General features: G+C 64.2%; 61 protein-coding genes (1 of these 61 only partly in view). 23 read left to right on the top strand and 38 right to left on the bottom strand.

What is annotated here, in order from left to right:
- Nucleotides 1-99 precede the first annotated feature (99 nt).
- Nucleotides 100-405, bottom strand: coding sequence for a hypothetical protein (locus BH683_RS07150; RefSeq protein ID WP_084835586.1), 306 nt, complete (start codon nt 403-405; stop codon nt 100-102).
- Between the two features lie 530 nt (nt 406-935).
- Between BH683_RS07150 and BH683_RS07160 the strand changes: the two genes are divergently transcribed.
- From BH683_RS07160 to BH683_RS07190, 7 genes are read left to right on the top strand one after another with little or no spacing between them, the layout of a single operon-like run.
- Complete coding sequence (locus BH683_RS07160; RefSeq protein WP_084835588.1) at nt 936-1,181, top strand: redoxin NrdH; 246 nt, start codon at nt 936-938, stop codon at nt 1,179-1,181.
- An 11-nt stretch (nt 1,182-1,192) separates the two neighbouring features.
- Nucleotides 1,193-1,462, top strand: a complete 270-nt coding sequence (locus tag BH683_RS07165; RefSeq protein WP_143695990.1) for a hypothetical protein — start codon at nt 1,193-1,195, stop codon at nt 1,460-1,462.
- A gap of 30 nt (nt 1,463-1,492) precedes the next feature.
- Nucleotides 1,493-1,759, top strand: coding sequence for a hypothetical protein (locus BH683_RS07170; protein ID WP_084835590.1), 267 nt, complete (start codon nt 1,493-1,495; stop codon nt 1,757-1,759).
- A 52-nt stretch (nt 1,760-1,811) separates the two neighbouring features.
- Nucleotides 1,812-2,423 carry a hypothetical protein gene (locus tag BH683_RS07175; protein ID WP_246833235.1) on the top strand — a complete coding sequence of 204 codons (612 nt, stop codon included), beginning with the start codon at nt 1,812-1,814 and terminating at the stop codon, nt 2,421-2,423.
- Entirely contained in the window at nt 2,420-2,638 is a 219-nt protein-coding gene (locus BH683_RS07180) for a hypothetical protein (protein WP_084835592.1), read from the top strand. The genes BH683_RS07175 and BH683_RS07180 overlap by 4 nt, the downstream gene beginning before the upstream one ends.
- 38 nt (nt 2,639-2,676) lie before the next feature.
- Complete coding sequence (locus tag BH683_RS07185) at nt 2,677-2,856, top strand: hypothetical protein (RefSeq protein WP_084835593.1); 180 nt, start codon at nt 2,677-2,679, stop codon at nt 2,854-2,856.
- The gene (locus BH683_RS07190; protein ID WP_084835594.1) at nt 2,857-3,702 is read left to right on the top strand and encodes a Fic family protein; all 846 of its coding nucleotides are present in this window, start codon (nt 2,857-2,859) and stop codon (nt 3,700-3,702) included.
- Between the two features lie 7 nt (nt 3,703-3,709).
- Here BH683_RS07190 and BH683_RS07195 read toward each other — a convergent pair whose 3' ends face one another.
- From BH683_RS07195 to BH683_RS07230, 8 genes are all read right to left on the bottom strand, one after another.
- Entirely contained in the window at nt 3,710-4,003 is a 294-nt protein-coding gene (locus BH683_RS07195; RefSeq protein WP_084835595.1) for a hypothetical protein, read from the bottom strand.
- A gap of 166 nt (nt 4,004-4,169) precedes the next feature.
- Nucleotides 4,170-5,426 carry a hypothetical protein gene (locus BH683_RS07200; RefSeq protein ID WP_084835596.1) on the bottom strand — a complete coding sequence of 419 codons (1,257 nt, stop codon included), beginning with the start codon at nt 5,424-5,426 and terminating at the stop codon, nt 4,170-4,172.
- A 33-nt stretch (nt 5,427-5,459) separates the two neighbouring features.
- Complete coding sequence (locus tag BH683_RS07205; RefSeq protein ID WP_084835597.1) at nt 5,460-6,245, bottom strand: hypothetical protein; 786 nt, start codon at nt 6,243-6,245, stop codon at nt 5,460-5,462.
- Nucleotides 6,242-6,664 carry a hypothetical protein gene (locus BH683_RS07210; RefSeq protein WP_084835598.1) on the bottom strand — a complete coding sequence of 141 codons (423 nt, stop codon included), beginning with the start codon at nt 6,662-6,664 and terminating at the stop codon, nt 6,242-6,244. The genes BH683_RS07205 and BH683_RS07210 overlap by 4 nt, the downstream gene beginning before the upstream one ends.
- A gap of 12 nt (nt 6,665-6,676) precedes the next feature.
- Entirely contained in the window at nt 6,677-7,345 is a 669-nt protein-coding gene (locus BH683_RS07215; protein ID WP_084835599.1) for a hypothetical protein, read from the bottom strand.
- Complete coding sequence (locus BH683_RS07220; RefSeq protein ID WP_084835600.1) at nt 7,342-7,926, bottom strand: hypothetical protein; 585 nt, start codon at nt 7,924-7,926, stop codon at nt 7,342-7,344. Before BH683_RS07220 ends, BH683_RS07215 begins: the two co-directional genes overlap by 4 nt.
- The gene (locus BH683_RS07225; RefSeq protein WP_084835601.1) at nt 7,923-8,315 is read right to left on the bottom strand and encodes a hypothetical protein; all 393 of its coding nucleotides are present in this window, start codon (nt 8,313-8,315) and stop codon (nt 7,923-7,925) included. Before BH683_RS07225 ends, BH683_RS07220 begins: the two co-directional genes overlap by 4 nt.
- A complete protein-coding gene (locus BH683_RS07230; protein ID WP_084835602.1) occupies nt 8,312-8,731 on the bottom strand; it encodes a hypothetical protein in 420 nt (139 codons plus the stop codon). The genes BH683_RS07225 and BH683_RS07230 overlap by 4 nt, the downstream gene beginning before the upstream one ends.
- A gap of 415 nt (nt 8,732-9,146) precedes the next feature.
- On the opposite strand from BH683_RS07230, the gene BH683_RS07235 reads away from it, so the two are divergent.
- From BH683_RS07235 to BH683_RS07250, 4 genes are all read left to right on the top strand, one after another.
- Nucleotides 9,147-9,575: a hypothetical protein gene (locus tag BH683_RS07235; protein WP_246833236.1), complete on the top strand. Its 429-nt coding sequence runs from the start codon at nt 9,147-9,149 to the stop codon at nt 9,573-9,575.
- Nucleotides 9,572-11,164: a relaxase/mobilization nuclease domain-containing protein gene (locus BH683_RS07240; RefSeq protein ID WP_084835604.1), complete on the top strand. Its 1,593-nt coding sequence runs from the start codon at nt 9,572-9,574 to the stop codon at nt 11,162-11,164. Before BH683_RS07235 ends, BH683_RS07240 begins: the two co-directional genes overlap by 4 nt.
- The gene (locus BH683_RS07245) at nt 11,161-12,534 is read left to right on the top strand and encodes a hypothetical protein (protein ID WP_084835605.1); all 1,374 of its coding nucleotides are present in this window, start codon (nt 11,161-11,163) and stop codon (nt 12,532-12,534) included. The genes BH683_RS07240 and BH683_RS07245 overlap by 4 nt, the downstream gene beginning before the upstream one ends.
- A gap of 238 nt (nt 12,535-12,772) precedes the next feature.
- Nucleotides 12,773-13,246 carry a hypothetical protein gene (locus BH683_RS07250; RefSeq protein ID WP_143695991.1) on the top strand — a complete coding sequence of 158 codons (474 nt, stop codon included), beginning with the start codon at nt 12,773-12,775 and terminating at the stop codon, nt 13,244-13,246.
- Nucleotides 13,247-13,430: 184 nt separating this feature from the next.
- Here BH683_RS07250 and BH683_RS07255 read toward each other — a convergent pair whose 3' ends face one another.
- From BH683_RS07255 to BH683_RS07340, 18 genes are all read right to left on the bottom strand, one after another.
- Nucleotides 13,431-14,213, bottom strand: a complete 783-nt coding sequence (locus BH683_RS07255; protein ID WP_084835607.1) for a hypothetical protein — start codon at nt 14,211-14,213, stop codon at nt 13,431-13,433.
- 3 nt (nt 14,214-14,216) lie between these two features.
- Entirely contained in the window at nt 14,217-14,489 is a 273-nt protein-coding gene (locus tag BH683_RS07260) for a hypothetical protein (RefSeq protein WP_094647309.1), read from the bottom strand.
- A gap of 156 nt (nt 14,490-14,645) precedes the next feature.
- The gene (locus BH683_RS07265) at nt 14,646-14,900 is read right to left on the bottom strand and encodes a hypothetical protein (RefSeq protein ID WP_084835608.1); all 255 of its coding nucleotides are present in this window, start codon (nt 14,898-14,900) and stop codon (nt 14,646-14,648) included.
- 66 nt (nt 14,901-14,966) lie between these two features.
- Nucleotides 14,967-15,338 (bottom strand): lytic transglycosylase domain-containing protein, encoded by a 372-nt coding sequence (locus tag BH683_RS07270; protein ID WP_084835609.1) that lies wholly within the window; start codon nt 15,336-15,338, stop codon nt 14,967-14,969.
- A 313-nt stretch (nt 15,339-15,651) separates the two neighbouring features.
- A complete protein-coding gene (locus BH683_RS07275; protein ID WP_084835610.1) occupies nt 15,652-16,212 on the bottom strand; it encodes a DUF4913 domain-containing protein in 561 nt (186 codons plus the stop codon).
- Nucleotides 16,209-17,945, bottom strand: coding sequence for a type IV secretory system conjugative DNA transfer family protein (locus BH683_RS07280; RefSeq protein WP_084835611.1), 1,737 nt, complete (start codon nt 17,943-17,945; stop codon nt 16,209-16,211). Before BH683_RS07280 ends, BH683_RS07275 begins: the two co-directional genes overlap by 4 nt.
- Nucleotides 17,942-18,646: a hypothetical protein gene (locus BH683_RS07285; protein WP_143695992.1), complete on the bottom strand. Its 705-nt coding sequence runs from the start codon at nt 18,644-18,646 to the stop codon at nt 17,942-17,944. Before BH683_RS07285 ends, BH683_RS07280 begins: the two co-directional genes overlap by 4 nt.
- The gene (locus BH683_RS07290) at nt 18,636-20,309 is read right to left on the bottom strand and encodes a hypothetical protein (RefSeq protein WP_084835613.1); all 1,674 of its coding nucleotides are present in this window, start codon (nt 20,307-20,309) and stop codon (nt 18,636-18,638) included. Before BH683_RS07290 ends, BH683_RS07285 begins: the two co-directional genes overlap by 11 nt.
- 1 nt (nt 20,310) lies before the next feature.
- Entirely contained in the window at nt 20,311-21,810 is a 1,500-nt protein-coding gene (locus BH683_RS07295) for an SCO6880 family protein (RefSeq protein WP_084835614.1), read from the bottom strand.
- A 58-nt stretch (nt 21,811-21,868) separates the two neighbouring features.
- Nucleotides 21,869-23,767, bottom strand: coding sequence for a hypothetical protein (locus tag BH683_RS07300; RefSeq protein ID WP_084835615.1), 1,899 nt, complete (start codon nt 23,765-23,767; stop codon nt 21,869-21,871).
- Nucleotides 23,764-24,468 (bottom strand): hypothetical protein, encoded by a 705-nt coding sequence (locus tag BH683_RS07305; protein ID WP_084835616.1) that lies wholly within the window; start codon nt 24,466-24,468, stop codon nt 23,764-23,766. Before BH683_RS07305 ends, BH683_RS07300 begins: the two co-directional genes overlap by 4 nt.
- A 12-nt stretch (nt 24,469-24,480) precedes the next feature.
- On the bottom strand, nt 24,481-25,212 hold the full coding sequence (locus BH683_RS07310; RefSeq protein ID WP_084835617.1) for a hypothetical protein: 732 nt from the start codon (nt 25,210-25,212) through the stop codon (nt 24,481-24,483).
- Nucleotides 25,213-25,237: 25 nt separating this feature from the next.
- Complete coding sequence (locus BH683_RS07315) at nt 25,238-25,729, bottom strand: hypothetical protein (protein WP_084835618.1); 492 nt, start codon at nt 25,727-25,729, stop codon at nt 25,238-25,240.
- Complete coding sequence (locus BH683_RS07320; protein ID WP_084835619.1) at nt 25,729-26,073, bottom strand: hypothetical protein; 345 nt, start codon at nt 26,071-26,073, stop codon at nt 25,729-25,731. Before BH683_RS07320 ends, BH683_RS07315 begins: the two co-directional genes overlap by 1 nt.
- 16 nt (nt 26,074-26,089) lie before the next feature.
- A complete protein-coding gene (locus BH683_RS07325; protein WP_084835620.1) occupies nt 26,090-26,617 on the bottom strand; it encodes a hypothetical protein in 528 nt (175 codons plus the stop codon).
- Nucleotides 26,614-27,258 (bottom strand): hypothetical protein, encoded by a 645-nt coding sequence (locus BH683_RS07330; protein ID WP_143695993.1) that lies wholly within the window; start codon nt 27,256-27,258, stop codon nt 26,614-26,616. The genes BH683_RS07325 and BH683_RS07330 overlap by 4 nt, the downstream gene beginning before the upstream one ends.
- Before the next feature lie 20 nt (nt 27,259-27,278).
- Complete coding sequence (locus tag BH683_RS07335; RefSeq protein WP_246833237.1) at nt 27,279-28,379, bottom strand: NlpC/P60 family protein; 1,101 nt, start codon at nt 28,377-28,379, stop codon at nt 27,279-27,281.
- A 114-nt stretch (nt 28,380-28,493) separates the two neighbouring features.
- Nucleotides 28,494-29,441, bottom strand: a complete 948-nt coding sequence (locus BH683_RS07340; RefSeq protein ID WP_246833241.1) for a cutinase family protein — start codon at nt 29,439-29,441, stop codon at nt 28,494-28,496.
- Nucleotides 29,442-30,396: 955 nt separating this feature from the next.
- Here BH683_RS07340 and BH683_RS07345 point away from each other — a divergent pair.
- Both BH683_RS07345 and BH683_RS07350 read left to right on the top strand, forming a co-directional pair.
- On the top strand, nt 30,397-30,843 hold the full coding sequence (locus BH683_RS07345) for a helix-turn-helix transcriptional regulator (RefSeq protein ID WP_084835622.1): 447 nt from the start codon (nt 30,397-30,399) through the stop codon (nt 30,841-30,843).
- 313 nt (nt 30,844-31,156) lie between these two features.
- Complete coding sequence (locus BH683_RS07350; protein ID WP_168186989.1) at nt 31,157-31,804, top strand: methyltransferase domain-containing protein; 648 nt, start codon at nt 31,157-31,159, stop codon at nt 31,802-31,804.
- On the opposite strand, the gene BH683_RS07355 is transcribed toward BH683_RS07350, so the two are convergent.
- Nucleotides 31,732-32,820 (bottom strand): DUF3068 domain-containing protein, encoded by a 1,089-nt coding sequence (locus tag BH683_RS07355; protein ID WP_168186990.1) that lies wholly within the window; start codon nt 32,818-32,820, stop codon nt 31,732-31,734. The genes BH683_RS07350 and BH683_RS07355 overlap by 73 nt on opposite strands.
- Nucleotides 32,821-32,958: 138 nt before the next feature.
- Here BH683_RS07355 and BH683_RS07360 point away from each other — a divergent pair, with 138 nt between their 5' ends.
- Together BH683_RS07360 and BH683_RS28345 are read left to right on the top strand one after the other, a co-directional pair.
- Nucleotides 32,959-33,978, top strand: a complete 1,020-nt coding sequence (locus BH683_RS07360; RefSeq protein WP_084835625.1) for a hypothetical protein — start codon at nt 32,959-32,961, stop codon at nt 33,976-33,978.
- 594 nt (nt 33,979-34,572) lie between these two features.
- Nucleotides 34,573-35,763, top strand: a complete 1,191-nt coding sequence (locus BH683_RS28345) for a hypothetical protein (protein ID WP_143695994.1) — start codon at nt 34,573-34,575, stop codon at nt 35,761-35,763.
- Between the two features lie 860 nt (nt 35,764-36,623).
- Here the strand turns inward: BH683_RS28345 and BH683_RS07380 are convergent.
- Complete coding sequence (locus BH683_RS07380; RefSeq protein ID WP_084835629.1) at nt 36,624-37,262, bottom strand: septation protein IspZ; 639 nt, start codon at nt 37,260-37,262, stop codon at nt 36,624-36,626.
- Between the two features lie 389 nt (nt 37,263-37,651).
- On the opposite strand from BH683_RS07380, the gene BH683_RS07385 reads away from it, so the two are divergent.
- The 7 genes from BH683_RS07385 to BH683_RS07415 all read left to right on the top strand — a co-directional run bounded on the left by BH683_RS07385 (nt 37,652) and on the right by BH683_RS07415 (nt 45,869).
- Complete coding sequence (locus tag BH683_RS07385) at nt 37,652-38,404, top strand: ParA family protein (protein ID WP_084835630.1); 753 nt, start codon at nt 37,652-37,654, stop codon at nt 38,402-38,404.
- 221 nt (nt 38,405-38,625) lie between these two features.
- Entirely contained in the window at nt 38,626-38,820 is a 195-nt protein-coding gene (locus BH683_RS07390) for a hypothetical protein (RefSeq protein WP_084835631.1), read from the top strand.
- A 131-nt stretch (nt 38,821-38,951) separates the two neighbouring features.
- On the top strand, nt 38,952-39,737 hold the full coding sequence (locus BH683_RS07395) for a DUF2637 domain-containing protein (RefSeq protein ID WP_168186991.1): 786 nt from the start codon (nt 38,952-38,954) through the stop codon (nt 39,735-39,737).
- A gap of 364 nt (nt 39,738-40,101) precedes the next feature.
- Entirely contained in the window at nt 40,102-41,544 is a 1,443-nt protein-coding gene (locus BH683_RS07400) for a site-specific integrase (RefSeq protein ID WP_246833238.1), read from the top strand.
- A complete protein-coding gene (locus tag BH683_RS07405) occupies nt 41,537-43,381 on the top strand; it encodes a hypothetical protein (protein ID WP_143695995.1) in 1,845 nt (614 codons plus the stop codon). The genes BH683_RS07400 and BH683_RS07405 overlap by 8 nt, the downstream gene beginning before the upstream one ends.
- Complete coding sequence (locus tag BH683_RS07410) at nt 43,378-45,483, top strand: hypothetical protein (RefSeq protein WP_030174436.1); 2,106 nt, start codon at nt 43,378-43,380, stop codon at nt 45,481-45,483. Before BH683_RS07405 ends, BH683_RS07410 begins: the two co-directional genes overlap by 4 nt.
- A complete protein-coding gene (locus BH683_RS07415; protein ID WP_143695996.1) occupies nt 45,480-45,869 on the top strand; it encodes a hypothetical protein in 390 nt (129 codons plus the stop codon). The genes BH683_RS07410 and BH683_RS07415 overlap by 4 nt, the downstream gene beginning before the upstream one ends.
- A 46-nt stretch (nt 45,870-45,915) precedes the next feature.
- Here BH683_RS07415 and BH683_RS07420 read toward each other — a convergent pair whose 3' ends face one another.
- The 9 genes from BH683_RS07420 to BH683_RS07460 form a co-directional block, all read right to left on the bottom strand.
- Nucleotides 45,916-46,239, bottom strand: a complete 324-nt coding sequence (locus BH683_RS07420; protein ID WP_030174443.1) for a metal-sensitive transcriptional regulator — start codon at nt 46,237-46,239, stop codon at nt 45,916-45,918.
- Between the two features lie 38 nt (nt 46,240-46,277).
- Entirely contained in the window at nt 46,278-48,422 is a 2,145-nt protein-coding gene (locus BH683_RS07425; RefSeq protein WP_094647321.1) for a heavy metal translocating P-type ATPase, read from the bottom strand.
- A 66-nt stretch (nt 48,423-48,488) separates the two neighbouring features.
- Complete coding sequence (locus BH683_RS07430; protein ID WP_030174448.1) at nt 48,489-50,819, bottom strand: heavy metal translocating P-type ATPase; 2,331 nt, start codon at nt 50,817-50,819, stop codon at nt 48,489-48,491.
- Nucleotides 50,820-50,852: 33 nt separating this feature from the next.
- Nucleotides 50,853-51,824: a heavy metal-binding domain-containing protein gene (locus BH683_RS07435; RefSeq protein ID WP_084835683.1), complete on the bottom strand. Its 972-nt coding sequence runs from the start codon at nt 51,822-51,824 to the stop codon at nt 50,853-50,855.
- Between the two features lie 89 nt (nt 51,825-51,913).
- Nucleotides 51,914-52,120 carry a cation transporter gene (locus BH683_RS07440; RefSeq protein WP_030174455.1) on the bottom strand — a complete coding sequence of 69 codons (207 nt, stop codon included), beginning with the start codon at nt 52,118-52,120 and terminating at the stop codon, nt 51,914-51,916.
- 99 nt (nt 52,121-52,219) lie between these two features.
- On the bottom strand, nt 52,220-53,053 hold the full coding sequence (locus tag BH683_RS07445; protein WP_033336195.1) for a hypothetical protein: 834 nt from the start codon (nt 53,051-53,053) through the stop codon (nt 52,220-52,222).
- Nucleotides 53,050-54,282: an Ig-like domain-containing protein gene (locus tag BH683_RS07450; protein WP_030174461.1), complete on the bottom strand. Its 1,233-nt coding sequence runs from the start codon at nt 54,280-54,282 to the stop codon at nt 53,050-53,052. The genes BH683_RS07445 and BH683_RS07450 overlap by 4 nt, the downstream gene beginning before the upstream one ends.
- 158 nt (nt 54,283-54,440) lie before the next feature.
- Entirely contained in the window at nt 54,441-55,100 is a 660-nt protein-coding gene (locus BH683_RS07455; protein WP_030174464.1) for a DUF305 domain-containing protein, read from the bottom strand.
- A gap of 106 nt (nt 55,101-55,206) precedes the next feature.
- Nucleotides 55,207-55,704, bottom strand: a complete 498-nt coding sequence (locus BH683_RS07460; protein WP_143695997.1) for a DUF6153 family protein — start codon at nt 55,702-55,704, stop codon at nt 55,207-55,209.
- A gap of 692 nt (nt 55,705-56,396) precedes the next feature.
- Here BH683_RS07460 and istA point away from each other — a divergent pair.
- Nucleotides 56,397-56,607, top strand: partial view of an IS21 family transposase gene (gene istA, locus BH683_RS07465; protein ID WP_084835633.1) — the start only. It continues 1,328 nt past the right edge of the window; only the first 211 of its 1,539 coding nucleotides appear in the window; its start codon is at nt 56,397-56,399; its stop codon lies beyond the right edge, outside the window.

A 56,607-nucleotide genomic window follows, 5' to 3' on the forward strand; every position in this document is an offset into this window, starting at 1 on the left:
GCTGGCACCTCCCGGACGGCACACCGTCCGATCCCTTCGGCGAGAACGACTAGCAGGCCGCACCGGCCCCACCCGCAAGGGTGGGGCCGCACTGCTGCTCTAGAGGACGTTGATCGGCGCGTTCAGAAACCACGGCGCATTCGAGGCCAGGCTGGGCGCGAAGCACGTCGCCTGTTTCGAGGTAAACAACGGCGCGAGAGCAGGATTCGACCGAGCGAAGTTCGCGCAATGCTCAGGTCCACGGAACGGCCCGTACTCGTAGTAGCTGGAATTATCTGACCAGTACCGCGTCTTTTCGACCACGTGCAGGGTGTCCGCCTGCGCCGGCGCGGCCACACCGAACACGATGCCGGCCGCCGCCGCGCACCCCACCGAGGACACCGCAAATCGCTTCAACTTGCCCATATTTCACAGCCCTTTTGTTTGCCCGACACCCGACCCGAACAGGCCGAGCGGACAGAAAGACCCCGACCACAAATGACGCCGAATGCGCGCACCACAAAGGCACACGCACGCAAGCGCATGCGATCTGAAAAGAGAGTGTCGGACGCCAATCTGACAGAGCCAAGAATAGCCCACTACCAGCACAATCGCCAGGAGTCGCAGCTCACGTAACGGTCATTGCCTGATGCGCCGAGGATGACTGAATCGGGCCTGGCCCCGCGTCAAGCAGCTCCACCCACAAAGACCCACGCGCTACCCGTCGCTGCGCTCCGATCCGCTTATTTCGCGGCCCTTTCTGGCCTCCGCAACTTGAGCACGGAACCACCCCGACAGGGCGGCGCAAATATCAGGAAATGCCACAAACTCAATGACCACAATCATCAAATAGAAGTCACCTAAGAATGGCGAAAAGTATTGCACAACAAACGAATACATCATAGAATGGAACCATCGAAACACTCAGTCGCACATAACTCGGAGAGTCCACAACAATGACTGCAACCACCGTCACCGTCTACACCAAACCCGCCTGCGTCCAGTGCAATGCCACTTACAAGGCCCTGGAGAAGAACGGCATCGCCTACGACGTCGTGGACATCACCGAAGACGCCGAAGCCCGCGACTACGTGATGAGCCTGGGCTACCTGCAAGCCCCCGTTGTCGTTGCAGGAGAGGAACATTGGTCCGGGTTCCGTCCCGATGAGATCAAGAAGCTCGCTGCCACCGCAGCGGCATGAAGGGAATGAACATGACCTCCGAGAACGTGGACGAGATGGATCAGATCGAACAGGACCGTGACCGCGATATCGCGGCCACCCGGGAAGAGCTGGCAGCAGCCTTGCGTGCGGCGGGAGAACACCTCGACCACGCTGAGCGGTTGACGTCAGTGCTGGGCGAGGGCGTGCTCTATGACATCGAATACGTCGACTCCGTTGATAGCCCCGACGCGGAGCTATTTATCGCTGATGCTGCCCGCGGCATCCGGGCCGCCCACCGCATCATCACGGCCCTTCCCTGAGCATCTTTTGTATTCCTGAGGAGCATTCAAATGACCGTCCGCAACAACTACGCCGCCCGTGCCACGCACTACCGGGAGCAGGCGCAGCGTGCCCAGGACGCCGGCGACCCCCGGCAGGCCGGCCGCCTCGAGGAGCTGGCCGAGCGAGCGGAGACAGCGCACCGGATGCGCCCATGGTTGCGCGCGGAGGACCTGCGCTACGACAACGACGAGTGCTGCACCGAATGCAGCGAACACCTGTCCGAGCCCCATCAACCGCACTGCATCTATGCGGACCTGTCCTATGCCACCGCCTGAGCACGACGACCCCACGCCACCGACACCCGCGCGCGCCGATCAGGAGGAACCGATGACCATCACCGCCAGTGACATGGACACCGCCACCCCTGCCGTTGACGACCAGCTCGACGAAGCGGGCCTGTCATCGAGTGAGTTCCCGGGCGGCGTGGGAGCCGATCTGGACACCGAAAGCACCGTCACCACTGGCGTCGAAGCTGCTTTTCTCACCGCACTGATGTGGGCGCCGGCCGGCATGGCCCGGAAGGTCCGTCACATCATGGCAACCGGCGACCGGTGGGATCCGTTCTGGAAGGGTGCGCATCGCGAGATCTTCCTGGCCATCTGCGCGGTCCTCGATGGCGGCGCACCTCCAAACCCGGCCCTGGTCCAGGCGCAGTTGTTCGAGACCGGACGGTTGCAGCGCGTGGAAGCTGAACTACTCGCGATCATTTCCCCTTCGCGAGGCCCGATGGTCGGTGGCGCTGACCTGCCGCACCTGGCCGCCAAAGTCGTCGACCAGTGGTACCGCCGCGGCTACGCCGGCCTGCTGGCCCGGATGTCGCAGATCCGCGAAAGCGTCAGCGTCGAAGAGCTCGCCGGGCACTGGGAAAACCTCACCGGCCACCAGCAACGAGCCGAAGAACTCTGGCTCACCAAGCGCGACCAGCTGGCGAAGCTATGAGCGCCCCCCAGCCAGCGCAGGCGGCCGGTGGGCCGGTGTTGCGGGCCGTTGATCTGCAGCGCATGGCCTGGCATATGCACCACGACGAACACATGAGTTGGGAGCAGATCGCCACCGAACTCGAGGAACCGTTAGCTGCGATAGAGCGAATGGCCGCCGCGTACGAACAGCTCACCAACGATGCAGCCGCCGAAGCCCAACACACCTTGTTTTGACAGTAGAATGAACGCAGACGACCCGAGGAGCAATCACGATGGCCACGACGACTACCCGTACTGAAGAACAGGTTCTTGCCGCGGTCGCTGCTGGTCACGAGATGGCCGGTATGCCGCTGACCGAGGCAGATGAAGCCGCTGTCCGTCGCGTGGCCCGGGGCGAAACGACCGGCGACGAGGAAATTGCCCGTTTGCTGGCGGAGATCCGTTCCCGGTAGATGCCACCCAGTAGCGGCGAGGCGGGGCCGGTTCCGGAGAACCTCCTCGGCATCAGCGACCCGCACCTGTTCCGCGAGTTCGAGCGCGCCGCCACGGCCATCCGGATCGCTGAACTCGACGTCGACCCAGACATCGCGGCCGGGGACTTTGACTTCGCGCACCTGCAGCGCATCCATCACTACATCTTCAAAGACGTCTATCAGTGGGCCGGCCAGCAACGCACCCGCGACACCGGCGCCATGGGCCTGGTGCACTGCCGGCCCGACAACATCTCCCGCGAACTGGACCGGGTCTTCGGAGCGATCGCCACCGACACTCCGCCGTCGACCGACCCCGATGCCGCTGCCGCCACGGTCGCCGACCACTGGGGTGAGCTCACAAGCATCCACCCATTTACCGACGGCAATTCACGCAGTCAACGGGTCTTTTTCACGCGGTATATCCATGCCGCCGGATGGGATATCGACTGGAAGTCCGTGAATGCCTCTGCGATGCACGCTGCGCGGCACGTGGCCATGGCCACCGTCGACTCGAGGTATTTGGCCGCCGAACTACGGCCCGGTGTGGTCCCGGCTGGGACCGCGGCGCCGGGCTCCCTAACGCGTACACAGGGCCAGCGAGATAACCGGACCTCCGTGGATCTGTATTACGCCATGCGAGCACACAAACGGACGGGGCTCCCGGCGACGACGTTTCGGGCAGCGACGGCCGCCGGCGGGCCACTGGCGGCCGGAGGCGACGAGCGGCCCGCCTCGACGAGGGGACGCGCCGACGCTCCGCCTCGAGTGACACGGCCGGGGTCGGTGAGCTCGCAACCGCGGTCAGGGCGCGGCCAAGGGCGCTAGTTCCCGGCTACCACCGATGGGCCGGGCGTGGGCCTGCGGTGTTCTTGGCGGTGCCAGCGAACCCCAAGAGCAACACGACCGGAATGAAGCACAGTCCGAGCGCTGTTGCCAGGAGCGCTCTAGTGATGAGCGGAGCGGCAGAGACCGGCGGCATCCAGATCATCGGCCGGCGCGGGTCAGCTGGGCGTATCCATTGACCTTTGCGGGGTGGGTTTTTGAGCCAGCCGATTGCGAACACGACCAGTCCGATCACGGCTCCGATCCCAAACCATCCGATGATCAAAATCCATGCTGGATCCATGACAGCCTCCCCCTTTCCCTGACCTCTGTGTCAGGTCTTGCTACCACAGAGCTGTGACACGTGCGCTGCGGTTGCGCGGACACGTCTGTTCCCCCGGTCCTGGAATGGACCGGGGGAACAGGCGAATTCGAGCAACCACCGTGGCGATGTGCGAGGCGCTTTTCGGTTAGGCCGCTGGCGCTGGTTGGGTCTGCGGATAGGCGATGTGCAGGCCGTCGACCACGGCGGTGAGTCCGTCGCTGGCCTGCTTGGTCACCGAAGCCACGGCGTCCTTCGCGGGCTGGGCCCACTGGCCCAGGACCTCATACGGTGCTGCGGCCTGCTCGGCGGTCCAGCCACCCGAGATCGGCGGGATACCGGCGATGTTCGTCGAGAAGTTCACATCGCCATCGGTGTTAACGGTGTAGTCCACCGCCGGAAGCCCGGCACCCGATGCTGTGGGTGCGTCAAGGACCAGGTCGTACTGGTTGGCTTCCGGGTTCGGCAGTGGTGCAGGGGCCGGGTCGGGCGCGGATGGCTTGTCCCACGGCGCTGTGGGGTTGGTGTTGGCGTCGCCTGCGCCTAGGAGCCAACCAGCTATTCCGAATCCGAGGGCGGCGACGGTGAATGCAGCTGTTCCGCTGGCGACGCCTGCCGCAGCGGCGGCGCCGAGTCCTGCGGCGGCGCCGAGTCCGACGCCGGCGAGAGTGTTGAGCGGCGGCGGTGGGATGGGAACAGTGGTCCCGATGAGGCCGCCGATGAGTGCCCCCGCTGGCACTGCGAGCAGTGCGGTGGTCAGAAAGACGGTGCCGCCGACGGCGACAGCGACGATCGCGCCGCCGGTGACTCCGGCGAATACTGCTGCAGCGGCGCGGCGGGCCGCCTCGTCTTTGGTGAAGCCGATCGATTCGAAATGGCGGGCGATCTCGGCTTCGGTCCACCCTGTGTATTCGTTGATCGTGACAGCCCATGGTTCAGGCACGACACCGCGGTCCCACACCTGGTTTCCTAGGCGGATTTGTTCGACGGGCACGTATTTCGGTGCCACCGGTGGTGTGGGTCGTGGCTCGTGGAGTGGACCTTGAGGTAGCGGGGTGTACGGGGTCTCCGCCGAAGGGCCGGAGGGTTCGGTCCAGATCACCGGGTCCGCGCCCGTGCTGGGCGGTGATGGGAGGGCGCCTTGTGGATACTCCGGGGCTGGGGCTGGGGCTGGGGCCGATTCGGGAGCGGGAGCCGGGGTTTCGGGCACGTTGGTCACGCCGCCCTGTCCGGGGTCGGGGGTGGGTTCTTCGGTGGTGACTCCTCCTTGTTCGGGTTCGTCGGCGAATGCTGGGCCGGCGAATGCTGGGCTCATCGCCATGACAGCGATGATGCTGGCCGCCATGACTTTTCCGCGTGCGTGTCGGTCGGATGCGCGGCGGTTCGGTGGGGTGTGCAGTGACATTGTGTGCTTCCTTTTCGGTGGGTGTCGGGCGGTTTAGGAGGTGGCGTCGGGGTCTTTGACGATGGAATTGATGAAGGTGCGACCGTCTGCGTCGATGGTTTGAATGAGTTGGTGGTAGGTGATGGGCTCACCTCCCCGTGGGAGTAGCTCGGTGAGTTCGACTGCCCAGAGGCCGTTGCCACGGTCAGTGATCTTCACGCAGTGAAGGGTGTCGGGGTCGAGTCGGTCGATGAAGGCCTGCATCTGATCGGCCCGGTTTGGTTTGCCGAGCGGGGCCACGAGTTCTCGTGCCGCTACCCCGGATCGCTTCACGTAGTAGGCGTATTCGAAGGCTTTGATGACCTCGGCGCCGCCGACGGTTCCGCCCGCATCGCGGCCGGTGGTCACGGGGCCGTCGGTGGCGTCGGGGCAGTCTTCGTCGGAGGGGGCTGTGGCGACAGGCGGTGGTGCGGCCACGGACGGTTCTGCTGCTGGTGGTGTAGTGTCGCCGGCGCCGGTGAGTACTGACGCCCCGATCGCGCCGATCACCAGGACCACGACCACCAGTGCGCTAGCGATGATGTAGCCGCGCATGTTCCGTCGATGGCCGGGCTGGGCCGGCGGCGGGGTGGCCGAAAGGGGGAACTCGGTACCGGGGCGGGACTGGTCGCTTGATGAGGATTCGGGTGGCTCGCTCGCGGATTCGTACCCGTCAGGCGGGATGGGATTGATGACGGTGGTGTCGGCGTCATAGGGGCCCGGGGTGGCTGTTGGTGGTGCGTCGGGCTCGACGTTCCAGGGTTCGGCTGATGCGGCCGGGATGGGTTTGTTTCGCCTCATCGTGGGGTCCTTTGCGTCGTGGGATCGCGGTCAGGGGTGGCGGCGGCTTTGGTGGACATCGCGGTCGATATCCAGTCCGAGAGGTGGACGATGCTGTCGCGTTCGGTCCACCAGGCGTTGCGGGTGTCAGCCCAGATGTGCGGTTGGCAGGTGAAAGCCCGGCGGGTGCGCGACGGTGCATCGGCAGGGGCACTCTCGCGGCGGCCCGGCGGTATGCGGGCCGGGGCGGTCGCTAGTTCCCCGTACTGCTTTCGTGTCGTGGCGATGGCTTCGGCGAGAGCAGCTTCGAGCCATTCGGTCCAGGCGGGGTAGGTGTTGAGGTCGCTCATCCAGGCCTTTTTGGCGGCGTCCCAGGTTTCCTGTGTGCACGAAAAGCTGTGCCGTTCTCGGGTCCAGGGCGTGTTCTGATCGTCGGTCATGGGGTGCTCTCCTCAGTACGGGCGCGGTGCGCGGGTAGCTGTGAGTCTTCCGGTTGTGGCGATCAGAGCGACTGCTGCCCAGCCCAGGACGAGACGGATGACCAGTGGGCCCAGCGTTGATTGCCAGGGGCGGGTGCCGCTGAGGACGTCGAGCAGACCCGACGCCAGAAGCACGGCAACGACGGCCAGTCCGCCGAGGGTGAGGAAGAAAATGTGCGGAGCTGGCGTGGTTTTGATGAGGACGACCAGCAGCACCGCTGCGGCGAGAACAGCGGCAACGCTGCCTGCGACGGTGGCCGCGGTCTGGGTCGTCGGTACTGGCGCGATCGAGTTCTGGGCCCAATAGGTCGGCGAGATGTTGTTGTAGATGCTGGCCAGTGCCACCGCGCACAGCAGGTACGCCAGCAGACCGATGACGGCCGCGCTCGCGACTACTCCCCCGGCGAACATCGACAGATGCACACCGAGATCCACTGGGCGCCGACGCGTGTCTTTCGAGTCGTCTGCGTCGATGAAGGAGCGCTCCGGCTCGGGCGGTTGCGGCGCGACCTCATAGGCCCGGGTGGAGTCACCGGCGCTGTCGCGCTGGTATCCGGTGTACGGGTCGAGATGCGGATTGCGGGTGTAGGGATCCTGGTTGTAGCCGTAGAACCGGTCGTCGCGCTCGTGAGGGCTGCTCATTGGAGGTGCCTGTGGGTCTTGCTGCTGTTTTGTGCGGCGCGGTCTTGGCGCGTCAGATGGGCCGGCCGCTGCGCTGAGACGGCTGTCTGGGTGGGGCTGCTTGCCTGATCTTCCTTCGGGCCGGGCGACAAGGGACCGGCCGCGCGATGCGCTGGATCTAGTCCCTTGAGTTGGCGGTTCTCTTGCCGTGCGGCAGCGACATTCGCGGAGACAGTGGAATCGACGTGTCCGTTGAACTCGTGCTGAAAGCGATGGAAGTGTTCGATGGTGGACTGGTGCGCTGAGGAGCCTTGGTGTGGATGGAACTGTTCTTCGCCCAACGGATACGGCGGCATCGAGTTGCGGTCGGAGAACCATTGGGTCACTTCGGGTGAGCCCGGTCCGTGTTTGCTGAGCAGTTTCCAGCCATCTGTCAGTTCGCTCAGCCCGAACTGTTCGTCGTGCTGTCCGTAGGTGGCCATCTCTGTGATGGCGGTCTTGAACCACTGGTACACGTTGTCTTGAGGTTCCACGTGGGACAGCTCAAACTCTGCGTAGCGCAGCTGGTTCGCTGCGGCCGACTGGTTGTTGGGGCTACTCATATCCGCCTCGCATTCGTGTTTTCGCTTGCTTGGTTTGTGCGCCTGACGTGACCCGGCTGGGCTGGGGTTGCGGCGGAGGCAGGAGCCCCGGCACGCGGCTGTCCGGTACCGGCATCGAGCGGCCCTGCCGCCCGATTGACCGGGCTCCGGTCGCGTCCCGGCGCTTGCATCGCGCGGGCGTCGGCGTGGTAATACCCGGCGTATTCGCGGTGTCGGTCGGTCGCGGCCGGGTCGAGAAGCACCGTGTTGGCCAAGCTTTCGGCATGGTGGGCGGCTGAGCGTTCACGTTCGGAACCGGGTTCGGCGGCGACGGCCTCATGGATGGCTTGCCGGGCCTCTTCGAGGATCGCGCCGACGCCGTCAGAGGGTGCGCGGTCTGCGCTGCTCATGCGCTGACCGCGTCAGGTGCTGGTGGCTGCAATGACTGTGCCCCGAGGTCGTCGCTGCCGCCGGCGGGGGTGGGAACGTCAGCCTGAGGGATGGTCTCGGCATCGGAAGTTTGTTTGCGCCGACCGCGTGCGGCGACCAGAGCGCCTTCGGGTTTAAGACCGATCTCGGAGAGGATCGAGGCCTTGGCCCCGTGCGTCTTCGCCAGTTCGTAGGCATCAAAGACCGCGTCCTCGTCCTCTGTCTGCCGTTGGGCGAGGGCCCGTTCCTGCGCCGTGCGATCGGCCTTATTGCTTTCGTAGGTGGCTACGGCGGCGGCCAGGTCTGCGATCTTTTGTTCGGTATCGGTCGGAATGATCTGCTGGCGATAGGCGTCGAGCACGCTGCTCGATGTCACCTTGCTCTTGCTGGTGGCCACTGCTGCCCCTTCCGGTTTTTTGGTGAAAAGTTGCCGAACCTCCCGGCGATGTATCTAATGTATCTAATGTTTCTAATTCCGCAAGGGAGGCCGACATGGGCGTGGCGACCGAAGGCATGACCCTGGTCCTGAGCTTCGGTAGACCGAGCCAGATACGTCCGCAGTACGACTGCGAAAATGGCAGTGCGCGTGCGTTTTTTTGGTCTGAGCCACTGAGAGTGGCGGCGGGACAAGAAAAGTGCCAGAAGCGGGAGCAAGATATTCCAAAACCCAATGGTTTTGGCTTGCGCCTGCTGCGAGCACCCGGAAGAATTCGAGGTACAAGGTCGGCCGGTGACGGTGGACCGGTCGACTGGTTACAGGGTCGCGGGCGGGGACGCGACCCACGAGATGACGGGGGCAGCAGGTGCCGACAGTGAGCAAGGGCGGGTACCGCGCCCACACCTCGGGGCAGCCGCGTAAGCCGCGCCAGGTGTGGTTGTCGGACGAGGAGCGGGCCGTGATCGAGCGGGCCGCAGCCCAGATGGAGTTAACGCCGATGGCGTTCGTCGCTGCTGCCGGCGTGCGGGCCGCGAAGGCCACCACCGGTAGCGATGCGAGGGACACCGACAGCGATGCGGGCGCGGTTCCGCTTGATGTGGCCCAAGCCCGGGAGTTGCTGGACGAGGTCCGGCGGCTACGCCGGTTGATGGGCAACGTGGCCGGCAACCTCAACGATGTGGCCCGGCACGCGAACTCCACCGGGCAGCTGGCTCCCGAAACTGCTGCGGTCCTCGACTTCGTGCGCCGGACCAACGAGCGCACCGACGCCGAACTCATGGGTTTGCTGCGGAGGTTGCGGTGATCGACAAGATTGGGCGCGGCTGGGACGCACCCGGTCTGGTGTCCTACCTAATGGGGCCGGGCCGGACCAACGAGCACACCCGCCCCACGGTGATCGCGTCCTGGCAATCCGATCCGGGCGCGCTGCAACCGGCACAGATCGGCCCCGACGACTTCGACTTCGACCCGGCGGGCATGGCCGCGTTGCGCGCACATGTGCAGGCCCCGGCCGACGCTGCGGGTCTCCCCCGTCGCCAGCCCGCCGAGGGCGAGCCGGGATTCACCAAGCACGGCTATGTCTGGCACTGCTCGATCGCACTGCCCGCCGCCGATGGCGCGTTGACACACGAGCAGTGGGGCCAGATCGCAGCGCAAGTCATGGACCAGACCGGAATAGCGCCGGCCAATGATCCGGGGGGTTGCCGGTGGATCGCTGTGCACCACGGCACCAGCGCCCAGGGCAACGACCACATCCACATCGCGGCCACCCTGGTCCGCCAGGACACCGGGAAAAGGTTCTACCCCAAGAACGACTTTCATGTGGTTCGGTCGGTGTCACGGGACTGGGAGCGCAAGCTGGGTCTGACCGAGACGGGGCAGGACGATCGCAGCGCCGACCGTGCGGTCACGCGCGGCGAACAAGAAAAGACCACCCGGCAGCGCGCCGCCGGCCGGTTGCGCGATCGCCCGCGCACCGATGCGGCCGAGACGATCCGCGGTCGGCTACAGCAAACCGTTGCCGAAACTGCTGCCACCGCAGGATCACCCGATGAGTTCCTGGCCGGTCTGCGCGATCACGGAATGCTGGTCCATCTGCGCCGCGATGGCGCCGGAGCGGTGAGCGGCTACGCGGTGGCCGATCCCGAGTTCACGACCAAGGCGGGCAAACCAGTGTTCTACGGCGGAGGCAAACTCGCTTCGGATCTGTCGTGGCCGAAGATCACCGCCGGACTGGCCCGCCACGGCGGTCCGCTACCTGAGCGGCCGGCGGAAAAGATCACCTGGGACCTGACCTCACAGAAGCTCCGCGAAGCCGCCGGGGCCGTCGTCCTGGCGCGCAGCGAGCTGCGCTCCACAGGCGCCGATCGGGTCCGCGGCGACATCGCCGTGGCCGGACAACGGTTGATGGTCGCCTACTCGCGGGTCACCGACGGCGCGCACCCGGAACCGGGGCGGCCCCGCACCGCAGCGGTGTGGCACGGTCACCGCTCCGCCCGCGCTGCCCGACCCCACACCACACAGACCGGACCGGCGGCAGCGGCAGCCGATGCACTCAACGACGCCGCCCGAAACCTGCTGGCATTGCGGATGGTCGCCGAACGCGGCCCGTCCCGTAGCGCGAGTATCGAACTCGCCGTTGCTCTTGCCGGACTCATGCTCGAAATCGCCGCGTGGCACGAGCAACGCCACCAACCCAACGCAGCCAACGCCGCCCGCTCGAGCGCGCACCACGTCCGCGCCGGCGCACCGCAGACACTCACCCCCGCCGCGCCGGCCCCGGACCTACGCACCGATACCGCCCCGCGCACACCGGGCGTCGCCGCGCGCCCCGGTCTGCCTCAGCACCAGGGCCGATCCCAGCAGCCACCACCGAAAGGACCGACACGATGACCGCACCCGAGACCGAAGTCCCCAGCCTGTCTCTGCCCCGCAGCGAACTGCTGGCCTATGCGATGGCCGCACGTATGGTCTCGGGCGCTCTGCGCGCCCGCCGCGAAGCCAACGGCCGCGCCGCGTGGGCTGACGATGAACACGGCGCACGCATGGAGCTGGCCGCTGACGCCGCCGCGATCGACCTGCTCACCCCGACACAAGCCGAGCAGTGGAATCGAATCGTCGCTGACGGGGACGCAGACTCAGTACGCCATGACCCCGCAGGCATGGTCGTCTCCCACGCCGACCTCCCCGACGGATCGCAAGTCGTTCAAGGCGTCCTCGGTGATCGGGTGGTCACTGTCGCGGCCGGCAGCGCCGAAACCGGCCAGCACGTCCGCGAATGGCTCGCAGACTCCCCCACCCACGACCGGCTCACCGATCTACGGGCGGTGGCTAAAGACATCGCTGACGACCGGGCCGCCGCCCTCGCCCTGGACACCGACTCCAAGGTGCGAGCCGATGACGATCTGCTCACCGGGGCCACGCCGCATGCCGACCAGGATCAAGAGCAGCAGTCGCAGACGCTGGCCGACAGGCTCGACGGCCGCATACCGGCACGAGTGTTCGACGACCCACGATGGGGCCTGGCGGAGAAACGCTTCGCCGAGTACACCTCGGCCGGCGCAGACCCCGACGCGCTCGCTGACGCGGTGGCAGGTCTCAGCTTCGACGCCAAAGTCCGCACTCCGGCCGGACTGGCCGCGTGGCAGCTGCACCGCACAATGAAGGGGATGAAAGAGCCCGCGACCGAAGACCAAGCTCGCCGCGAAGCCGCCGTCGAATGGCTGGCCACCGAGGCCGGCAACGGTCCTGACGACCGAGCGCGGGCCGCCCGGCTCATTGGACAGTTCGATGAGGCCTTCGACGCACAACTGGCTGACAAATACCCCGGGCTGCTCAACGCCGCCGATGCCCAGCTCCACGATCACAACGGGCGCAGCGCATCTGAAGACGATCTCGCCGCACAGCACGAGCAGACCGCAGAGCGCGCCGACGACGAGCACCTGGCCGTAATCGCCAACCCCGACGCCGACGAGCACCGCACCAACTCCCCCGAGGGTGCGGAGCTCGCGGAGGACCGCGACAGTGACTACGGCATGGCCGTCGACCATGAGCACACCGCGGCCGACGAACAGGCGAATGCTCAGCAGACCGACTCCGATCGCAGCGAAATCGCCGCCGAGCCTGTGCATGCCGCAGCCGCTCCCCTGGCGACGGTGGGTCCTGCCGCATCGCAGGGCCAGTCACGCGCGAAAGCGATCGCCGCCCGCCCAGCCCGCACGCAACAGAAGACCCAGACCCGCGCACGGCCACGCACATCGTGACCACAACAGACCAGCTGCGCCGTGCCCCGGACAAGAACCACACAGCCCATGCTGCTAGCAGTCAAGCCTCTGCACACGAACTGGTATGCCTATCAGCATGGCGATAACTCTGGAAGACACTCTGGCTGCGATCAGCCTTCTCCAAAACACCGAGACATGTACACGAATATCCGGAACCGCCGAATACAGGTCGTGGGGAAAGACCGACCTGTCCGGCCCTCCGAAGACGGTGCAAAGGGTGGAGTTTGTCGTAGACAACGAACTTCACTCATGGTCGGAGCGCAACACTAAGTTCCGCCAGTCTCGTCGCTTTACCAGGAACGCAGGACAAGAGTTGGTCGACGACAGTGGGCAGTTGATCCCCCCGAAATCACCGCCAGGATTCACGCACTGGCCCCTGCTCATCAAGATGCTGACGCCGAGCAGGTTCCCGATCTGGGGACGCCCAGGCGATAAGTGGCAGATGAGGGGCGCCGAATCCACCGAGCATGGCTACCTCATGCACTTGAACCGCGATACATCCCCCGCAGTGGCTGAGCTATTCATCGACACCACGTTCTCCCTTCCTATCCGCTGGACCGAGGTCAACCAGATCAGGCCAGACCTTGGAGCGAAGCAAGAGGTTGAGATCTTGGGGCTGCACGTTCCCCCAGAATGGAAGCGCCTTACAGGCATGGACATGTCCGAAGAAGGGGAGGACATGGCTGGATAGGACGGTCAGTCGGTCACGAACCCGTTGGCACTTTCGATGTCCGATGCTTGCGCAACCAGTCGTTGCAGCGGTGGTGTAGGCGAACCACCGCGCCCGACACCAGCACTCATTCCCCGCGGTGCATTTTCGGGGTTAGGCAGGTGTGCTCCCCGTCAGGTCCTCGCCGAGCCCAGCGATGAGAACGTCACACAATAGGACTCGTGTTAGACCGATCCGCAAACAGTTTCAACACGTCCTGGAGCAGATGAAGCGCCTGCAACGCCGGATATAGAACGGTCGTCAGGCTGCTCGTCAACCGCAGGTGTTGGACCTGGGGGTCCTCTGTTTCGAACTGCTCGCGCGACGAAGCGCCGAGATAGGCCCACGGACGTCCATGGGCGAAGCCTGAGCAGAGCTGCCACGGAAACAACACCCTGACTGAAGAATGCTCCTCGGCATATTTCACTGCTGCAGTACTCGTATAGCCGTCTCGAATAGATTTCCGAGAAAGGCCGTGTGCATCTGAGATGCGGTAGAGCTTGGCGTATTTTGCCTTAAGCGTCGAGTTTTGAACGACGTCGGGCAGGAGGTCGACTGCTGAGTGCATGTCGTTGAAGTTTTTCGCGTGCCAGCGAAGACCGTGAGCGATCCGGTCACCTGGGGCTATTGGGTGCAACATCCAGAAGGCCGCCGAGAACGTCTCTAACGCGCCGCGTGAGAGCGAAAACGGCGCAGCAACGTGCAGCACTTGACTGTCCATCACCAACCGTTTGACGGAGTGGAGGTGATCGACGCCGGCGGTCATGCACAGCCGCACCGAGTGTGAGAGCTGGTAGGGATTAGTCAGCGCATCGTCGGACGCTAGGGATGAACCGGCAGCGACTTTAAAGTCATCTCGATCCCCAATGCGTTCGGACATGCGGTCGATCAACGGCGAAATCTCGTGCCACTTCGCCGCAACCTGGTCCTCGGTGACTTCGCCTTGCACTCGTCATGCTCCGAAGGTCAGATCGGTGTTCTCAACCTGGTCGGCAGAATCGCTGAGGTGGATGGCTTGATCATGCCCAACCTTGACCCACTGCCCGCCGTGCAGCTCGCCGAAGTCCACGTAGATGTTGTGATCCAATGTCGGAGAGTCATCCGGAAGTAGACGCGTCCAGTCGTGATGAATCTTGACAATACGGCCGGTAATAGCGAAGTCCGGCCCTGTCAATTTCACAAATTGCCCGAGGTCACTGCCGTCAAGGCGGCTACCAGACTTCATTGGAACCACAGTCTTCCCCGTTCGGGTAGGTTGCGGCGGCCCACGTGGACCGCCAGCCACACTATAGAGCTGACGTGCGGTAGCAGGCGTGCACTGAGTTCACGTACCAAGGTTTCTCGCGTCGGCCCTGCCCGTGAGGGCAGGTCAGAATTCTCACTAGTCTGAGGCTCGTTGGGTGCGGGCAGCGTCGAGGAGCCCGAAACTGTGGGGGTCAGAGATGAGGCGGTCCACGGTGTGCTCAAGGGCCGCCGGCCCGAAATCCCTGCTGGCCGTCAGGACGATGGCCGCGCGGTCCCCTGCGGGTTCGATCACGACTTCGAGGTCGACCCCGTCGAGCTGGTCTGTCAGATGCGCGGTCCACTCGGCCGCGGTCCGCTTGTCGCCGCGGAGTTCGACGTACACCGCAGCCATCACTGGCTCATGAGGGTTTGGGTTGCCGCTGAGGGGCATGACTACAGCTGCGCGAGTCATTGGTTTCTATTGCGCGGGAACGGCGTTGGTGAACACCGAGCCCACGCCCTTGCGAAGGTTGGGGTCATCGACTCGTGTCAGTCCGCCTCTATACGCCGCTGCGATAGATACCGGATCGGTCGGGTGGCCGGCGGCCCTGAGGTTGGAAGCCGTAATGCAGTCCAGGCGGACGAGGGCTCCGATGGCGTCGGCAATGTCGAAGGGTGAAGCGACGCCGTTGCTGTCGTCGTCGGCGCCGTAGATCGCGAACACGTGAGGCAGCAGCTGGGCTGGACCTTGGGCGCCTCCTGGGGAGGTCGCGTCGATACGCCAGCGGGATTCAGCCCATACCTGCGCGGCGATGAAGTCTGGGGTGATCTCGTGATGTGGGCACTGCAAGGGACCAGTGTGTATAGCGTGCTGGTACGCGGCAGGAACATCTACCGGGGCGCTGTGAGCTGCCCCTGGGTCGCTGACAACAAGGGTGGTAGCTGAGCCGCATATTGCTGTGATCACGGCTGCGAGTGAAAGTCTCATTGTCGACCATCTCTTCGGGTTCGGGTTCGGGTTCGGGTTCGGGTTCGGGTTCTGGGAAGTGGGTGTGGCCGGAAGGTGCGCCGCCGGGGAGAAGCGCGCTTCCGGCCACACCCGCGCCGCTGGTCAGCGAAGAGTCTGGGAGTGTGCCGACCAACGACGGGCATGGGGACAAGGCCTACTGCTGCGGTTGGCCGCTATAGGCACTGCCGGGCACCTCGGTAGTGAGGTAGCGACGGTGGGGTTCGTGAAGGTCGGCGGTGCAGCGATTGAACGGCCCTGTTGGTGCGATCAGAACTCCTAGATGGTGATCGAAGTGATCACGCAGGTATGCCGAGACTGCTTCTGGCCCTTCGCTGGCGGCAGCGATCTGCACTGACCGCAGCACCCAGAACCGGGTGATGGCTTCGGGGTGTGCGTACCAGCGGGTGCACCACCGCACGTCGCCCTGTCCGGAGTTGCTGAGTTTGCGTTCGCACCAGCCCGAGACGTTGGCCTGGACCCAGGGGATGAGTACAGCAAGGTCGGGTGGTCCGGACTCGGCAGCAGGGGCCGGCGGTTCGGGCGTGGTGTCCGGATCGGCCTGGTCAACGGCGTCGGTGGGTGGCGGGGTGTCGGCGAGGCGTTCGAGGGAATCGAGCGCTTGTGCGTGCAGCGTCGTGCTTTCGCTGACTCGTGCGAGCTGGTCCTGCATCGTTGCCAGAGCTGCGCGAAGATCGGCAATATCGTTGGTAGTCATGCACTCTGGGCTTTGGTGGTGTTCTCGGTCGCGGCGATCTGGTGCAGGTGTCGGCCCAGGGAGTTCGTGGTTCCCAGGGCGGTCATGGCGCTGTCGCGGATCTCGCTGGTGGCCCGGCGGGCGATCTCTTTGATCTCGCGTGACTCGTCCTCGGTGTACCAGGGCAGTAGGTCCATCAGGACCGGCCGCGATCCTTGGCGGATGAGCAGTGCGTGTTTGCGCGACATGGCGGCGACTTCTTCGGGCCGCATGATCGGCTCGTCGACGAGCGAGCGGGATTTTCCTTGCGGTCCGTTGGAGTTGGTTTGCCAGATCTTGTGCGTGCCCACGAGGTCGGAGATCATCCGGGCGTCCTCGATGTTTTGCAGACCGGCCCCGATGACGCGGCAGGTCGATGCGCCCCACAGTGCGCCCATCTTCTCGCGGCCCCAGACCCCCATCCCTTGTTGGTAGGACTGCAAGATGACGTCGACGAGAACGCCTTTGCTGCCCAGGTGCGACGCTTTGGCGGGGAGGTCTTTGATCTTGCAGATATTGGCTGCCTCATCGAGGACCAGCGTGACGGGCGGGTCAGCGCGGCCACCTTGGGCAGAGGCGGCGAGATCTGCGAGTTTGAAGATGTGATCGACCATCGCTGCCACGACCGGGCCGGAGCTTTCGGCTCCTTCTTGGGTCATCAAGTACAGGGTGGGGGCGTCGTCGGCGGTGGCGGTGAACAGCGTCCACAAGTCGAGTTCGGGGACGTCGTGGTCGGGCTGGTCGATCCAGGTATCGGGTGGGGTGATCCACGTCAGGGCCGATTCGTCCTGGATGCAGGCCAGCGCTGCGGCCGCGCCACCCTGGATTCCGCCGAGGGTTTCGTGGGGTAGTTCGAGTTGACCTTCGAGCGCGTCGGCGGCCCGGTTTTGTCCGTGCTCGCGTAGCAGTTCCACGGGCTTGCGGGAATAGGTGTCGATCCACAGCACCACATCGCGCATGGTGTGCCCAGATAGCGCGGCGGCGAGCAAGTTTCGGGCCAGCATGAACTTGGCTCCGGAATCGAAGAAGCCGGAGTTGCCACTCTCGGAGTTGTCTGAGCCGACCCCGGCCATGAAGTGGGTGGCGATCCGCATCGCGGAGTTAAACGAGGTGATGTCGCGCAGGATGTTCCACCACCACATCTGTGTGGCGAATGCGATCTGCCCAGGATCGTAGGCGTAGATGGGTCCTCGTAGCTTGCGCATCGCGGCTGTCAGGATCCAGAGATCAGGTTTGTTCGAGGTCGCCACGACCGCGCCGAGCGCGGCGAGGATGCGTGGCACCGCTTGTGAAGAGGTCTTATTCGACCGCGGACCCATGATGACGAGGCAGAAGTCTTCGAGCGTTTTGTACAGCAGCTTCTTGCGTCCGGCGACCTTACCGATCACGGTGGCCAGCTGCGCCATGTCTTGATCGTGGTGGTCGTCGAGGCCGCGTAGCTCGGCACCCTTTTTCGCTGCCCCTGGGCCTATGACGTCCCCGAGGTCCTTGGTGTCACGGAGCTTGCGCTGCGCGGGGGTCAGACCCCACAGCGGGTAGGTCACCGTGGCCAGGGCCGTGATCGCTGCGCCGATCACCAGGCCGGCTCCGAGCACGATCCATTGCGGCCAGCCGGTGACCATCTGCACACCGGTCAGCGCGCCCAGATACGCCACAGCCGCGATGATGCCGCCGGCGATGATCTGCCCCGCGTTGTCAGTGCCTGCGGCGCTCATGCCGCTGTCTCCTGGCGGCGCAGCCCTGCGGCGCGCGCCAGATAGCGGCACCGATCGGCCACCACCGCTCCCAGCGTGGAGCTGGCGTCGATGCACACCGCATCGGTGCCTGTGGGGCAGCGCAGTTCGTAGAACGGGCCCGGACCCCGGCCGCCGCTACCTGGGCCGCTCACAATGCTCTGCTCGGTCACCAGTGGCATCACTGCCGCGGCGGCGGCGGCAACGACCGCATCGCGGCCAGGGGCCAGGTCTCCGGCTACGGCCGCCAGATCGAGGGTGAGATCCTCGGACCCGCTGCCGGCGAGCAGCTCGGCGAAGGTGGCGGTCGATCGGGAGTCGAGCAGGTGGGCGATGGTGATCGGCGGCCAGTCGACCATGGACGCCGCGTGTAGCGCCGCAGCGACCACCACCGACGCTTCGGGCACGACCGCACGCATAGCGGCGGGTAGCGCGCTGGTGAGTTGCTCAGCGACCGCACTGGCCACCCGCACGTCAGAGCTCAATGAGATTGCTGGCCACCACGCGCGCCGCTGCCCCTGGGCCGGTGCAGCGGCACTGATCACAGCGGTCTGCGGGGACTGTCGCCACACGGCGGTGAGCAGGTCGGCGGGAGTGTGGGTGATCATCAGCTGCGTGTGCGGCGCCGTCCACAGCTCCATGCCAGGCTGCCGGTGCTGTACCGGTGTGTGCTTATGCGACATGACCTTTGATCCCTTCCCAGGCGGTGTCGGTGTTGTAGATGTCGAGTTCTTTGGGGGTCAGTTCGAGCATCACGGGCAGGCCCATACGGGCTCCGGATTTGACGAGGTATTTGCCCCGGCCGGGGTGGCGTTGGCCGGGAACCCAGGTCGGTGGTGCGGACCATTTGGTCACCATCTGCCGTTCCCTGCTGGTGAACGGCGTGATTTCGTGAAGGCGTCCCATCTCGGCGTTGTCGAGGCCGCCGAGGATCTTGACGCCGTTGCGGGCGGCCATGCCTTTGGCTTTGGCGCGGTCCTGCTCGGTGGGCAGGGCATCGAGGTCGGTGGTCGAGTGTGTCGATTGAGCTGAGACGATGCCGCGGTGCCGATTGAGGCGGGTGACGCGGTCGGACTTTTCCACCAGTCCGGGTGCGGCCCGCAGCGCTCGCCACAGCTCGTCTTGGGGTTGGAAGATGTTGCGGCGCACTCCGCTGGCTTGCTGTGCCTCGACGACCGACGTGGCCCAGGTCCAAGCGCACATCATGGCCGCGGACACGACTGCATCGCTGTCGTCTTCGATGGCTGAGAGGGACAGCGACACTGCCGGCACGTCTTTGGGGACCTTGAAGGTTGAGGGTCGGTCGAACATGCCGTTGATCGGCCCATCCGGGCTGCACAGCAAGTCCATGGTGTTGCGGAAGTCGCGGATCTCACGGGCATAGGAGAGGTCCTCGGCACCGGCGCTCGCGAGTGGGGCCACCGCCATGATCTTGCGCAGCGGATCGCTGCCGTCATCGATGGCGCGTAGCACATCGGGGATGGTGGGATCGTTGTCGCGGCCGGCGGCATCGGCGGCGATGGCCGTCGCTGTGCCCAGCAGCAGACGTTCGGTAGGGCCCAGCTCGTGGCCACCGGCGATGGTGAAGAGCGATTCAAGTAGCGCCAGGCGACGACCGTTGGCCATGGCTAGCAGTTGTTCACGCTCAGCCCCGGTGGAGGCGTTGATGACCGCACGCAAAGGCCCGAGATCGAGAGGGTTGAGCGAATCCATGCCCACTCCCCGGCCGACCCGGAACACTGCGCCACCCATGGCGTGCACCAGTGGGGTGTATTCGTCTTTGAGGTCGCCAGGTATGACGCCAGTAAATCCGAAGCCCACCAGGCCCATCAGCAGCCGTTTGATGGCGGTGGACTTGCCGACCCCGGGTTGACCCTGCACCCAGATTCCGGTGTTGGTGACCAGTCCGTCGATCAGCCATTGCGCGGGATCGAGGCCGATCGGTTCGGCGGTGTGCAGGTTCCGGCCGAACGGCACCCCACGGACCTGAGCGCCGGCGGGAGCGGGAAACGGGTAGAAACCGGGCATCTGCGCGGTCGTGGATTGCCAGAGCTGCCCGGCCTCGACGTTGGCCGCCCATCCCCCGAACTCGCGGCGATCGCCTTTGGGACCAGGCACAGGCCCTAGCGCGGCATTGAGCACCTCGAACGGCATATGCGGGTCGAGGTGGTCGTAGGAGATGTCCTCGGCTTCGGGGTCGTCGGCGGCGACGGACCGTTTGCCCAACCCCAGCGCCGTTAAGATGCGCTCACCCATGCTCACCCGCACCCCTTCGGCGGCCACGCCCTCTTCGGCAGGGGCTTGGGGCCGTGCGGCGAGGGCAGTCAATGCGCTGTGATGTCCCATGTCAGCTTCCCCATCGTTCGGTCGAGATCCGCGAGAGTCCGGCGCTCGGCTCGATGCCCACACCCAGAGAGGCGGCGAAGGTCGCGGCCATCGCCTTGCGGGCCCGGCGGAAGTGAATCTTGGCCTGTCCCATGCGCTCCTCGACATCGGAGCAGGCCGCAGCGAGGGTCTGTTCGTTGCGGACCGTGGTAGTCACATACATGGTGAACCGTCCCAAACCGGCACCCAAGGACTCTTCCTGCGCTGCCCGGCGGGCTTTGACCCGATCGTCGTGATCACGTTGCGTCTCATCCTTTTTCGTTTTGTTCGCCCAGATGCGGCGGAAGGTGCCGGCGTTCACCTCGTCTTCGACCTTTTTGGAGGCTTCGCCTGCGCTGTAGGGGCGGTAGACCAGCGAGACCCGGCGGTGATACCGCCCTGGTGACACCAACGGAATGAGCTGGCGGTAGCGCACCACTCCTCGAGGCGGGGCCTTCATCAGCCAGGACACTGAATAACCCGAGTCGTGCGAGTACACGTCCGCTGACTCCTCGGTGCGCAGTGGCCCGGCATCAGCCCACTCCCACAGCTCGTCGTCCTGGGAGAAGTCGGCGGTCCGCACGGCGGGATCGAATGCGGCGCGCAGGTAGCGGATCGTTTGCCCAGTGCTGGCACGGTTGGTGACCGTCATTCCTGATGCGGCCAGGGAGCTTTCGAACCGGGGCAACATATTGACTACCTCCGCGGCCCCTTCGGCGAGGGTCTTGGGTTCGGGGACTGCGTTCTTCAAATCGAAATTGATCGTCACCAGGCAGGTCACCTCGGCAGTGGTAGCGCGGCTCTGGGACACCAGCTCGGTCAAAATCTCCCGGCACACCTGGGGTGAGTCTTTAACCAGGCGGCCGTCTTCCCAGTTTTTGGCAGCTGTCCCCACGGTGTAGGCCCGCTGGTTCACTCCCCCGCTGGGAGCGGACTCGGCGGTGAACGCGATCGCTGAGACCAGCGGCATGTGCCCCAGATCAGCCAGCAGGCCACCGAAGTTCGTCACCCACTGCAACGCGTCGTCGTCGTCAGCGAGGGTCAATCCGACCGGGGAGACGTGCAGACGGGCCGAGAGGATCCCGGTCCGCCGGTTCCAGATCAGGCACTGGTAGCCGCCGCGCCCGTCTTCCACCTTGATCGGGCACAGCGGGGCCAGGACACCAGGCAGGTTCTCTCCCCGCGCGACTTCCTCGAACACATCGTCGGCCCACGCGGTGGCATTGCCCGCGCTCGCCCATCGCCCGTGATGGGCGATGTGACCCATCGCGGTTCGCTCCCCAAAAGGGATGACCGTCAGAAACAGAGTGGGTATCGCCACCGCAACCAGCACCAGGGTGAAGGAGAGGCTGCCGAGCATGGGGGACATGCAGATCGCGAAGATGCTCACGAAGACCGCGATCGTGCCTCTGGTGCCGAGTTTGCCCACACCCCAGCCGCGGGATTTGCGGAAACCGGTGTACGCCGGGCTGCTGCTACTCATAGTGCTGTTCCTTCTCTGTCCTGATCGGCAGGTCGTGGTCGATATGTTCTGAGTGGTGTCATGGCATGTCCGGGCCGAACTCGTTCTCGCCGCTGCTGCCGCCAGTGGATTCGGTGGCCAGTGAATCGGCTCCGCTTTGTACCTGTCCTGCGGCTTCGCCGACGGCCATAGCTCCGGCGACGTACGGGTTGGCTGCGGCGGCACCGCCCCCGGCGGCTTCGGCACCTGCCGCGCCGCCTTCTGCCGATCCCGCCACTGGCACACCGCCGCCCGAGTCCGCTCCGATGCCGCCGCCGGCGTCGGGACTTTCTTCGGCTGGCCCCGGTCCCATGTCTGCTCCGGACATATCCCCGCCGGACAGGTCGCCTGCTTCGCCTCCGCTAGTCCCGTCGCTGCCACCGCTGCCGTCGCCCTTGCCGCCGGAGCTGGGTCCGCCGGTGCTGTTGCCGGGGCTGGGATCTGCTTCGGGGCCTTGCGGAGTGCTCGCCGGGCCGGTGGAGTCCATGTAGTTCGATTGCGCGTCACCGCCGCCACCCAACGAGTTGGACAACTGGCTCGCGCCCGCGCCGCCGGCGGCAGCCCCTGCCAGGACAGCCCCCGCCGATCCGCCGCCAGCAATACCCGGCGTGAGGAAACTGAAGAACGCCAACATGGTGGGCAAAGACAGGATCGCCAGCGCCAGGACCATCAACCCGACCATGACCGCCGAGAGGGACTTCTCAGTACCCATGAGCTTCCAGGCCAGCGAATACAGCATGGCGGCAGCAGGTTTGTAAAGCACCAGGGCGGTGAGCATCCCGACGATTTTCGGGAACCACGCCCGGCCCCACGGAGCGAGCTGCCCCGCGGCGGCGAAGATCAGCAACGCGAACAGCACCACGATGCCGGCCTGGCGGGCGAAGCCGATCACCCACTGAATGAAGCTCAGCACCACCGCGACAATCCCCAACAGCAGCACCCCGCCGGGGTTGGCGATGGTCTGGATACCTAGCATTTCCCGCATCCGCGGCCCGAACTCCTCAGCGCCTTTGGCGGTGATCTGCTGGGCGAAGTCGTCTCCGGCGTGCAGCGCGCCGGCCAGGACGACCATCGACAGGGACGAGATTAGGATGAACTTGAGTGCGCCGATTGCGAACTCGGCGGCCGGGCCGCTGCGACGCATCATCATCATGCCGATCGCTGAACCGATGATCCCGGCCGCGATGATCATCATGGCGACGGTCTGGATGGGCTTTTCGCCGTTGAGTGCGCCGGCGTAGGAGATGTCGATCGAGTCGACTTTGAGCCACCATGACATCGACAGCACCAGCAGGTCGCCGGAGAACTTACCGACCGATTCGCAGGCTTGTGCAAACCAGTTGTCCAGCATCTCCTTTCCCGCATTGAGCGGGTTCAGTTTGCCCAGGTCCACTTTCTCGTCGACATCGCCGGCACCGGGAGTGACAGTGCCGCCACCCTCGGTGAGCTTGATGAACTTGCCGCCCTCGTCGTACTGAGCGGGCGCAGGATCGCCGGTGGGGTCCGAGCAGATCGGGATCTTGTTTCGTGCCTTCTCGCAGTCCAAGACGCCGTTCTCGTCGAGCAACTCGATGTGCTCGGGAGCGAGTTGCTGCGGCAAACCGGTACCGGCCCCGGTGGTGCCGACGTAGTTGCCCTCTTTATCGAAGATGTAGGCGTACATGTCTTTCGATTGCTCACGCAGCCCGTGCTCTTCGCACTCACCGAACTCTCGGTGATCGCTGCACACGATCACCTGGTATTCGTCTTCGTGGTCTTTCATCGGCGTGAGCCACGCCTTTTGCTCGGCGGTCAGCGTCGGCTTGGGGGGCATCCAACCCGGCGCGGTGGCAGGATCGGCAGCCGAGAGACCGGCCCCGACAGTGAGCACTGCCAGCATCGCCACCAGTGCGGTCACCAGTGGGCCGGCGAGACGGCGCAGCGCAGCGGATTGGTTCATTGCAGTGCTCCTTCGAACAGGTGCCATCCGCGTTCGGCGGAGATCTCCGCCTGCGGCACCTCGTCGGCGGGGGCGTCTCCGTAGAGGCCGGGTTGTAGCTTCCAGTCCCCACCGATCCACACGACCGAAAAACGGATGACGGTGACCGCGTCGTCAGAATCGGTGGGAACAGCGAAATCGGTACTGGCGGCATAGTCGCTGTACGGGCGGGCCGACCGCCACGCCACCACCCGGGGCAGCTGTTGATCGGGCTCCAACGATGCTTGGAGATCGGCCACCGACAACCGGAACGCGTCGACCGCCTCTCGATCCCCGACCACCTGGCGCTCGTAGATGTCGTCGGTGCCTGACAGGACCGACAGGCGCAGCGCGATCTGCCACGCAGCGAGGACCGCGCCGATCTCGGTGTGCGCGAAGCCACGGGCGCTGACTCCGTCGAGCTCGTAGGGTCCGGCTGCTTCGGAGAAGGGAAGCTCCGCGCGGCCGACGACCTGCCAGGTGATTGCGGTCGAGGGGGCTTGCGTCACTGTCTCAATGCTGGTGCCGCCACCGTCACCATCGTTTGTGTCGCGCTGTGAGACCACCACTATGGTCGCGACAAGGAACGCGACAAGGACCGTGCACACTGCGACGAGGGCAAGGATGGTGCGCCGCGGGCCGGTGGCCTGTGGTCGGCGGAACTCTGGGGTGGTGAACGACATGGCGCAGCGCTCCTAGATGCGGGTGAAACCGTCGAGTGACGGTGAATCGGGAAGATCGGTGGCCATCGGAGAGAACTGGTCGCTGTACTTCCAGTCGCCGTCGACCCAGGTCAGTGCCGCGCGGGCGAACCGGAACTGTCCGCCCTGGCCGGGGAAAGCCAGCCACAAGCTGGCCGCGGTGTCGTTGTAGTCGGCGATCTTGAACGCCATAGGGGCAGAGGCATATTGACTGATTAGCTCGGGATCGAGCGGATTAGCCGAGCGGGCGTCGATCAGCTGTTGACGGGTCTGTTGATCAACCGCTGTCTGGGCGTTGACCACGTCGGTGAAGTCCGGTGACCAGGCGAGGCGGAACGAGATTTGCGCTGCTGCCATCACTGCTCCTTGTGGGGTATGGCTGTAGCCACTGGCGACCGCCCCTCGGATCTGCGCGGGACCGTCTGAGGAGGAGAACGGCAGTGGGACACCGTCGACGCGCTGCCACGAGATGTCATGTGGCGCGCCGGTGAGCCACAACGGATCGGTTGGGGTACGCACCAGTGCCGGTTGCTGAGGTAGCACCGACCCCTTCCCGGTCGTCTGCGTTGCGCCAGGCACCTGGGCCTGCTGGCCTGGTTGGTCGGTGGGTTCCCCGCTACGGCTCACCACGATCACGGCTGCGACAACCACCACAGCCGTGATCGCGGCGGCCAGCCACCGCCAGTCGCGGGTGCGGCCGGCGAACTCCTTTGTTGTCAAAGCCATTGCAGTGAAACCTTTCTGAGAATTTCTAGTTGGTGAGCACCAGGAGGCCGCCGATGGAACTGAAGGAACCGCCAATAAACAGGCCCACCCACAACCAGATGCTGCTTTCCAAGGCGGCTTTGGCGACGGTCGATCGTCCACGCGCGCCGACGATCATCAGTCCGCACACCGTCATTCCGCTCATCACGGCCACGATCCCGAACCCGGTCAGCAACGTCCCGATCACGAAATCGCTGAACTCGTCCAGGGTCTTCGGCGCGTCATCGGCATCACCACCGAACTCTTCCCAGTTCAGCTGACCCTCCTTGGGTGTGCCGTACTTGATCTCATCGCCGCCGGACTCGGCCGAGTCAGCCCCCGTCTCGGGTGCCGCGGACTCGCTTCCTGCCGGCGCGCTGGGCGCCGGTGAGGGCGTGTCCGACGGCGTTGCGGCCGCCACACCAGCGCCCACCATCAGCGCTAGCAGCGCCGCGAGGACGCACAGCACCCGCGCGGCGCGGCAGGGTCCGGCAGCCATTACGAGAGCATGTCGAACAGGCCGACCAGCGAGGCAGCCGAGATCAGGCCGCCAAAGATCCACGGAAAGTGCATGACCGCGTCTTTGGCGTAGTTGGATCGCCCGCGAGCACCCACCACCATCCCGACGGCGACGAAGAGGCCGGCGGCCACCGCGCAGACATACAGGATTGTTTTGCCCATACCGAGGAAGGTGTTGACGCCGTTCTGAGCCTTCTCCGGCAGTGGTACCGGTTCGGGGTCGGGGAAATTACCGTCCGCGAGGACCGTCACTGCGTGATGCGGTCGGGGTAGGGAGTCGATGAGTGCGGGTCCTTGAGACCACAACTCGAGTAGTGCAGACATGGGCAGGTGTTTCCTTTCAGGAAATCCGGCGGAGACGTTCTCCGACGGGTGCTTCGGTGGTCGATGCGGTAGCCCGAGGCGCGGGATCATCGACGGGCTGGGGCGCGGTGACCAGAGGCAGCACCGCGGCGAGCAATGCTTCGCGGTGCCGGCGGGCCGGCATAACCCACTCCGGCGGCGCCTCGGCTACCACTTCGTGGCGCATCGCCTCAATGGGTGTGGCCAGGGCACGGAGCGCCTTGACCCACGGGAACCAGAGCACAGCAGGAACATTGGGCTGCATCATCCGCGCGCGGTCTCGGACCTGTGGTGGTGGTTTGTCGGAACAATCGGCGTTGATCACGACCACCGGATGTGGCATGAACACTGCTGCCAGTCGAGTAGCGGCAGCGAGGTCGGAGCTGACCGACCGGCAGACCAGCACGTCAACCGGCGGGCTCTGGTCGTCAACGACGCCGGCGTCCTGCGCACCGATCAGGGCGGCGATCAGCGAGGTTCCCACTCCCCCGGCGACTCCGCCCACGACAGGCTGGCGGGCGCTCACCGGGTCACCACCCCGCAACGGCCCTGCACGTCGGAGGTCACCGACCACTGCCCATCGCTGCGAGTTTTGATCAAAGCGATCTGTACGATCACCCGGCGCGGCGCCACCGGCGCGGTGGCGTCCCAGCGTTGGGTCACCGCGACAAGCCGGACCGCGCGCGAGTCACCGTCGCGGGGCTGATCTTCTGCGCCGAGCTGCGCTTCGACGCGGGCCCGAGCGCGCACTATCGCCAGATCCGTCCAGTCTTGGCCGGGTGAGCCGGTCGGGGGTGAGCTGGCCAGACGCTTAGCGCACGCGCCGGTCAGCAGCGGCGCTGTGCGTAGCGCTGCCTGATACGGGCTGGTGTCGGCCGTAGTGTCCCACCCGAACCAGATCCGGGCCGCTGCCAGCGCCACAGAGGTGGGGTCGAGGCGGTCCACTGATACCCCCGCCGGCAGCGATGACGGGACACCCGCCGAGGTACTGGGTTGCTGGGGAGGAAGATCCCACGACGTGGCGGTGGGCGGGGTGAAGGCCGGCAGCGATTGCGTCGCCATGGTCGTCGAGCGAGCGCTGCGATCGTCGGGTGCCCCGCCCATCCCGCACGCAGTGGCAACTAACGCCACAAGCGCCAGTGTCGCTGAGTATCGAATTCGTTTCATAGTCACTTCCTTTCAGTGCGTCACCAGAACCGGCGGACGTACTGTTCCTCTCCGTCGAAGCCGCTGAGTGGGCTGATCTTGACGACGTCGCCCGACTGGGGAGCGTGCAAGATCATGTCCTGACCGTTTTGCTTGCCGTAGTAAATGGCCACGTGATGGGTGTTTCCGCCCGGGCCGAAGTAGATGAAGTCGCCTGGCAGTTTGTCCGCTGATGAGATCTGCTTTCCCCGTGAATCATTGAGTTGCCCGGGGTTGGAGTTGTCGCCGGTGTAGTGCGGCAGCACGACCTGCTTGCCGGTGGCTTGGGCCAGCCCGTACAACGTCAGGCCCGAGCAGTCGAAACCGATCTTTTCGGTGTCACCGTTGGCGTCGGCGGCACCACCACCATCGGAAATGCCCTTCGTGGGACCGTCGGCGTTCCCGCCGCCCCACGCGTACGGGGTGCCCAGCCAGCGGGCAGCGGCCTGGATAATCTTTTTGGCGACCGGCCCTGAGAGCTTTCCTCCGCGGCCGCCGCTGCCGCCCTGTTCGAGTGAGGAGTACTTCGGGATCAGGCTTTTGATCTTCGGCGCGTACGACTCGGTTTCACCGTTGTTGATCTTCGGTCCGCCGTTGGCGAGTACGCACCCGTACCCGCAGTTGTAAGCCGACAACACGATATCGAGATCGTCACCGGAAATTCGGCCCGAAGCCTTGTCCTTCTGCGCCTGCTCGAGTGTCTTGCAGTCGAATTCGGCCTGCGCCATGATCGCATCGGGCGGATCGAACGCTGAGGCAGTGCCGTTGCCGTTGGCGTCGACCGCATACGAGGGCCAGGTGTAGGGCATGAACTGCGACAGACCCTCAGCACCAGCCGGGGACACCGCATTAGGGTTCCATCCCGACTCAACCTCGATCTGTGCCGCGATGACCGGTGCGGAAATCCCCTTGCAGCGCTTGCCGGCTTTGATGACCCACGGCTCGAACTCCGGAGGCACCACGCCGGTCTTGAGTCCGGCCTGGCTGCTGTAGCCGCCGGTGTCGTCGTCGGGCTGCTGATATGACGCAGCCGCGAAGAACATCACAAACAGGACCGGCACTAGGAGCAGAACTCCTAGCAGCAAACCCAGTGATTTCTTCACGGCGGGTACACCTTCCCCAGCTCAAACATGTTGTTCGATAACGGTTTGTCGTACGTATCTCTGGTTGGGGTGCACTCCCATACGCCCCAACCAGAGGCATGACGTGCCTGCGGCCTAGTAGCCCTGGGCTTCGATGCGGCCCAGTAGCCACTTGGCGAGCCACAACGTGGCCGATTCCCCGCGTTGGTCGACGGGCGTCTTGTTGTAGGCCGTATGCGCGCCGAGCAGCGCATACGAGGCCACTTCGATCGCCTGCGTGGCCAGCTCGTCGGGTTTAGTCAAACTCAGAAAGGCGTCGTACTCGGGCATCCGGACCACCTGGCCGATGTCGTCGAGCATCGAGGAGGAGAACACGACCCGAGCCAGCTCCAGCGGCAGTGACGCCGGATTGACCGACGCAGCCAACGAGACCCGTGCCACCTCCGTGCTCACCGAACGGACCGCCTTGATGATGTCGGCCGGATCAGCGGTAGCCACATTCGTCAGCAGCGTCACCGCACGTTGGGTGGCGTACGGCCCAATGTCTTCCTTCTTGAGGTTGAGCAGCGGGACCACCGCTGCGATGGCCTTCGACTTGCTCGACAGCGCACAGATACCGTCGCCGGTCCCGCAAAAGCTGGTGACCCGATCACTGAGGACTCCGAAGCCATCGGGTCGAGCTCCCACGACACCTTGGCCACCAGGGTTGGGGCCGACAAAAGATTCGGCGCCGGGCAACTGGATCGCCGGACTCGACGTGCCGGTCTCGGCGTCGGGGTCGGCGGTGGTCGGGGTACGGGCCGGATCGCTCAACAGTCCCGCGGCCAGGATGTCCTTCGCGGGGAATGCGCCCTTGTTGTTGCCGATCTCCGAAAGGACGTCGCCGGCGATTAAGGCACCTTGTGAGTAGCCGAGGATGGCGACTTTCGATGACGGGCAGTCGCTATCGATCTGCTTGAGACGTTTGTTCACGGCTGCCGTGCCTTGCGCCCGCGATTCGCCTAGCGTCAGCGGATCGCCATGAGCGACTTGACCTATGGGTCCGCCAACCTGAGCGACATACGGGACCTGTTCAAAGCCCACCGAGAGCCCGACCTCCCCGGACCCGGTCGTCGGTGCAGCCGAGACGGTCGGTGTCGCGAACGGTGCCGAGCTGGACGTGGACGGTGAGTCCTCACCGTCCGAGGGGCTTGTGTCGGGCCATAGGTCCGTTGCCTCCGAATCAATCGTCGGCGCGGCGGATCCACTTGTTGTAGTGGGAGCCGCCGTTGACCACAAGGGCGCGGCTGGGTCTGCGCCGGCGTCCTGGCCGTACGTTGCTGTGGCGGCGGGAGACTCGATTCCTGCTGGAACAGACGATGGCCCTGGGATGGGAACGCCGCGTTCAACAGCGGCTTTCAGTGGGTTGACTACGTTGCCGAGCATCCCTGGAACGATCTTGGGGTCCGACTTGTTGGTCGTCTCCCATGTTCCGGGCACAGCTAGAACGAAGACGTCCTTGCAATCGGCGGCTGCGGCGGCCGGGCCAGCTGCCGACAGGGTAATGACGCTGGTGGAGGCGGCGACAGCGAAAGCGGCCACACCCGCAACGCAAGTACGGGCAAACCGCGACGACGTTGATCCGGAGGAAGTCGGTGGAACAAAATCAGTCATGAGAAGACCTCAAAGGTGTCGTGAGGTGGTCGGACCACCTACCCTTGAAGGGTCGGCAGCCCGTTTCAGCGGGATGTGTGACAGACCGCTGGTTCTTCTCAGAGACGCCAATCTTCATCGAGAACCACGGTCAACAAGCTCAGGGTGGTGACAGCACAGCTGCACCACCCTGAGTCATGTTGTGGCCCAATTGCACAGACGGCAAGTCGAACGCCGGGTGCCGGCCCTGGGTTCGACTTGCTGCGGTTCTGCTGTGCATTGAAGTGGGTTCCTCCCAGTTCACGAATGAGCCAGGTGTAAGTCTATAGCAGTAATCTACTAAAGCAACCTGTGACGGCACAGGAGATGGTGAGGCAAAGTGATCCGTCATGTACGGGTGCCTGGGATGAGCAGACGCATCCTCCGTGGCTTTGCTCCCGACCAGATCGCCGCCCATCGTGTGGCCCGCAATATGTCTCGTGGAGAACTGGCCAGGCTTATCGGTGTCACGACCGGTGCTGTCGGAATGTGGGAGCGGGGAGCAACCACGCCGCAGGTTGACACGCTCAAAAAGGCGGCTGACCTGCTTAAGGTGCCTATGGACGAGTTCATTCAGATCCCGCCTGACGAGCGTTTCCTGGGTGATCTGCGGGCTTTGCGTGGTCTGACTCAGCCGCAGCTCGCCACATTTCTGCCCGTGTCGATGACTACGCTGGCGCAGCTCGAGCGAGGGGAGGCGAAGCTCACCGATCCCGTCGCGAGCAGTATTGCGAAAGCGCTTGAACTTCCAGTGAATACGGTGGTCGAAGCGTACGAGCGCGTGAGAAGTCGCCCGGAGAACACCCGGCCGTGAATCGTCTAGTTGATGTTGCATACTGCCCCCTGGTCGTCTGAACGCGTTGGATCAAAGACCCTGGTTGCGCGCCGAGAGACGCCAAAACCGGGATCTAGCCAATAACGCGGACAACTAGGCAAGGGGCCTGTTGCAGATCCACCGAAGTGGTGCGTACTACCTCGAACTGGACCTGTCGCAAGTGGGCGACGCGGGCGAGTGTTCGTAGCAGTGGTTAGACCCTAGCAGGCTAATTTCTGACCGTCGCGGTCAGGCGACGATGGGTGTGTTCCAGGTGTGTCGTGCGACGCAGGGCAGTTGGTATGAATGGTGCGTGGACACCAATCCTGTTCAGTACCTTGCCCATCAGCTTGCACACCCCTCGGGGGTTGCCGGGCACGTGGTCGCGCCACTACTCAACTGGCGTAACGGCACGCTCATCAAGGCGGCGGCCGATCTACTGAGCGCGCGGCCCGGCGAGGTCGTGGCTGATGTCGGCTTTGGCGGTGGGTTAGGACTTGAGTTGCTGCTCGAAGCGGTCGGTTCAGCGGGGACCGTGCATGGCTTCGATAAGTCCTCGACGATGGTGACCAGGGCTGCCCGCAGGTGGGGCGCCCAGGTGGCCGCCGGCAATCTAAGGATTCACGAGCGTTCCATGTCGGACATGGCAAGGGACGCGGAGCTCGGGCTCGATGCCCTCATGACGGTCAATACGGCCTATTACATCGACGACCTTGGAGGCGCATTCCGCAGTGCAAGAACAGTCTTGAGGCCAATCGGGCGGATCGTCGTGGGCGTCGGAGACCCGCACTACATGCGGAGGCTACCCGTCAGTCGATATGGCTTGCATTTGCGTTCCGTCGGTGAGGTGGCAGATGCCTTGACGATGAACGGCTACAAACTATCCGATCACGTGCGTGTTGGCGGTCCGCCGACCGAAGATGCATTCCACTTGCTCTTCGCGTCCGCCGACGGTTCCTGATCGCTGTCGTCCGTCTTCTCCCGGGACCGACGTCCGCGAGAGCCAAGATAGGCACCGGCACCGAGCATGACGACACCAACAACGCCCAGTGCACCTGGTGCCCCGATCGATCCCCAGAACAGCAACCGTTTATTCCGCGCGGCTTCTTTAGCATTCTTGGTTACCGTAGCCTCGGAGAAGTGCAGGTCAGCTTGTAGCGACGTGACACGAAAACCCTTGCCGTTGCCTAACTGCCGGTGGACGTCCTGTTGCTGGTCGACGATCATCCCCGTGTCCGGTTCCACCCACAGGTCTCGGACGACTGAGTAGTACAGAGACATTCTTACGGGAGTATTCGTGTCCCCAACGCCCCATGCGCGGCTGGGCATCTCAAGGCTTGCGACATCGCCTAGACGTTCCTGGAGGTTGAGTTCGTCGATGCGCTGCTGGAAATGCAATAGTTGAACGCCTTCGACGACCCGGTCGTCATCGATGTACTTCGCGGGTGTCGTGAGCTGGGCTTCTGAGTCGTAGACGGGGTACTCGTGGCGATCCACGCCGAGCGGAAAGTTGTACTGAAACCCCGTCCGGGGCGTCTCGGTGGCTACTCCCGAGGCTTCATGGATCGTGAGAGGTACTGGGTTCGTTTGCGGCGCTGCAGATCGCCTATTCAGGGACACTCGATCGACGTATCCACTGACAATGCCGGCGAGCCCGGCCCGATCAGTTCGATTGGTCCGAACAGCTGCCACGAGTGTGACCGTTTCACCGGCAGTGGGCGGCGCGCTCTTGACGCTGACGTCGACCTGGAGTGGCACGTTGTCTTCGGATTTGACGACTCCGGACGCCAACGATTCGCTGTCAAGAACTGTCGCGTTCTGCGCGGTGAGCGTCACCGATTGGGAAACGTGCGCAGGCAACTGCTTAGCGTTGGGAACAATAACGGTAGTTAGCAGGACTGCGCACGTTGCTAGCAACGCGCCGAAAAATACTAGGCCCACCACAAACGTGAACCGCCCCCGATGACCTGGACTCACGGTTGCAAAACATACTTGAAGACCCGCCTGCGCGGGCAGGGAGCCCGTTCAACAGGCAGGATGGTCTCTCGCAGGAACCCAACGAGCCGCCTCGTTATCTAAGAAGGTGGCCGGTTGGGCCGGGGAAACGGAGCGAGAATGAACGCGGGACGCACACAGAGCGACGATTGGTACCTAGTCCGCCGTGATCATGACGGATCTGCACGAGTCGTCGCCAAAAACGGTGAGCTGCAGGGTTGGCGGAAGCTGGGCAGCGTGTATCGCGGTGCAACCTTCAAGGCTGCTGAAAAGGTTGTTGGGCAGGTTCTTTCATCGGGAACCGTCGGAGTCGAAGGTGGTGTTTTCTGTGCACCTGTCGCTGGGCCTGACGGCTTGCCGCACGCGGTCCTTGTGTCGACAACTGCCGATCCGGGCGAGATCCCTGAGGTCGGAGTTTGGGAGTGGAGGTTTCCGCTGACGGCCGATGCACCGCCCGTCTTGCACGTCACCCCGGCTGCACTGGATCAATTCGGCGTAGGGATCGAGTCCCGTGATCGAACGGTCTACGGACCGGCCGATTTTTTCACTCGCGCAATGAATCTGAGCGAGATCCTGCCGCATCTCGGGTTTCTTTATGACAGCGACGAAGGCGAGCAGCGGGCGGCTCGCACAATGATGAAAGGCGACGACGGCGAGGACCGCGATCTACATTTCGTCGAGCAGGTCGGTTCAGGACCAGCTGGAGAGCGCGTGGTCCGAGGTCTTTGCTGGCCAGCCGCGTATGACCCGAGAGCGTTGGCCACCAGAACACTGGACATCGAGCTTGCTACCGCATTAGCTGTGGCTGGCGATCAGTTCGTCGCAGTTGGAGACATTCGATTCCCGTACGCCCCCTATGTTGTGAAGTGGGTCACCTCCCACCCCCCAGGCCTGGGACATGGGTCCAGCACTGGTCAAACGCCAGGAATTCATCCCGACGACTTGGGTCGGCTCCTCGAATATGTGATGGAACTGGGCAACGTGGGACCAGGTGATCCGGCACCGACACTTGCCGGCATTCGTGCTCGACGAGCGGGTGGTGGCTGGATTAGTGGATCTGGCAAGGGTTTTAGGCTCAGTGAACAGTTCTATCCGACCATATGGGTAGCGCTGATCACGCCAGATCATCCTGAGCTTTAGCTCGGACCAGTCGGAACCCGCTGCCGCTCACGGAGCTCAAGCGGAGCATCAGCATGTGGTTTATCTGGAGTGGGACGAATTTTAGGTCACCAAAATGCGCCTTCCCGGCGTGTCATACAGGGAATAATTTTCTGTGCCCCCAAAATCAACGCCATGGCCACCACACCGCGGAAAAGAGGACGCCCCTCCAAGGGGCCGCGTGAAGAGCTGAAGTGTCGAGTTCACAAAGCTCTGAAGAGCGATACCGCTGCGGTGGCCGGCGAGTGCGGGATGACAACACAGGACTGGCTTGAAGCGGTAATCAACGCTGCCGTCCGTGATCGCGTCGATCCCCGAGACCAGGAGGTCCTGTTCCCTAGAAGCGCATGACGATGGCATACAAAACATCTTCATAACGCGGATCATCTCGTCCCTTTGAATACGAGAAAACCCCCTGGCTGCCGGGCCAGAGGGCTTCTCTTCAAAGTTTTGAACACAGAGCGCTAACTCTGCGTCAGGACGGTTTGAGGCCGCCCATTCCCCGAAGGGACTGTCTTGACTGGACAGCCTCAGGGTAGCGCGCACCCTAAAGGGTGTGCAATCCCTGCACATCACGTGTCGGATACAGAATCCGACCTCACTTCGATTACCCGTCGCTACTGCGGGTCTTCGCCCCTGCGCCGACGGCGGGGCCGTGCCACGACTGCGCACGGTCGACTGTTCGCGATCATCGCGCAAGCTGCCCCGGCAGCTGACGCCCAGAAGATCGTTCAGAAGTTGCGCGTGCGCGACGGCATCGCCCTTGACCTGGGCAAAGACGCCTACGCCGGGGTCCCCTGCTGGAACAAAGATGATCACTGGATCACCTGGGCGGTCCCTATCGCTTACGCCCAGCACTACAACCAGATCCGGCACCTCATTGGTGCCCACAGCACCAAACACCGCAAAGACGACATCTCCCTCAAAACCCTGATCAAAATCGCTGCCGCCCATGCAGTCCACGCAGACTTCCGCACCGGCCGTAACTGCCGTCCCACCCTCGACCGACTCATCGAAATCACCGGTTACGGCGAACGCACCATCCAACGAGCACGCCACGTCCTCCGACTCCTCGGCGTGGCCACCGAGATCGTTCGCGGCCGCCAACGCACCCTGGGCGAACGCCTTGCCTCCCACCGCGTCGGCAGCCGCGCTCGAGGATGGGCCTCGGTCTATGCCCTGCACAGCCCGCAGCTTGTGGATAAAACCGCACGTCATACCGCCGCGGCACCCCACCCCGAAGGGCACCCTTTAGGGTGCCTATCCCACCTTGGTAACTACTCACTAACCCCCACCGGCACAGCCGGAAAGCTCAAAGGCCGCGCTGCGCGCGACCGAGCTACCGACAGACGCAGGTGGGCCGGGCCCGAACCCGACCAGAAAGGGCTACTGCTGGCCTCCAGATGGCGTCAGGACCCACGAACACCAACTTGGGCTCGACGGTTTACACCCGCAGCCTGGTCACACGTTCTGGCACAACCAGCTAGACATGGTTGGACCTTCCGCGACCTCAACCAACTCCTGCACGACTACACCCTGCCTGGCAACGGCAACTGGATCGCACACAAACCCCACAAACCCATCGCACTGCTCGCCGGCATCCTCAACCACCATGGAGACCTGGCAAACCGGCCCGGAGCCCTCGACGACGCACGCCAGCTCGAATACGAAGACAAGCAGCAGGACATCGCCGGTTGCCAGACCTGCGACGACCACGGGTGGCGACTCCCCTACGGCGACGTCGCCGTACGTTGTACCCATCAGTGAACACGTTGGAGCAACCCATCGATTCGAGCATCCGGAAGCGAGACCCGATTATGTGTGTTGCATTCCTGGCCTGGAAGGCGCACCCCGACTACGTGGTAGTTCTGGCGTCCAACCGAGATGAGTTCTTCTGGAGGAAGTCCGAACCAATCCACGTTTGGCCCACAACCCCGAAGATTGTCGGCGGCAAAGACATTGCTGGCGGCACCTGGCTTGGGGCAGACGAAACTGGTCGCTTCGCCCTGGTGACCAACGTGAGAGAAGGGCTCCCACGACGATCAAAGTCCGACCTCCACTACCGATCGCGCGGCCTCTTGCTTACCGACTTCCTGACGACCCACCAGACGGCGCGCCAGTGGTCTCTCGATGTCCTGGCAGACGACACCAGGTACCGCCCGTTCAATCTTATTTTTGGGGATGCCCACGACTGCTTCTACCTAACTAACCGGTCCGCGCCGAGGTTGGTCGAGATCACCAAAGGCATTCACGGTCTATCGAACGGAGGTCTGGACGAGCCGTGGCCGAAAGTAGCCGACGGAGTGAATCAGTTCACCTCCGCGGTGGCCGCGGATCCAGGAAGTCCTGAGTCTGCACTCCCCTACTTTGATGGCTTGTCAGACTCACAGGTCGCTGACCGCGCGCGCTTGCCTGACACGGGCGTGGGCGCGGTCCTGGAGCGCCGTCTTTCCAGCCGATTCGTCAAGCTGGGCGTCTACGGGACTCGCTCAAGCTCGTTGCTACGAATCGCCAGAGCAGGTCCTGTTGATCTGGTCGAACGCCGGTTTGGAGTTGGCGGCCGGCGCACCGGTCAAACTGATCTTCGACTCCCAGAGGCGGCTAGGCGAGCCCGCTAGCTTTGACTTCTACCGGTCTGCTGACGAGCTGTCTTTCTGTGCGAGTGTCGTAGCTGCGCGCTGCGTACGCCATGCCCGTTTGATGTCATCTCGCCTCCACACAATCATCATTAGCGCGAAAATTGCGATCATCCCCGGCGCACCGAACACCCGGTAGTTGACCCATGTGTCGAGTGAGAAGTTGTAGGCGATCACTAGGTTTAGCGCTCCAAGGAGTGTGAGGAATGCTATCCACAGCCAGAGAACCTGCTCCCATGCGCGGCTGGCCATCGGCACATGACTGTTCAGTACTGCTGCGATCGGATTCTTCCGCATCCAGAGCCGTGTGCCGGCCAGCGCGATCGCACACAGCCAGTAAAAGCCGGTTGGCCTCCACTCGATGAACAAGGCGTCGCCCAGGAGCAGCGTTGCGGCTCCCAGCGCAATGACAAGAGCCAGCCCAACCCACTCAAGCTTCGTCGGTCGGCGACCCGATACGAAGATGTAAGCGACTTCAAGTGATACCCCTGCCATCAGGACGGAAGTAGCAACATAGATTCCGCCCAACCGGTAGGACACTAGGAACGCCAGCGCGAGCACGACGTTATAAGCCAGTTTAAGTATCAATTGGAGACCTCCCCGATCCACGATGACTTGGCTCGTAAACATACCGATGAGCCATTGGTGTGTCGGTTCCGGTGCGTGCAGCGGCTCGTGATCCGAACCGCTGGTGCCTTGGAGAGCGGAACTGACAGTGAGGCTAGACCGCTGAACTCCACGTTCGTCCGGGTGCGAGTTCTGACATGTGAGCGGCCGTGCGGGTAGCCGCGTGGTCCTGTCAAAAGGGTCGTATCTCCTGGTGAAAGGGTGGATAGCGCGCTATCCAGTATGTATTTACAGTATTGTATGTATGGTCAGTCTGTACTGTCTGTACAGCATGCGCGGTATGCGATAGCCTGTCAGTAAATACAATGTTGACAAGCATGACAACACAGCCTGCATTGACAAGCCAGTCCATACCGCATGGCTTGTGAGTCGAGATGAGGAGAGTTCTAGCGATGGCAGTCATTGCCTTTTGCAACCAGAAGGGTGGATCGACCAAGACGGCAACGACGATCGGGCTCGCAGCAGCACTGTCGGCCGCAGGCAAGTCGGTGTTGTTGGTGGATCTTGACCCTCAGGCGAACCTGACGACTGGCCTGGGCATCGAGCCGGCCGAAGCCGAATACACGGCCAACGACGTCTTCACCGAACAAACGACCCTCGATGAGGCGGTCGTTGCGACCACCTGGCCGCACATCGACATCCTGGCCGGAACACCGGCGCTGGCCAATAGGGAAGCTGACGCCGCCCTCGACATCCACTACAGGCTCAGGAACGCACTCAGCGATGCGTCCAGGTCTTGGGATCACATCCTGATCGACACCTCGCCGTTCGTCGGCAAGCTGATGGCTAACGGGCTGGCCGCGGCCGACAGTGTCGTCATTCCTACTGACGCGAGCCCAGACGGTGCTAGAGGCGTGGACGCGATCAGCGAGTCGGTCATTCTTGCCCGCCGAAGCTTTAACGAGCGACTTGAAGTGGCGGCAATTGTCATCGGGCGGCGTGAGCGCAATGGAGAACAAGACTTCCGGGAGCAAGAGCTGCGCAGCAAGTACGAAGCATTGGTCGCGAAGACCGTGATCCCGAAACGAGCAGCCGTCGTCGACGCCCACGGTCTCGCAGTACCCATCACCACACTCAAGGGGTCCGGAGCATTTGCAGTGACCAGTGCCTATCGCGATCTGGCACTCGAACTTGACCTCATCTGACAAGAAGGCGGAACAGTCCCATGGCCATAGAACGAAAAACCGTGACAAAGGCGCCTGAACAGCACCCGTTTGAACGCATGGGAACCGAAAAGGTGCCCGCGGCCCCCGAAACAGCGTCAACTCCAGCCGCTGCCCCAGCGCAACTCGCAGAACCCTCAACCCGAACAGCTACGCCACCAAAGCGGGAGACCCCAGCGAAGCGGTCGGCGCAGGGTAGGGGAGTGGCACCCGCAGCAAGAGACGAGGCAGCCCCCAAGGATCCGCTGATCACTCGGACCTACCGGATCCCCCAAAGCCTCGACGAGAGAATGCAAGCCGCAAGCTTGCGGCTCGGCGTGGAACGGGGTCGGGTCGTCAACAAAACCGACATCGTCCGAGAGGGTGTTGAGAAGTTGCTCGACGAGCTCGGTCTCTGACGCGTCGCTTGTAAATACGCGCAATACGAGACATACAGACAATACGTGCAGGCAGAGTGCCCGCGCCCACGGCCCTGGCTGGTGATTGCACCCACCAACCAGGACCTCGACCACAGATAGGACCTGTGACCGTGGTTTCCAACTCTAAGCGTCCCCCGATTGAACGTGTTGCTGTTGCGACGGCCATCGCTGTCACAGTCGTTCTCGCACTGGGCAGCTTCGCGCTGAGCTTCTCCGCCTTGTGGGACATCGCTACCGAGATTTGGCCTCAGCGTGAACTCTCATGGATCGCGCCGGTTCTGATTGACGGAACGATCCTGCAAGCCACGATCTCGCTGGTCGCTGCCGCCGGAGATCCGACGCCGGCACGTCGCCGCTTCTTCTGGCTTCTCCTGGCCGTCGCGGCCGCGATCAGCATCAGCGGCAACGCGCTGCACGCTTACGTCACCGGGACCGGATCACTCTCACCTGTCGCCGCCGTGATTGGCGGAACGATCCCGCCGGCCTTCCTGCTGCTCTCGACCCACGGCCTTGTGCTCCTCATCAGGCCCAACGACCGACGAACCGCGGCGGAACCGTCTGAGGGTGATCTTGCAGGTGTTGCTCTGCCATCCGTTGAGGTGGGGGCCCCGACTGTTCTTGCTGACGCCGAGGTGGACCAGGTCGAGGAGCGTGCGGTCAACGAGTATCTCGAACCGGCCCGGCATCTGAGAGAACAGACGAACTCTGTCACCGAGACCCCGACGATTGCCCGCATCCTGTGGCTCGCGGACAACAAGCCGTCGCTGTCCAGGCGCGCTATTGCCACGGACGTGAACGTGCACCACAACACCGTGACCCGGATCCTCGAGGCGTGGGCCGAGTATGCCCCGGTCTATTGGGAAGCAGAGCGGGTCGGCGAGCTGGCCCCGGCGTAACCGCCGCCCAGGTTCTTGGCGCCGGTTACAGCACCCGAATGCGGTCCGGAGGTAGCCAGAACTGGCTTTGCACAGAGCATTTGCGGTTCGAACTTTCCACCTCGCAGATCACCAGGCCGATCCAGGCCCCAGAATTTGCTCGAATCCACGCCAGCTGACGGCCTGGTTGAGACCGTTCGACTCGAAGGCCGAATGCTCGGGTCTCTAAGGAGACTGGACTGCGGCCGGCGGTCATGAATGCCCAGCTCAAAGTAGGTAGCAGGTCTTGTGCACGGTTGGTCATCTGTCCACGTAGTGTCCGACCGTGCGAAGGTCAGCGTGGCGAGTGTGCGTCACCCCCGGGGAGTTGATGCCGCGTGTGTCAATGGCGGACGTTGCTGGTCTCGCTGTGGATTGGCAGGACTGGTTGCTGCAGTCGGGGCTAGTACCTGGTGCTCCGTTCCTCCTGAGCCCGTCATTCGAGTACAGCATCACCCTGAACGCATTCTTTAGTTCGGCTGAGATGCAGTCCAAGGCGCGTAACACACAGGTTGGGTACGCACGCGATCTGGCGGCGTTCTTGAACTTCGCTTTCGCAGCGCGCGGGCGGCGTGATTGGCGGGATGTGGAGGAGTCCGATCACGTGGCCTATTGGCGATGGCGCCGAATGGATGCGGCCGGTCCTCGTGTGAAGGGTACGACCTGGGACCGCGAGGTCGCCGCGGCAGATAAGTTCTTTGGGTGGCAAGTCGACGCGGGTACGGTGCCGGTCAATCCGGTGCCGCACCGGCTTCGGAGGTTCATGCCGATCTACCCAGGGCCCGGCGGCCGCGAACTGTCCGCGACGACGCCGGCGACGTACTCACACGATCGACAGTCTGAGCATGTGAGGTGGCTGCCGCCGCAGTCCTATCGACGGTGGCGCGATGTCGGCATGCGCGGGTACACCGCGGATGGCATGCCAGATCCACGATTTCGCGGGAGATGGGGTGCGCGCAATGCAACCTTCTGCGATCTCATGGTGCGAACTGGTCTGCGGCTATCGGAGCAGGCGGCGTTGACGGTATTCGAGGTCCCACTGGAACGTGGTCTCGGTGGCTATCAACGTTTCTGGCTGCCAACAGCGATCGCGAAGGGTGCTTCCGCCCGATGGGTCTATGTACCGGAATCTGTGATCGCCGATCTGATGAGCTACATGCTGGTGGACCGCGCTGAGGTGATCGAACGGGCCCGTGAAGCTGGCCGGTATGAACGGTGGCCCGCGCCCCTAATAGTTCCAGATCCGTCGAAACCAATAGCGGTGCGAACAGACGCAGGCACGCGCGTGCGCATCAAGGTGCACGATCTGACCGCAGAAGAGCGGCGCACGCTGCTGGTCGATGGACCGAACGGGTTGGAGCCGGCCGCGTTCTGGTTGTCAGAGTTCGGCACACCGATCGCAGTGTCGACGTGGAAAGATCTGTTCACCACGGCGAACAAGCGATGTCAGATAGCGGGGGTGTCGCTGAGCGCGCACGCGCACTTGCTGCGGCATACGTTCGCGGTCGTGACCTTAGAACAGCTACAACGAGGCCACATCGCGGCACTGGGGGAGCTGAACGTGCACCAGCGTGGACAGTGGACCCAGATTTTCGGTGACCCCCTGGACTGGGTGCGACGACGTCTCGGGCATCGATCGGTGGTGACGACTCAGATCTATCTACATGCGTTGTCGGAGTTAGAGATGCACACGCGGATGGCGTTGGTGCCTCAAGATTGGGAGGACCTGCGTCACATCCCAATAGAGGCGATCGATGCCCCTCTTGAGCGTGGTGCTGTCGATGACTGAGCGTGGCCGCGGCAGCACAGGATTGGGTCGCCGGGCATCTCTCCCGCCGCAGGGATACGAAGCAGCCGAAGCTGCCCCCGGGGCTTTGGGCGGGCTCGACGTGCTGTTCGACGGGGAAGACGAACGCTCGACCACCTTCGCGGTCGCTGACTTCCCGCTGCCGGGCTGGCACCCGGCAGTGGCAGATGCTCTACGCCGAGTATTGGGGCCGTTGGGCTCGATCAGAACGCTCGGATCGGCGAAGTCGTACGTTCGCTCAGTCCGCCAGGCATTGCTAGTGCTGTCCGGCCTTACTGATCCACCTTCGAGCCCAAGGTCTTTGACGATTGCACATCTGGAGTCAATGTACGACCACCATCGCGGCCGGGGACTGCACGAATCGAGAGCCTGGAGCCGTGTAGCTGAGTTCGGCCGCTTCCTCTCTGTCAGCCCGCTCGTGGAACAGGTGGCTCAGGACGTCATCGACCACACCTGCCGCCGGGTTGGTATCCAGTATCGAGGCGGCCGACCAGGCTATTCCGACGGCGAGCTGACCCGACTTCTCGCGGCCGCCAGAACCGACGTGGCGGCAATCCGTGATCGCATCCGAACCGCCGAGTCGTTGGTTAGCGCGCACGAACAGGCATCGGGCTCACTGGCAGATGGCCGCTACGAGGCCTTGACGTTGGCCGACATGGCGCGCAGCGGCGTGGTGCCCCGTCCCCCAGGGATCGACGGCGAGTTCCGGGTAACGCGCCGCGCGTTGGCAAGTCAGCTCTTTCTGACAATCCCGGACCTCGCACCATTGATGGCGCTGCTCGTCGCCGTCACCGGACGCAACGTCGAAACGATCAAAGAACTCCCGCACGAACATAGGATCCTCGAATCCCGCGCGGTCGAAGTCCGCCTAGTCAAACGACGCCGCCGCGGCCGATGGTTTGATACCGCCACGTGGGACATTGGGCCGCCCGGGAAAGAACTGGACTACCCCGGTGGCCTATATCTGCTACTTCACGAACTGACCGGCCGCAGCAGGACATTCAGCGACAGCACCTCCGTGTGGTCGCTGTGGCGCAACGGACACCTGCGCGGGCTCCAGGGTGTAGAGGAGCACTACGATCCGTTCGCGCGGGACCTGTCGGCGTTGGCGATTCGATGGACAGTGTGGCGCGATCGGCACCACCTCGAGGCAGATGCGCTCGAGGGCGCAGAACCCGAGCCACTGGAGGTCTCGACCAACAGGATCAAGACCAGCACGGAGGTTCGCCGCACCAAACAACTCGGTGGGCACCTGCCCTCGTCGGCCCGGAGCAACACCGTGCCCGTGCTGTTCGGTAACTATTTGCGCGGCGATCCCACCGTGGCTGAGTGGGCGCAGGACATCGTCGCTACTGCAGTCAGTGAGGCCGAGTCGAAGGCCCTGCAGGCGCATCGGCGGGCCCTGCAAATCGCTGGGGGAGCACTGCATGTGCGTTCACCTGCATCGGGGCCCGAGGACGACGACATGCCTGCGCCCCACCCCGCCGCGGAGGCCGCATGGACCACCTGCATCGACGCAGATAGCCATCCCGCGACTGGTAACACGTGCCGAGCATCGTTCCTGGACTGCTTTCATTGCGGAAACTGTGTCATCACACCCGATCACCTCCCAGGGCTACTCGGGCTCCTCGACGCTCTGGTCGCCCGCCGCCAACAGCTCCCCGAGGCCGATTGGTGGAGGAAGTACGGTCCGACGTGGGCGGCGATTCACCATGACGTGCTACCCAAGTTCAGCCGATCCGAGATCACCGTCGCCGCCCGTAACAAAGCTACCGACAGTCTTCTCGATCTCGTTGAAACACCCTGGGAGACAGCATGACAGCCAAACACGACCGACCCGCAAGCGCGCACCCCTTCCGCGACAGACTGATTTTCGACGGCCGGCCGGTGCGGACAGAAACGGACCGCCAGCAGGCGGCGCGCTTTATCGACGACGTCTGGGACCTCGCACCAGGATCATTCCAGCAGCACCACGTCAGGATCATCCTCGACTTCACAACACTGCCGACGCCCTACCGCCTCATCGCAAAAGAACTGGCACTCACCCTGCTTAGCGGCCCGGTGCCCACCCGGGAACTCGGACTCCCGAAGGTCGGCACCATCGTGTCCCTGTTCGCCTCCATCCGCAGCTTCCTCATCTGGCTCAACACCCAAGCCGTACACGGCAAAGAACCGTTGCCACTGTCAATGGTCACGTCCGACGACTTGCTCACCTACCAACAGCATTTGATGGCAACACAACTTAACCGCGCTGTCCGCGACAACCACCGCGTCGCGATTCGCTACTTCTGGCGCTATCGGACGGTACTGGTTTCCGATCAGCTGACCTTCGATCCCCGGCGTATCAAGGGATGGGGCGAGACCGGTGCTCGCAGTAACACCGAAAACATGACCGCCAGGATCCCGGAAGCGGTCCTGGGGCCACTGGTGGCGTGGAGCCTGAGATTCATCGACGACTTCGCGCCCGACATTCTGGCTGCCGATCGTGAGTGGTGCCGACTCCGCCTAGGGGAAGGAAGAATAGAACCCGACACGCGGCGCTGGGTCCAGCCCGCACTCGAACAGCTCCTCGTGCAACACCGCGCTACCGGCAGACCACTCCCCGGCCGCAACGGCCGACCCAACCGCAGGCATTTGGCGAACCTCCTCGGGTGCGACGCCTCGACTCTGCTCCGCCCCTCCTACCGCGAACTCATCGACCACACAGCCCGCGAAGTCGGGGTCTGCGACACCATCGCTCTGAACATCACCATCACCGGGCGCCTCGACGGCGCACCATGGATCGACGAAATCACCACTGACCGCACCGACCGCGCCGCCGGCGGCACCCATCTGCAGACCGCTCTGCGAGCCGCCTGCTACGTGGTCATCGCATTTCTATCCGGCATGCGGGACAGCGAAATCAAACACCTACGTCGTAGGTGCGTCACCGTCAAGCGAGATCGACACGACAGGCCCTACCGGTGGCTCATCACCAGCCTTGCGTTCAAAGGCGAACACGACCCCACCGGAGTACAGGCAACCTGGGTGGTCGGTGCCCCCGTCGCCCGCGCGGTTGCCATCCTCGAGCAACTACAGCCCGACGACGAACCACGACTGTTCGCGCCCACCATCCAAAGCCCTGCGGTGCGTCGAGGCCAGGTCGCCGACCACGTCACCCTCACCACTACCACCAACACCCACCTCAACGACTTGATCGAATGGATCAACGACTACTGCCGAGTCCATGGGCGCGACGATGCCCTCCCGGACGTACACGGAACACGGTGGCGGCTGACCACGCGACAATTTCGGCGCACCCTGGCGTGGTTCATCGCCCGCCAGCCAGGCGGATCCGTCGCCGGGGCGATCCAGTACCGGCACCAAGCCATTCACATGTTCGAGGGCTACGCGGGCACGTCCGACAGCGGGTTTCGCGCAGAAGTCGAAGCAGAACAGGCCCTGGCCCGCGGCGAACACCTGATGGCCATGACCGACGCCCACCACCACGACGGGTTAAGCGGACCCGCATCAGACGAAGCCCGCCGCCGTCTCACCGAGTACGGCGTCAACATCGGCTATCAAGGGCACATCATCACTGACCGCCGCCGCCAATGCCGACTGCTGCGCCGCCACGACCCGGCCATCTACCCGGGCCGGTATGCGACATGCGTATTCGATCCCGACAAAGCCCTGTGCACCCGAACCACAACCAGGGACGGGCGACTCGCACCCACGCTCGGCGAATGTCAGCCGCTACATTGCCGCAACGTCGCACTCACCAGCGGCAACATTGCCGCCCTACGTGCTGAGACCACCACCATCGATACGGAACTAACACAGCGACCGGCACTTCCGCCGCTACTTCGCACGAGGCTCACCCAGCGCCGAGAGCAGATCGTACAGTTCACCGAACGGTACGACCCCACGGATCAACTATGAGCCGTCGCGTAGACATGCCGACCGACGATGACGTTCGTCAAGCAATGCACGAGTACATCGACGACGCTCGAGATGCGGGAACCCGTGCCACCGTCATCGGGCTGGCACGTCGACTGAACCTGAGCAACGGCACCTTCTGGCGACAGTTCCCCGGCATCGCCGCCGAACTCAAGTCCGCAACCGCCAGCACACCCCCGGCCCCTCGGACGGACGACCGCACCGCACTTCGCGCCGACAATGCACGCCTACGGCGTGATAACGCAGCACTGTCGTCCGATATTGAGCTCGCAGTAGCCAGCATCCAACGCCTCACCCTCGAAAACTATGCGCTGCGAAACCAACTCGAAGCGTCAGCGAAGATCGTAGCGATACCACCGCGGCCGTGACGGGACTCTCGCCGGGTAGTACGAGCGCCTTGCGGGAAGCTGCGGGCTAGGACCGGACCAGGCGGGCGATGGCGTCGGAAGCCTCTTTGAGCTTTGCTTCGGCTTCTGGCCCGCCGGTTTTGGCGGCGTCAACGACGCAGTGCTTGAGGTGATCATCGAGTAGGCCGATCGCCACACCCTCAAGCGCTTTGGTCAACGCGGAGATCTGGGTGAGGATGTCGATGCAGTACTGCTCTTCATCAACCATCCGGTGCAGCCCGCGGGCCTGGCCCTCAATCCGCTTGAGCCGAGCGAGGTACTTCTTTTTGTCGTCGATGTAACCGTGCGGAGCAGCGTGCTCCCCGTCGTGGGTGGGTGTGCTGGCAGCCATAAAAGTCCTTCGTTGTGGGGCGTCTGCAGTGTAAGTGGCTACTTGCCCAGTGCAGCAGTGGCGCTGACGTCAGGGCGCAGGTCCAGTCGCCGCAACAGCTGGGCATTGAGCGCCACAACCACCGTGGACGCCGACATCAAGATCGCACCAACCGACATGGGCAGAACGAACCCGATCCCAGCGAGCACACCGGCAGCCAAGGGTACGGAGATCAGGTTGTAACCGGCGGCCCACCACAGGTTCTGCTTCATTTTCCGGTAGCTCGCTCGCGACAGCTCGATCACCGACAGCACCGATCGGGGGTCGTCGCTGGCGAGGATGACACCGGCCGAGGCGATCGCGACGTCGGTGCCGGCGCCGATGGCGATGCCGACGTCCGCTTGGGCGAGTGCGGGGGCGTCGTTGACACCGTCGCCGACCATGGCCGTCGTGCGGCCCTCGGATTGAAGTTCTTTGACTTTGGAGGCTTTGTGTTCGGGGCGGACGCCGGCGAACACGCGGTCGATGCCGAGTTCAGTGGCGACAGATTGGGCCACTGCGTGTGCGTCGCCGGTGATCATGACGACCTGGATACCGAGTTTGTGCAGCGCGTCGACGGCCTGGCGTGATTCGCTGCGCACCTCGTCGGCCAGTTTGAGGGCGCCGATGACCTGCCCGTCGGCGAGGACGTGCAAGATGATGGCGCCGTCGGCCCGCCAGCGCTCGGCGACGTCGAGCTCGCTGTGCTGGTACTGCTCGAGCAGTCGGGGCCCGCCGACCTGAACATGGCGGCCGTCGACGGTGGCCGAGACACCGACGGCGGGCGATGAGGTGAAGTCGCTAGCGGCAACGCGGGTGAGGTGCTGAGTCTGTGCGGCGTGCACGATGGCTTTGCCCAGGGGATGTTCGCTGTCGGTTTCCGCGGCTGCGGCCCAGGCCAATACATCGTCCTCGGAATGGCCGGCGATTGTGTGGACTGCGGTGACGGTGGGTTCGCCTTTGGTCAGGGTGCCGGTCTTGTCGAACAGCACGGTGTCCACGGTGCGCATGCTTTCCAGCGCGAGCCGATCTTTGATCAATACCCCGCCGCGGGCGGCGCGTTCGGTGGCGATGGCCACCACCAGTGGGATGGCCAAGCCCAGTGCGTGCGGGCAGGCGATGACCAGGACGGTGATGGTGCGTACGACCGCGTCGTCGGGATAGCCGAGCACGGTCCAGGCGATGGCGGTCAGTACCGCAGCGCCGAGTGCGAACCAGAACAACCAGCCTGCGGCGGTATCGGCGAGCCGTTGGGCTCGCGACGTCGAGTTCTGGGCGTCGGCGACCAGTCGTCCGATACCGGCCAGGGCGGTGTCGTCGCCGGTGGCGGTGACCTGCACCCGCAGCCCCGAGTCGGTAGCGACGGTCCCGGCGACCACGGCGTCACCGGCGCTGCGGCGCACCGTCTTCGATTCCCCGGTCACCATCGATTCGTCTATCTCGGCGGTGCCGTCGACAATCTTTCCGTCCGCCGGCACGCTGGCGCCGGGGCGCACGATGACGACGTCACCGACCTGCAGTTGCGAGGGCGGCACGGTGACCGTGGTGTCGCCGTCGACGCGTTCAGCTTCGTCGGGTAGCAGCGCCGCCAACGAGTCCAGCGCGGACGTCGTCTGAGCCAGCGACCGCATCTCAATCCAGTGCCCCAACAACATGATCACGATCAACAGGGCCAGTTCCCACCAGAAATCGAGCTGATGGTCCAGCAGTTCCAGGCTCGCACCCCACGACGCCACGAACGCCACCGTGATCGCCAGCGCGATAAGCAGCATCATGCCCGGCGCCCGTGATCGCACCTCACTGACCGCGCCGGTCAGGAACGGCCGGCCGCCCCAGGCGAACATCACGGTGCCCAGAATCGGCGAAATCCATGTCACTGCTTCGCTGTCGGGTAACTCGTATCCGACGAGCATGGCGAACATGTTTGAGAATCCGACCACCGGAATGGCCAGCACCAGCATGATCCAAAACAGGCGCCGGAACTGTCCGACGTGGTCACCATGTCCGGCGTGACCCTGATGCCCGCCGTGTGCACCGTGGTCGCTGTGGCTGTCGTCATGGCCGGCGTGCTCATGCGAGGTGTGCTCCTGCACCGCACCAGCATGGGCGTGCTCGGTGGGTGTCGCGGGTGAGTGCGCCGAGTGGTTGTGCTGTGGAGCGTTCATGGCGTCCATCGTATACCCCCCTGGGGTATTAGTCGAGGTGTGACGATCGGGTGGGTGGGGAAGTGGCTAGGCATGCTGCAGCGGCCGGTGGGTGGGTGCCGATGCGGGTGTGGCCGGCGCCGCCGAGGTGGCGCGGGAGGTGAATCCGCGCAAGCGCAGGCTATTGCTGACCACGAACACACTGGACAACGCCATGGCAGCCCCGGCGAGCATGGGGTTGAGCAGCCCGAGCGCGGCCAGGGGGATAGCAGCGATGTTGTAGGCGAACGCCCAGAACAGATTCATCTTGATGGTCCCCAATGTTTTGCGCGCCAACCGGATCGCGTCGGCCGCCGAGCGCAGATCACCGCGCACCAGGGTGATGTCGGCGGCTTCGATGGCCACGTCGGTCCCGGTACCCATGGCCAGCCCCAGATCGGCCTGAGCGAGGGCGGCGGCATCGTTGACACCGTCGCCGACCATGGCCACTGTTTTGCCCTGCTTTTGCAGGTCGGCAATGACGGCGAGTTTGTCCTGGGGCAGGACCTCGGCGATGACGTCGGTGATACCGACCTGGGCGGCGACGTGGTCGGCGGCGCCTTGATTGTCCCCGGTGAGCAGAATCGGGGTCAGGCCCAGAGCAGTGAACTGGGCGATCGCGGCGGCGCTGGTCGGTTTGATGGTGTCAGCGACCACGAGCACGCCTCGGACGCGGCCATCCCAGGCCACCACGACAGCGGTTTTCCCGATCTGCTCCGCCTCAGTCTTGGCCGCGGCCAGCGTGCCCTCGAGGGGCAGAGACCAGTCGGCGAGCATACTTTCACGGCCCACCAGCACCGCGTGGTCCTCGATGACACCGTGTACACCTTTGCCGTCCACGCTGGTGAACGACTCCACCGACGGTAGCGGCCCGGTCTGCTCGGCCGCGGCGGCCGCGATGGCCCGGGCAATGGGGTGTTCGGAGGCGTGCTCGAGCGCGCCGGCCAGGCGTAACACATCGTCGGAGGACACCTCGTCGGTGGTGATGATCTCGTGCAGGGTCATCGTTCCAGTGGTCACGGTGCCGGTCTTGTCCAGGACGATGGTGTCCACGGCGCGAGTCGATTCGAGTACCTCGGGGCCTTTGATCAAAATCCCCAGCTGGGCTCCGCGGCCGGTGCCCACCAGCAGTGCGGTGGGGGTGGCTAAGCCCAATGCGCAGGGGCAGGCGATGATCAGCACGGCCACCGCTGCGGTGAATGCGGCGCTGAGGGGGAATCCGGCCCCGATCCAGCCGCCGAGGACCGCGACGGCGATGGCGATGACGATGGGGACGAAGATTCCGGAGATGCGGTCTGCGAGTCGCTGGACTTGCGCTTTGCCTGATTGGGCGTCTTCGACGAGCTGAGCCATTCGCGCCAGTTGGGTGTCGGTTCCCACGCGGGTGGCCCGCACGATGAGGCGGCCGCCGGCGTTGACGGTGGCGCCGGTGACTGGGTCGCCTTCGCTGACTTCGACCGGGAGGGATTCGCCGGTCAGCATGCTCGCATCGACGGCGGAGCGTCCGGTGGTGATGACGCCGTCGGTGGCGATCTTCTCTCCGGGCCGCACCACGAACTCATCGTCCACGTGTAGTTCGGTGATGGGGATGCGGGTTTCGGTGCCGCCGCGTAGGACAGCGACGTCTTTGGCTCCGAGTTCGAGTAGGGCGCGGAGTGCGGCTCCGGCTTGGCGTTTGGAGCGTTTTTCGAAGTAGCGGCCGGCCAGGATGAACATGGTGACTCCGGCGGCGACTTCCAGGTAGATGTTGCCCGCGCCGTCGGAGGGGGAGACGGTCAACTCGAAACCGTGGGTCATTCCGGGTTGGCCCGCCGTGCCCCAGAACAGCGCGTAGATCGACCAGGCCAAGGCTGCGAGGGTGCCGACCGACACCAAGGTGTCCATGGTGGCGGTTCCGTGCCGCAGGTTCGTCCACGCGGCTTTGTGGAAGGGCCAGGCGCCCCACACGATGACCGGTGCAGCCAGGGTGAGCGAGGCCCACTGCCAGTAGGTGAACTGCCACGCTGGAACCATCGCCAGGGCAATGACCGGCACCGTCAACACGACCGAGACCCAGAGCCGCTGGCGCAAGGCGGCCAGCTCGCTGTCGGGGCGGGTGCGCTGATCGCCGCCTTCGGCGCCATCGCTGGTGCGCGCGGTGGGCAGGGCAGCGGTGTAGCCGGCCTGTTCGACGGTGGCGATGAGTGTCGTGGGATCGAGATCGCCGGAGGTGGTGGTGACTTTCGCCTTTTCGGTGGCGTAGTTCACCGTCGCGGTCACCCCGGGCAGTTTGTTGAGCTTGCGTTCGATCCGGTTGGCGCACGACGCGCAGGTCATGCCGCCGATCTCGAGTTCGAGTGCAGCAGGAGTCTGAGGTGCAGGTGCAGGTGCAGTAGCCATGGTGTTCCTTCTGAACGGGGTTGTGCGCGTGGGTCAGTGGCCGCCGTGGGCGTCGGTGGGTGCCGGCGCCGGGGGCGGACTGGCCGTAGGTGCCGAGGGGGTGGAGGCCGCCGGACCGGCGGCGTTCAGGACGAACTCGGCGGTGTGCACCTGCCCGTCGACTTTGAAATCGAAATACAGCAAATACCGGCCAGGGGTGGGTGCGGCGGTCGCGAACTGCACCTGCGGACCCGAGAGCTGTTCTGGGCCAGCAGGTGCTGCGCCTTCGGGATGCACGTGCAGGTAGGCCAGATCCCCCTCGCGCAGGGCCACCAGGTGTCCGTAGGCGCCGAGGTAAGGCTCCAGGGTGGTCACTGGCTGACCGTCGCGGGTGATGCGGGCCGTCACCGTCGAGGTGCTGGCGGAAGTAAGGTCCCCGGTGAGGGTGACCTGGTAGCCGGCCACCTCATCGGTGGAGCTCACCGGCCGTGCCGCCGGCGGAGCAACCTCGCCGGCCACGGTCACTGTGCTGGTCAAGGTGATGTCCGTGTCGGAGGCGGCAGGAACGAAATCAGCGAAAACGCGGTAGCTGCCGGCCGCGGGCCACTGCCACGGCAGCGACCACCGCCCATCGGCGCCCATCGTGGGATGCACGTGGCGGTAGTTGGAGCCATCGGTGGCGACGACAATGGCATGGAGCTGTTTGTCGTGGGAGGTCGCAAATCCGGTGACCGGGCGAGCGTCGGGGCCGATGATGGTGAACGCCAGCTCACCGCTTTCGCCGACACGGTTGGGTGCGGCCAGAGCGGTCAAGGCATAGCCACCGGCAGCGATCGACACGCCGCGTACCGGTGCGGCGGCTCCTGCGGGAGCAGTAGTGGTGGGGGCGTGGGCGGTGTGCTCAGCGGAGGTGGTCCAGTCGCGGGCGACCCGATCAGGTACTACAGCAGCGGCCACGACGAATGCGGCCCCAAAGATTGCCACCAGAGCTGCGCCGTAGAGAGCTAACCGGGTCGCGGTGTTCATCATCATTCTCCTTGTTCACGAAACGGATGAGCGGGGGGCAGATACCCGGCGCCGCAGAAACTTCTCACCGGCGCCGGGTACCGCTGTGGTCACTCGGCGACCTGGTACCCCGCCTCGGCCACGGCCGCCTTGACCGCAGCCGGCTCGATCGTGTCGGTGCTGGTGATGGTGACCGCACCGGTGCCCAGATCGACCTCGACATCGGACACCCCAGCCAAGGCGCCGACCTCCTCTCGGACCGAGGACGCGCAATGGCCGCAGGTCATTCCGGTAACGGTGACAGTGGACGTACTCATGACAACCCCTTGCTCTTGTAACTGCAGTGCCGTGCAGGTGGTGACGCACGGAGACCTCATCAAGGCCTACCTACGGTCTACCATACCCCCCTAGGGTATTCAAGGGCGAGGTGTGAGGGTCCACAGGTCGGCGTTGGTGGCGGCGTAGGCAGTGCCGTCGGGTGCGACGGTGATCGCGTCGGGAGCCCCGATCCAGGAATGTTGCAGCCAGGCCCGGCCCTCGAAGCGTTGCCAGGAGTACCCCTCGGCATCGACTGCCCACAGTGTGCTGCCGCTCCCGGCGAGTAGCCCGATGGTGGGTGCGGCGACCTCGGCGAACGAGCGCCCGTCATCGATGCTGTGCCACACCGCGCCTTCGTCGGTGGCCGCCCAGATACCGTCGTCGGTGATCGCCAGGGTGCGTGGAACCAGTTGTGCTCCAGCAGTCCATGTTTCGCCGCCATCATGGGAGACCCGTAGGGGCCCGCCATCGGAGCCGATCAGCAGTCCGTCCGCGGCGGCCAGCACGTGAAAGTCAACCTCTCCAGACAGGGAGCGGTCTTGCCAGCTGCGGCCCCCGTCAGTACTGGCCAGCAGTCCCAGCGGGTTGGGGGCGGTGCTGGACCTACCGGGATGGCCCGAGGCGAAGACCACATCGCTGCCGGGTATTCCGGTCAGGCCCATCAGGTCATCGTCGGAAGTGCCCACCGCGGTGGTCGCCCCGGAGGGATCGATCGCGACCAGCCCGTGGTGGGTTCCGGCCAACAACGTTCGGTCGGCGGACACCTGCAACCCATGCAGGTGTGACACCCCGGGTGAGAGGGCGATGCGCGCGGTGACCTCAGCGCTGGGCTGGGCCCGCTCGGGAGCAGGATCAGCCGAGGTGCACCCGGGCAGCACCAGCATCACCACACTGATGCCGCACGCGGCGGCCACCGTGCGAGGACCCCTCATTGCAGTGCGCTGCCGACGAGCCACTGTTCCCAGGGCACGCTCCAGTCCCCGTTTTGCCAGAGCTCCAGGGGCGGGCCGCCGGTGTTGCGGACTTCCACGATGTCTCCGGGGACCGAGAAGTCGTAGAACCAGCGGGCGTTGTCGGGGTTGAGGTTCAAGCACCCGGCGGACATGTTGGTGTTGCCTTGCTGGGCGATGGTGTCGGTCAATTCGTGCAAGTAGATGCCGTCGTTGCTGATGCGGGTGGCGTAGTTGATCGATTGGCGATACCCCAAGCGCGAGTTCACCGGTAGCCCGTAGGTGGAGGAGTCCATGATGACCGGGTTGGCCTTGTCGAGCACGGTATAGGTGCCCGATTGGGTCCAGAAGTGGATGGTGCGGCCGTTGACGGTCTCGGTGCCCCCGCGGCCCATCGAGGTGGGCATAGTGCGTACCAACTCACCGTTGTTGAACACCGACACCTGTTTGGTGGTGTCGTCAGCGATCGAGACATGGGCATCACCGATGGTGAACGAGGTGCTCACGTCCTCTTGACCGAATAAGTTCTCTCCCAACTGAACTCCGTAGATGTTGGCGCTCACCGACACCGTGGTGCCGGGGGTGTAGTACTCGCGGGGACGCCAGTGCACGCTTCGCTCGTCGACCCAGTTCCAGGACCCGGTCACCGGGGGGTCGGTGCGCACCACCAGCGACCGTTCGGCGGCGGCGCGGTCGCCGATGGGCTCGTCGAACTGGGCCACCACCACGATCCCGACTCCGTAGGTGGCGCCGTCGGTGAGCAGGTTCCCGCCGGTGCTGACAAAGGTCGGTTTGGTCTGCGTGCCTGGGGTGACCGTGGAGAACGAGATGGTGCGTTCGGTGCGCTGGTCCTCGTGCACAGCAGCCGCGGTCAGGGTGTAGGTGCGGCCGTACCCCAGTGGCACAGCTGGCTTCCAGTCCACCCGATCCGGGGTGTAGAAACCGTCGATCTGGGTGCCGGTCTCGTTGGTCAGCACCACCGATTCCAATGTGCCCGCAGAGGTTTGCACCTCCACCCGATCAGTGGGGGTGACGGTGGCGTCGCCGTCGCCGGGCGTGATGGTCAGTTGCGGGGCATCATCGCCCGGCCGGTCGGCCGAGGCGGCTGCCGACGTGCTCGAGGATGGTGTGGACGGGGACGAGGTGCAGGCGGTCAGTGCTGCCACACAGAGCGCCACCACCGCCAGCCCCCACCGGGGAGGGGTTCGCATGAAAACTCCGAAAAGTGATGAGAAAGGGAAGCCAGGCAACGGCTGCGCCCGGGTTGGTAGCGACCAGGACGGTGCTGCTGAAGCCAAGAAAGGGGACACGTGGAACGCCAGACCCCGATCTGGCACCGGCGGTGCCAGACCGGGGCGCTGCGCCAGGCCTACTGCGTTTGCAGCGCCTTCATGGTGTCGATCTCAGTCTGCTGGGTTTGCACGATGGTGCGGGCCAACTGCTTGGCCTGCTCATTCGAGCCGTCCGCGATCTCGGTGTTGGCCATCTCGATGGCACCGGTGTGGTGTTCGATCATCATCGTCAGCCACGCCTGATCGAACTCAGCGCCGTTCTTGGCGGCCAGATCGGTCATGTCCTGCTCAGACATCATCCCGCTCATACCGCCGCTGCCGCCGTGGTCCATACCGCCCATGTCGGCGCCGGTGGTCGGGGCGGGTTTGCCCCACTGCGCCAGCCACTGCTGCAGCTGCGTCATCTCCGGGCCCTGGGCGGACTTGATTGCCGCGGCCAGCTCGATGATCTGCGGGTTGGTGGTGCGCCCTTGCACCAGATCGGCCATCTCCACAGCCTGAGCGTGATGGGGATACATCATCTGCGCGAACATCACATCGGCATCGTTGAACTGTGCGGCGGCCTCGGCCGACGGCGACGGTGCGGCACTGGCCGATGCCGTCGACGACATCGAGTCGCCGCCCATCGAATCCATATCGTGGCCGCCGTCGTCGCTGCAGCCGGCTAGCACCACGGCCGCGGCGACGCCGGCGGCGGATGCAACAACTTTGAGTCGGGTGGTACGGGTCGAAAACATCATCGTCTCCTTGAAAACAAAAGTGGCAGAGCGGAATCTAGAGTCGCGACGCGCCGAGGTAGGCACGTGCGAGTGTCAAACGAACGTGCCGTTGGCACCTCGTCTGTCAGATCCGCAACACCGACAATTTCTCCAAAGATGGCGCCGCCCACGGCGGCGCACGCGAGGCATACCCGCCCATCACCAGCGCCCACGCGGCCGAGCAACTCTCATTTTCTCGTAGATCCAGAAGACGGCGCACCACAATCAACGCGGTCGCGATCGTGATGACGGCCATGCACATCGCCATCCCAACATGCGGCGAACAGCCGTCACTGCACCCCATCTCGAGCACAACACCCGACCCGGCCATCACCGCGGCGGCCAGCTCGTTGGTCTCGGCGTGGTGACCGACGTCGGGGTGTAAAGCGGAGACCGCCGTGGGACCAGCGGCACTATGTCCGCTGGGGGGATGCACCATCGGTACCGAATGCATCAGCAACACACCCAGCAGCACCCCGAACGCGGCGCACGTCATCACCGCCGCGGTCAGCCACCCGCCCTGGCGGGGGCGCGCAGAAAACCCGGCGATGGACCCGCCGTCAAGGCGCGGCAACACTGGCATATGCACCCCCGTCCGTTCTTTGTCTCGCTAGCTCTTTACCCCTGGGAGGTATCACCCGATGGTAGATCACGATCAGATCGGCAGCTGGACACTGGATAGAACAAACCCCGTCTACAAGAGGTCGACCTCCACCGGTCGTGGAGGGTCGAAGACGTGCAGAGTGGGGGAGTGCTGCCACGACTCGAACATAGTTTCGATATAGTAGTACGGTGCGGGTCGGCGGGGCAGAGATGTCCGGGTGCCTAATTGCTTCGTAACTCAGCGTCCTTTCGTTGAGCTACCCACATCGGCTGGCCATACGCCAACGAGCTGACGCCTGAGGGTGCCTGACACTGCACACGCGGACTGTCTCCACAGAGCGCGGCGCGCTTGACCGGCTGTGGTCAGTCGATGTGGTCAGTTTGAAGTGCGAACCGCCGCCGGGTCTGACCTCCTTTTGTGTGTGCCCGAACCTCGAGTTCCAACAGTGTGCGAGGGCCCAGCGGGTTTGGCGTCAGAAATGACTATGTCAGCGGTCACGTAATTCCCCAGGTTGATGGGGTTGTCCGTCACGTAATTCCCCACCTGGCCGTCACGTAATTCCCCACCCTGGGGTGTGTCGGCCGGGGTTCGGGTGCGGCTACAGGTTCGCTTCTTGCAGGGTCTCCTACCGGCCCTGGAAGGGGCCCGTGGTGGCGAGGAGAACGTGGACGATGACCGATTTGATGGAGTTGTTCCGGCATTGGCATGGCGGCCGGTCTCAGGTGCAGATCTCGGCGGCGTTGGGGATCGACCGCAAGACGATCCGAAAGTATCTGGCACCGGCAATCGCGGCCGGCATGACCCCCGGCAGCGGTGAGCGGTTCGACGAGTCGGTGTGGCGGCAGCTGATCGCCGACTGGTTCCCCGAGGTGGCCGATCCGG

This window comes from Williamsia sp. 1138, assembly GCF_002095435.2.
Taxonomy (GTDB): Bacteria; Actinomycetota; Actinomycetes; order Mycobacteriales; family Mycobacteriaceae; genus Williamsia.

Coding starts and splice junctions, on each gene's coding strand:
- BH683_RS07150 (WP_084835586.1), bottom strand. CDS start 405: ATGGGCAAGTTGAAGCGATTTGCGGTGTCCTCGGTGGGGTGCGCGGCG.
- BH683_RS07160 (WP_084835588.1), top strand. CDS start 936: ATGACTGCAACCACCGTCACCGTCTACACCAAACCCGCCTGCGTCCAG.
- BH683_RS07165 (WP_143695990.1), top strand. CDS start 1,193: ATGACCTCCGAGAACGTGGACGAGATGGATCAGATCGAACAGGACCGT.
- BH683_RS07170 (WP_084835590.1), top strand. CDS start 1,493: ATGACCGTCCGCAACAACTACGCCGCCCGTGCCACGCACTACCGGGAG.
- BH683_RS07175 (WP_246833235.1), top strand. CDS start 1,812: ATGACCATCACCGCCAGTGACATGGACACCGCCACCCCTGCCGTTGAC.
- BH683_RS07180 (WP_084835592.1), top strand. CDS start 2,420: ATGAGCGCCCCCCAGCCAGCGCAGGCGGCCGGTGGGCCGGTGTTGCGG.
- BH683_RS07185 (WP_084835593.1), top strand. CDS start 2,677: ATGGCCACGACGACTACCCGTACTGAAGAACAGGTTCTTGCCGCGGTC.
- BH683_RS07190 (WP_084835594.1), top strand. CDS start 2,857: ATGCCACCCAGTAGCGGCGAGGCGGGGCCGGTTCCGGAGAACCTCCTC.
- BH683_RS07195 (WP_084835595.1), bottom strand. CDS start 4,003: ATGGATCCAGCATGGATTTTGATCATCGGATGGTTTGGGATCGGAGCC.
- BH683_RS07200 (WP_084835596.1), bottom strand. CDS start 5,426: ATGTCACTGCACACCCCACCGAACCGCCGCGCATCCGACCGACACGCA.
- BH683_RS07205 (WP_084835597.1), bottom strand. CDS start 6,245: ATGAGGCGAAACAAACCCATCCCGGCCGCATCAGCCGAACCCTGGAAC.
- BH683_RS07210 (WP_084835598.1), bottom strand. CDS start 6,664: ATGACCGACGATCAGAACACGCCCTGGACCCGAGAACGGCACAGCTTT.
- BH683_RS07215 (WP_084835599.1), bottom strand. CDS start 7,345: ATGAGCAGCCCTCACGAGCGCGACGACCGGTTCTACGGCTACAACCAG.
- BH683_RS07220 (WP_084835600.1), bottom strand. CDS start 7,926: ATGAGTAGCCCCAACAACCAGTCGGCCGCAGCGAACCAGCTGCGCTAC.
- BH683_RS07225 (WP_084835601.1), bottom strand. CDS start 8,315: ATGAGCAGCGCAGACCGCGCACCCTCTGACGGCGTCGGCGCGATCCTC.
- BH683_RS07245 (WP_084835605.1), top strand. CDS start 11,161: ATGACCGCACCCGAGACCGAAGTCCCCAGCCTGTCTCTGCCCCGCAGC.
- BH683_RS07260 (WP_094647309.1), bottom strand. CDS start 14,489: ATGAAGTCTGGTAGCCGCCTTGACGGCAGTGACCTCGGGCAATTTGTG.
- BH683_RS07265 (WP_084835608.1), bottom strand. CDS start 14,900: ATGGCTGCGGTGTACGTCGAACTCCGCGGCGACAAGCGGACCGCGGCC.
- BH683_RS07275 (WP_084835610.1), bottom strand. CDS start 16,212: ATGACTACCAACGATATTGCCGATCTTCGCGCAGCTCTGGCAACGATG.
- BH683_RS07280 (WP_084835611.1), bottom strand. CDS start 17,945: ATGAGCGCCGCAGGCACTGACAACGCGGGGCAGATCATCGCCGGCGGC.
- BH683_RS07285 (WP_143695992.1), bottom strand. CDS start 18,646: ATGTCGCATAAGCACACACCGGTACAGCACCGGCAGCCTGGCATGGAG.
- BH683_RS07290 (WP_084835613.1), bottom strand. CDS start 20,309: ATGGGACATCACAGCGCATTGACTGCCCTCGCCGCACGGCCCCAAGCC.
- BH683_RS07295 (WP_084835614.1), bottom strand. CDS start 21,810: ATGAGTAGCAGCAGCCCGGCGTACACCGGTTTCCGCAAATCCCGCGGC.
- BH683_RS07300 (WP_084835615.1), bottom strand. CDS start 23,767: ATGAACCAATCCGCTGCGCTGCGCCGTCTCGCCGGCCCACTGGTGACC.
- BH683_RS07305 (WP_084835616.1), bottom strand. CDS start 24,468: ATGTCGTTCACCACCCCAGAGTTCCGCCGACCACAGGCCACCGGCCCG.
- BH683_RS07310 (WP_084835617.1), bottom strand. CDS start 25,212: ATGGCTTTGACAACAAAGGAGTTCGCCGGCCGCACCCGCGACTGGCGG.
- BH683_RS07315 (WP_084835618.1), bottom strand. CDS start 25,729: ATGGCTGCCGGACCCTGCCGCGCCGCGCGGGTGCTGTGCGTCCTCGCG.
- BH683_RS07320 (WP_084835619.1), bottom strand. CDS start 26,073: ATGTCTGCACTACTCGAGTTGTGGTCTCAAGGACCCGCACTCATCGAC.
- BH683_RS07330 (WP_143695993.1), bottom strand. CDS start 27,258: ATGAAACGAATTCGATACTCAGCGACACTGGCGCTTGTGGCGTTAGTT.
- BH683_RS07345 (WP_084835622.1), top strand. CDS start 30,397: ATGAGCAGACGCATCCTCCGTGGCTTTGCTCCCGACCAGATCGCCGCC.
- BH683_RS07360 (WP_084835625.1), top strand. CDS start 32,959: ATGAACGCGGGACGCACACAGAGCGACGATTGGTACCTAGTCCGCCGT.
- BH683_RS07380 (WP_084835629.1), bottom strand. CDS start 37,262: ATGTTTACGAGCCAAGTCATCGTGGATCGGGGAGGTCTCCAATTGATA.
- BH683_RS07385 (WP_084835630.1), top strand. CDS start 37,652: ATGGCAGTCATTGCCTTTTGCAACCAGAAGGGTGGATCGACCAAGACG.
- BH683_RS07400 (WP_246833238.1), top strand. CDS start 40,102: ATGGCGGACGTTGCTGGTCTCGCTGTGGATTGGCAGGACTGGTTGCTG.
- BH683_RS07405 (WP_143695995.1), top strand. CDS start 41,537: ATGACTGAGCGTGGCCGCGGCAGCACAGGATTGGGTCGCCGGGCATCT.
- BH683_RS07410 (WP_030174436.1), top strand. CDS start 43,378: ATGACAGCCAAACACGACCGACCCGCAAGCGCGCACCCCTTCCGCGAC.
- BH683_RS07415 (WP_143695996.1), top strand. CDS start 45,480: ATGAGCCGTCGCGTAGACATGCCGACCGACGATGACGTTCGTCAAGCA.
- BH683_RS07420 (WP_030174443.1), bottom strand. CDS start 46,239: ATGGCTGCCAGCACACCCACCCACGACGGGGAGCACGCTGCTCCGCAC.
- BH683_RS07425 (WP_094647321.1), bottom strand. CDS start 48,422: ATGAACGCTCCACAGCACAACCACTCGGCGCACTCACCCGCGACACCC.
- BH683_RS07430 (WP_030174448.1), bottom strand. CDS start 50,819: ATGGCTACTGCACCTGCACCTGCACCTCAGACTCCTGCTGCACTCGAA.
- BH683_RS07435 (WP_084835683.1), bottom strand. CDS start 51,824: ATGAACACCGCGACCCGGTTAGCTCTCTACGGCGCAGCTCTGGTGGCA.
- BH683_RS07440 (WP_030174455.1), bottom strand. CDS start 52,120: ATGAGTACGTCCACTGTCACCGTTACCGGAATGACCTGCGGCCATTGC.
- BH683_RS07445 (WP_033336195.1), bottom strand. CDS start 53,053: ATGAGGGGTCCTCGCACGGTGGCCGCCGCGTGCGGCATCAGTGTGGTG.
- BH683_RS07450 (WP_030174461.1), bottom strand. CDS start 54,282: ATGCGAACCCCTCCCCGGTGGGGGCTGGCGGTGGTGGCGCTCTGTGTG.
- BH683_RS07455 (WP_030174464.1), bottom strand. CDS start 55,100: ATGTTTTCGACCCGTACCACCCGACTCAAAGTTGTTGCATCCGCCGCC.
- BH683_RS07460 (WP_143695997.1), bottom strand. CDS start 55,704: ATGCCAGTGTTGCCGCGCCTTGACGGCGGGTCCATCGCCGGGTTTTCT.